The sequence below is a fragment of the Martinezella lusitana genome, from assembly GCF_016901135.1.
GTDB classification, from domain to species: Bacteria; Pseudomonadota; Alphaproteobacteria; order Rhizobiales; family Rhizobiaceae; genus Rhizobium; species Rhizobium lusitanum_D.
In genome coordinates, this window is the sequence record NZ_JAFEVL010000048.1 from 791,014 (window position 1) to 833,475 (window position 42,462).

General features: G+C 57.8%; 44 protein-coding genes (1 of these 44 only partly in view). 20 read left to right on the top strand and 24 right to left on the bottom strand.

Annotated elements, in window-relative coordinates; all coding sequences use genetic code 11:
* The 8 genes from JTP94_RS24620 to JTP94_RS24655 form a co-directional block, all read right to left on the bottom strand.
* Positions 1-477, bottom strand: the 5' portion of a protein-coding gene (locus JTP94_RS24620; RefSeq protein ID WP_204853022.1) for a response regulator transcription factor. Its footprint begins 186 nt before the window's first position; only the first 477 of its 663 coding nucleotides appear in the window; its start codon is at positions 475-477; its stop codon lies beyond the left edge, outside the window.
* Between the two features lie 3 nt (positions 478-480).
* Entirely contained in the window at positions 481-1,545 is a 1,065-nt protein-coding gene (locus JTP94_RS24625) for a sensor histidine kinase (RefSeq protein ID WP_204853023.1), read from the bottom strand.
* Positions 1,542-1,679, bottom strand: coding sequence for a hypothetical protein (locus tag JTP94_RS24630; RefSeq protein WP_204853024.1), 138 nt, complete (start codon positions 1,677-1,679; stop codon positions 1,542-1,544). Before JTP94_RS24630 ends, JTP94_RS24625 begins: the two co-directional genes overlap by 4 nt.
* Complete coding sequence (locus tag JTP94_RS24635) at positions 1,663-2,025, bottom strand: hypothetical protein (protein ID WP_204853025.1); 363 nt, start codon at positions 2,023-2,025, stop codon at positions 1,663-1,665. The genes JTP94_RS24630 and JTP94_RS24635 overlap by 17 nt, the downstream gene beginning before the upstream one ends.
* Before the next feature lie 170 nt (positions 2,026-2,195).
* On the bottom strand, positions 2,196-3,527 hold the full coding sequence (locus JTP94_RS24640; protein WP_204853026.1) for an AAA-associated domain-containing protein: 1,332 nt from the start codon (positions 3,525-3,527) through the stop codon (positions 2,196-2,198).
* A 21-nt stretch (positions 3,528-3,548) separates the two neighbouring features.
* Complete coding sequence (locus tag JTP94_RS24645; protein WP_204853027.1) at positions 3,549-5,309, bottom strand: ABC transporter permease subunit; 1,761 nt, start codon at positions 5,307-5,309, stop codon at positions 3,549-3,551.
* Positions 5,310-5,414: 105 nt separating this feature from the next.
* The gene (locus JTP94_RS24650; protein WP_204853028.1) at positions 5,415-5,645 is read right to left on the bottom strand and encodes a hypothetical protein; all 231 of its coding nucleotides are present in this window, start codon (positions 5,643-5,645) and stop codon (positions 5,415-5,417) included.
* Between the two features lie 385 nt (positions 5,646-6,030).
* Positions 6,031-6,744 (bottom strand): TfuA-like protein, encoded by a 714-nt coding sequence (locus JTP94_RS24655; RefSeq protein ID WP_204853029.1) that lies wholly within the window; start codon positions 6,742-6,744, stop codon positions 6,031-6,033.
* Between the two features lie 293 nt (positions 6,745-7,037).
* On the opposite strand from JTP94_RS24655, the gene JTP94_RS24660 reads away from it, so the two are divergent.
* Positions 7,038-8,963: a hypothetical protein gene (locus JTP94_RS24660; protein WP_204853030.1), complete on the top strand. Its 1,926-nt coding sequence runs from the start codon at positions 7,038-7,040 to the stop codon at positions 8,961-8,963.
* A 29-nt stretch (positions 8,964-8,992) separates the two neighbouring features.
* A complete protein-coding gene (locus JTP94_RS24665; protein WP_080739445.1) occupies positions 8,993-9,211 on the top strand; it encodes a hypothetical protein in 219 nt (72 codons plus the stop codon).
* 330 nt (positions 9,212-9,541) lie between these two features.
* Here JTP94_RS24665 and JTP94_RS24670 read toward each other — a convergent pair whose 3' ends face one another.
* The 8 genes from JTP94_RS24670 to JTP94_RS24705 form a co-directional block, all read right to left on the bottom strand.
* Complete coding sequence (locus JTP94_RS24670) at positions 9,542-10,015, bottom strand: ribonuclease H (RefSeq protein ID WP_204853031.1); 474 nt, start codon at positions 10,013-10,015, stop codon at positions 9,542-9,544.
* A 249-nt stretch (positions 10,016-10,264) separates the two neighbouring features.
* Positions 10,265-11,953, bottom strand: coding sequence for a dihydroxyacetone kinase family protein (locus tag JTP94_RS24675; protein ID WP_204853032.1), 1,689 nt, complete (start codon positions 11,951-11,953; stop codon positions 10,265-10,267).
* Positions 11,954-11,974: 21 nt separating this feature from the next.
* Positions 11,975-13,069: an ABC transporter ATP-binding protein gene (locus JTP94_RS24680; protein ID WP_204853033.1), complete on the bottom strand. Its 1,095-nt coding sequence runs from the start codon at positions 13,067-13,069 to the stop codon at positions 11,975-11,977.
* Between the two features lie 33 nt (positions 13,070-13,102).
* Positions 13,103-14,464 carry an FGGY-family carbohydrate kinase gene (locus tag JTP94_RS24685; RefSeq protein WP_246755232.1) on the bottom strand — a complete coding sequence of 454 codons (1,362 nt, stop codon included), beginning with the start codon at positions 14,462-14,464 and terminating at the stop codon, positions 13,103-13,105.
* 28 nt (positions 14,465-14,492) lie between these two features.
* Positions 14,493-15,524, bottom strand: coding sequence for an alcohol dehydrogenase catalytic domain-containing protein (locus JTP94_RS24690; RefSeq protein ID WP_204853035.1), 1,032 nt, complete (start codon positions 15,522-15,524; stop codon positions 14,493-14,495).
* Entirely contained in the window at positions 15,521-16,342 is an 822-nt protein-coding gene (locus JTP94_RS24695; protein ID WP_204853036.1) for a carbohydrate ABC transporter permease, read from the bottom strand. The genes JTP94_RS24690 and JTP94_RS24695 overlap by 4 nt, the downstream gene beginning before the upstream one ends.
* Positions 16,339-17,268 carry a carbohydrate ABC transporter permease gene (locus tag JTP94_RS24700; protein ID WP_246755237.1) on the bottom strand — a complete coding sequence of 310 codons (930 nt, stop codon included), beginning with the start codon at positions 17,266-17,268 and terminating at the stop codon, positions 16,339-16,341. Before JTP94_RS24700 ends, JTP94_RS24695 begins: the two co-directional genes overlap by 4 nt.
* Positions 17,269-17,339: 71 nt before the next feature.
* Positions 17,340-18,704: a sugar ABC transporter substrate-binding protein gene (locus JTP94_RS24705; RefSeq protein ID WP_204853038.1), complete on the bottom strand. Its 1,365-nt coding sequence runs from the start codon at positions 18,702-18,704 to the stop codon at positions 17,340-17,342.
* Between the two features lie 407 nt (positions 18,705-19,111).
* Between JTP94_RS24705 and JTP94_RS24710 the strand changes: the two genes are divergently transcribed.
* Positions 19,112-19,888, top strand: coding sequence for a GntR family transcriptional regulator (locus JTP94_RS24710; RefSeq protein ID WP_204853039.1), 777 nt, complete (start codon positions 19,112-19,114; stop codon positions 19,886-19,888).
* Between the two features lie 264 nt (positions 19,889-20,152).
* Positions 20,153-20,935, top strand: a complete 783-nt coding sequence (locus tag JTP94_RS24715; RefSeq protein ID WP_204853040.1) for a class I fructose-bisphosphate aldolase — start codon at positions 20,153-20,155, stop codon at positions 20,933-20,935.
* A 255-nt stretch (positions 20,936-21,190) separates the two neighbouring features.
* On the opposite strand, the gene JTP94_RS24720 is transcribed toward JTP94_RS24715, so the two are convergent.
* From JTP94_RS24720 to JTP94_RS24745, 6 genes are all read right to left on the bottom strand, one after another.
* Entirely contained in the window at positions 21,191-22,072 is an 882-nt protein-coding gene (locus JTP94_RS24720) for a PfkB family carbohydrate kinase (RefSeq protein WP_204853041.1), read from the bottom strand.
* Entirely contained in the window at positions 22,069-22,941 is an 873-nt protein-coding gene (locus JTP94_RS24725) for a MurR/RpiR family transcriptional regulator (protein ID WP_204853042.1), read from the bottom strand. Before JTP94_RS24725 ends, JTP94_RS24720 begins: the two co-directional genes overlap by 4 nt.
* The gene (locus tag JTP94_RS24730) at positions 22,938-23,912 is read right to left on the bottom strand and encodes an ABC transporter permease (RefSeq protein ID WP_204853043.1); all 975 of its coding nucleotides are present in this window, start codon (positions 23,910-23,912) and stop codon (positions 22,938-22,940) included. Before JTP94_RS24730 ends, JTP94_RS24725 begins: the two co-directional genes overlap by 4 nt.
* 10 nt (positions 23,913-23,922) lie before the next feature.
* Positions 23,923-25,443 (bottom strand): sugar ABC transporter ATP-binding protein, encoded by a 1,521-nt coding sequence (locus tag JTP94_RS24735; protein ID WP_204853044.1) that lies wholly within the window; start codon positions 25,441-25,443, stop codon positions 23,923-23,925.
* Positions 25,444-25,495: 52 nt separating this feature from the next.
* Positions 25,496-26,560, bottom strand: coding sequence for a substrate-binding domain-containing protein (locus tag JTP94_RS24740; RefSeq protein ID WP_204853045.1), 1,065 nt, complete (start codon positions 26,558-26,560; stop codon positions 25,496-25,498).
* Positions 26,561-26,623: 63 nt separating this feature from the next.
* Positions 26,624-27,610 carry a TIM barrel protein gene (locus JTP94_RS24745; protein ID WP_204853046.1) on the bottom strand — a complete coding sequence of 329 codons (987 nt, stop codon included), beginning with the start codon at positions 27,608-27,610 and terminating at the stop codon, positions 26,624-26,626.
* A gap of 1,189 nt (positions 27,611-28,799) precedes the next feature.
* On the opposite strand from JTP94_RS24745, the gene JTP94_RS24750 reads away from it, so the two are divergent.
* The 8 genes from JTP94_RS24750 to JTP94_RS24785 all read left to right on the top strand — a co-directional run bounded on the left by JTP94_RS24750 (position 28,800) and on the right by JTP94_RS24785 (position 34,640).
* Positions 28,800-29,849 carry a hypothetical protein gene (locus JTP94_RS24750; protein ID WP_204853047.1) on the top strand — a complete coding sequence of 350 codons (1,050 nt, stop codon included), beginning with the start codon at positions 28,800-28,802 and terminating at the stop codon, positions 29,847-29,849.
* Between the two features lie 169 nt (positions 29,850-30,018).
* Positions 30,019-30,225 carry a hypothetical protein gene (locus JTP94_RS24755; RefSeq protein ID WP_204853048.1) on the top strand — a complete coding sequence of 69 codons (207 nt, stop codon included), beginning with the start codon at positions 30,019-30,021 and terminating at the stop codon, positions 30,223-30,225.
* Positions 30,226-30,282: 57 nt separating this feature from the next.
* On the top strand, positions 30,283-30,786 hold the full coding sequence (locus tag JTP94_RS24760; protein ID WP_204853049.1) for a hypothetical protein: 504 nt from the start codon (positions 30,283-30,285) through the stop codon (positions 30,784-30,786).
* Between the two features lie 169 nt (positions 30,787-30,955).
* Positions 30,956-31,252 carry a hypothetical protein gene (locus JTP94_RS24765; protein WP_204853050.1) on the top strand — a complete coding sequence of 99 codons (297 nt, stop codon included), beginning with the start codon at positions 30,956-30,958 and terminating at the stop codon, positions 31,250-31,252.
* A gap of 23 nt (positions 31,253-31,275) precedes the next feature.
* On the top strand, positions 31,276-31,665 hold the full coding sequence (locus tag JTP94_RS24770; protein ID WP_204853051.1) for a hypothetical protein: 390 nt from the start codon (positions 31,276-31,278) through the stop codon (positions 31,663-31,665).
* Positions 31,666-31,990: 325 nt separating this feature from the next.
* Entirely contained in the window at positions 31,991-32,248 is a 258-nt protein-coding gene (locus JTP94_RS24775) for a hypothetical protein (RefSeq protein ID WP_204853052.1), read from the top strand.
* Positions 32,249-32,339: 91 nt separating this feature from the next.
* Positions 32,340-33,692, top strand: coding sequence for a hypothetical protein (locus JTP94_RS24780; protein WP_204853053.1), 1,353 nt, complete (start codon positions 32,340-32,342; stop codon positions 33,690-33,692).
* A gap of 285 nt (positions 33,693-33,977) precedes the next feature.
* Positions 33,978-34,640 carry a recombinase family protein gene (locus JTP94_RS24785; protein WP_246755238.1) on the top strand — a complete coding sequence of 221 codons (663 nt, stop codon included), beginning with the start codon at positions 33,978-33,980 and terminating at the stop codon, positions 34,638-34,640.
* 1,007 nt (positions 34,641-35,647) lie between these two features.
* On the opposite strand, the gene JTP94_RS24790 is transcribed toward JTP94_RS24785, so the two are convergent.
* A complete protein-coding gene (locus JTP94_RS24790; protein ID WP_246755240.1) occupies positions 35,648-35,914 on the bottom strand; it encodes a hypothetical protein in 267 nt (88 codons plus the stop codon).
* Positions 35,915-35,958: 44 nt separating this feature from the next.
* Here JTP94_RS24790 and JTP94_RS24795 point away from each other — a divergent pair, with 44 nt between their 5' ends.
* From JTP94_RS24795 to JTP94_RS24810, 4 genes are all read left to right on the top strand, one after another.
* Positions 35,959-36,456, top strand: a complete 498-nt coding sequence (locus JTP94_RS24795) for a hypothetical protein (RefSeq protein ID WP_204853055.1) — start codon at positions 35,959-35,961, stop codon at positions 36,454-36,456.
* Positions 36,440-36,847 (top strand): helix-turn-helix transcriptional regulator, encoded by a 408-nt coding sequence (locus JTP94_RS24800; protein ID WP_204853056.1) that lies wholly within the window; start codon positions 36,440-36,442, stop codon positions 36,845-36,847. The genes JTP94_RS24795 and JTP94_RS24800 overlap by 17 nt, the downstream gene beginning before the upstream one ends.
* 849 nt (positions 36,848-37,696) lie before the next feature.
* Positions 37,697-37,912 carry a hypothetical protein gene (locus JTP94_RS24805; RefSeq protein WP_204853057.1) on the top strand — a complete coding sequence of 72 codons (216 nt, stop codon included), beginning with the start codon at positions 37,697-37,699 and terminating at the stop codon, positions 37,910-37,912.
* On the top strand, positions 37,905-38,132 hold the full coding sequence (locus JTP94_RS24810) for a hypothetical protein (protein ID WP_204853058.1): 228 nt from the start codon (positions 37,905-37,907) through the stop codon (positions 38,130-38,132). Before JTP94_RS24805 ends, JTP94_RS24810 begins: the two co-directional genes overlap by 8 nt.
* A 680-nt stretch (positions 38,133-38,812) precedes the next feature.
* Here the strand turns inward: JTP94_RS24810 and JTP94_RS24815 are convergent.
* Positions 38,813-39,109 (bottom strand): helix-turn-helix transcriptional regulator, encoded by a 297-nt coding sequence (locus JTP94_RS24815; protein WP_312038186.1) that lies wholly within the window; start codon positions 39,107-39,109, stop codon positions 38,813-38,815.
* An 80-nt stretch (positions 39,110-39,189) separates the two neighbouring features.
* Between JTP94_RS24815 and JTP94_RS24820 the strand changes: the two genes are divergently transcribed.
* The 4 genes from JTP94_RS24820 (at position 39,190) to JTP94_RS24835 (ending at position 42,302) form a co-directional block, all read left to right on the top strand.
* Positions 39,190-39,579 (top strand): hypothetical protein, encoded by a 390-nt coding sequence (locus JTP94_RS24820; protein ID WP_204853059.1) that lies wholly within the window; start codon positions 39,190-39,192, stop codon positions 39,577-39,579.
* A 45-nt stretch (positions 39,580-39,624) separates the two neighbouring features.
* Positions 39,625-40,272, top strand: coding sequence for a hypothetical protein (locus JTP94_RS24825; protein WP_204853060.1), 648 nt, complete (start codon positions 39,625-39,627; stop codon positions 40,270-40,272).
* A 786-nt stretch (positions 40,273-41,058) separates the two neighbouring features.
* Positions 41,059-41,616 (top strand): hypothetical protein, encoded by a 558-nt coding sequence (locus JTP94_RS24830; protein WP_204853061.1) that lies wholly within the window; start codon positions 41,059-41,061, stop codon positions 41,614-41,616.
* Positions 41,613-42,302, top strand: coding sequence for a hypothetical protein (locus JTP94_RS24835; protein ID WP_204853062.1), 690 nt, complete (start codon positions 41,613-41,615; stop codon positions 42,300-42,302). Before JTP94_RS24830 ends, JTP94_RS24835 begins: the two co-directional genes overlap by 4 nt.
* Positions 42,303-42,462 lie beyond the last annotated feature (160 nt).

Consider the following 42,462-nt stretch of genomic DNA (forward strand, 5'->3'; position numbering starts at 1 on the left):
AAGGCCGCGCGCTACAAGCGCCATGACCTCGCGTTCACGTGATGTGAGCGTCGAAAGGCGTTCCTGAAGATCGACGGCTGCGGCTTCCTTCCGAAGTCGTGCCCGATCGATTTCGAGAGCCTGCCGGATGGCGTCGAGAAGATCCTGCTCGCGGAACGGCTTCAGGAGAAACTCCACCGCGCCAGCCTTCATCGCCCTGACGGACATCGGCACATCGCCGTGTCCGGTGAGGAAGATGATGGGCGTCAGATAGCCTGTCTTCGCGAGCTCGTCCTGAAAATCGAGGCCACTCGCATCCGGCATCCGGACATCGAGGACAATGCAGGCCGGGCCGACCGAACGAGGGTGCGAAAGGAAATCACGCGGCGAGGCAAAGCCACGCGTATCGTAGCCGACCGAGCGTAGGAGGCTGTCGAGCCCGTCTCGCACGGACGCATCGTCGTCGATCACATAAACGGCTGATCGCTGCTCTTCCATGCCCTACCCTCTCGCCTTCGCATCCAACGGCAAGGTGAAGCCGAAAACGGTTCCATGCGGGAAATTCGGCGCCGCATAGACGGTACCACCATGTGCCTCGATGATCGACCGACTGATCGCCAACCCCATTCCCATGCCGTTCGGCTTGGTCGTATAGAAAGCGTCGAATATCCTGTCGAGCGTCGCCGACGGCACGCCGATACCAGAATCACGCACACTGACTGTGATCTTGCTTTCATCGGCGGCGGCACTGACAAGCAGTTCACGCGCCTCTGCATCGACTTCAGTCAGAGCCTCGGTTGCATTCATAATAAGATTGAGGATGACCTGCTGGAACTGTACACGATCGCCGGCGACCAACGGCAGATCGCTCGCAAGCTCAGTGCGAAGAAGTATCTGGCTCTTCCGGATCTCGCTGCGAACGAGTTCCAATACGTCCACAATCGCCTCGCTCAGGTCGATCATATCGCGCGACGGAACCGACCGCGCCACAAGTCCGCGAACGCGGCCGATGACATCGCCTGCCCGCCCGGCATCCATGACGATCCGCTCGATCGCGCGCCTCGCCTCATCCTGATCTGCGGGCGTTGCCGAAAGCCATCGGAGCGCGGCGTTGCCGTTGGCCGCTATCGCCGTAATCGGTTGACTGACCTCGTGCGCGATGGCTGTGCCGAGTTCGCCCACGATCATGAGGCGCGACATTCGCGCAAGCTCGGATTGCGCTAGCCTCGCTCTTGCATCAAGCCTCTCGATCCTGATCGCCAGATAGGTCGTCGCCCCGATGGCGAGCAGGCTGAGCGTGCTATTGATCAGACCCGCCTGCGAGGCCCCGTGACGCGTCAGGAAGTAACTCACGACCGTAAGGACGGCACATGCAACACCCACGAACGCGATCGCTCCCGTTCGCTCGGAATAAACCGATAGCAGGATCACCGAGACGTACAGAACGGCAAACGCGATCTCCAAATCGGTGACCGTGTCGCCAATAAAGATAAGACCGGCAAGGATCGCGATGCCGAGCCAGAGGAATGGCATTTCGAGAAGATACTTCAGAAACTCGCGCCTCATGCCTTTCGCCCCCGCATCAGCGTTTCCGGCACATTGCGTGCAGGAGTGGCAAACTGCCTGACCCAAAGTCCGAAAACAACCGCGGTCTTCGCCGTGCCCAGATTGAGCGTCATTTGATCATGTACGACGGTCATGATTGTCGTTCCCGGCATAGTGGTTGCAAAAACGGCGGCGGTGCCGGCGCCTGAGGATGGCGAGGCTTGCTCTGTTCAGACGAGCTGTGGCGCGAAGCAGCATGCGTGCAAGATTTGCGGACAAAAACCCCTGAAAGAACAGATGGATAGTCCATCTCATGAGCCAATGCGCGCCCCAAAGAAGCGCCAGCATGCCTGCCAGTCCGGCATAGTCTTTCAAGCGCGCTCGCTTGCCGAAATACCCTCGCACTTTAGGAGATTGGTGCTTCCTGTTGCTGGGTTTGTTTTGGTTCTGCCTGCTGAGAGCCTCGAGCAGGCGACCAAGTTCTTCGTTGTCCCTGGGCATGACAATCCGTCCCGCAACCAAGCAAGTCGCGGGAGCACAGGGATCGACGATCCGATCGGAACCCTGTGCGTTATGCCGTGCCTCGGGTGCTTATCAAATTCGAAAATGTTTCTTGGTTGGCCGCTGCCTTATCGGCAGCGACCCTTCAGGATCCAACCCGATTGCGTGTATCAACTTGGGTTCTCCAGCGTGAAGAGATCAGCATTTTCGTCATAGGCGAAGTATTCGGCATAGCGCGCCCAGTTCGTCACGGCTTTGAGAGTGATATCGGCATAATCCTCCGACATGTAATCTTCGAGCTCGTCACGAAAGCGCCGCGCCGGCGCGCGATGTGTCGGCCGCTCATCCAGAACGCGGCGGATATGAGCGGCAAGCGGCACATAGGTTGCCAGATGCTGCTCGAAGAGCCGCTTGCGCTCGTCGATATCGCTGTCGGAAAAACGCAGACCCGGCGCCGTCAACTTGATGTCGCCTCCTTCAAGATCTGCGAAACGCAGAAGCTGCAGGGTTTCCGCCACCGGAAAGAGATCATCGATGCCGAGATGCAGGTGTGTCGCCAGCGGCGGCAAGTCGGCCTGCCCACGATAGGGCTCGGCCGCCACCGTCTCGATCAGGCCGGACATCAGGTTGGTCGACACGCGCGGCAGCGCCATGGCGATGCCCGTACCCGGGAACAAGCCGTCACGCGTCGGCGCACCGGTTTTTGCCGTCATCCGGGCATAGATGTCCTCGACCAGCATACGAAATGCGGGATCGAGACGATTGCGCGGCTGCGGCAACTCCACCCGGATTTCAGCGATGACACGGCCGGGGTTCGATCCGAAGATCAGAATGCGGTCGCACATCAACACCGCTTCCTCGATGTTGTGGGTCACCATCAGGACCGACTCGATCGGCATCCGGCCCTCGCACCACAGGTCGAGAAGGTCGGTGCGAAGCGTTTCCGCGGTCAACACGTCGAGTGCGGAGAACGGCTCATCCATCAGCAGCACCTTCGGACGAACGACAAGCGCCCGGGCAAGACCGACACGCTGACGCATGCCTCCAGACAGCTCCTTGGGATAGGCGCTTTCGAAGCCATCGAGACCGATCAGGTCGATGGCCGCCAGCGCACGCTTGCGGCGCTCCGATGATGCAACCCCTTGGGCTTCCAGGCCAAGCTCGACATTCTGCAACACGGTCAACCAGGGAAACAGGGCGAAGCTCTGGAAGACAACGGCAACACCGGAATTGGGACCGGTCACCGGCATGCCTTCGAAGGTGATCTCACCCTTGCTTGGGCGGATGAGGCCGGCGATGGCGCGCAGCAGCGTCGACTTGCCCGAGCCGGAACGGCCAAGCAGCCCGACAATTTCATTGGGATAGAGCTGAAGATCGACATTTTCAAGCACGACCAGCGAGCCCGAAGCCCCCTTGTCGTAGGTCTGGCAGACCTGTTTGGCCAGCACCAGCGGCGAGCTCTTTGCGATGTCGGCCTTCTTGGAGATGACAGCGTTTTCCATGTTCGGTTCTCCGATATGTGATTAGTCGAGACGCAGGCGGCGTTCAGCGAAGACGTAGAGCGGCCGCCAGAGTGTTCTGTTGAAGAGGGTGACGAAGACCGACATGACGACGATGCCGAGGATTACCCGCGGAAAGTCGCCCGCTTCCGTCGCCTTCGCGATGTATGAACCAAGCCCGAAAGCTTCGAGCTTCGTGTTCCCCCAGCTTGCCAGTTCAGCGACGATGCTCGCATTCCACGAGCCGCCCGAGGCCGTCAGCGCTCCGGTGACGTAGTAAGGAAATATTCCTGGCAGTATCGCGCGCCGCCACCAGGTCCATGAGCGCAGCCTGTAGACCGAGGAAGCCTCCCGGAGATCGGTGGGGAAGGCGCTTGCCCCGGCGATCACGTTGAAGAGGATGTACCATTGCGTGCCCAGCACCATGAGCGGCGACAGCCAGATGTCGGGGTTGGCACCCGTTGCAACGATTGCGATCACAGCAACAGGAAAGAGCACGTTCGCCGGAAATGCGGCCAGGAACTGAGCCACGGGTTGAACACGCTCTGCAACAGCCGGCCGAAGACCGATCCAGACGCCAAGCGGAACCCAGATCACACTAGCCACGGCTATCAAGACAACCACGCGGATCAGGGTGACGAAGCCGCCGGCAAAAGCGATCCCGACGTCGTTCCACGACAGCGTCTGACTGAGATAGGATACGGCGCTCCAGACACTCCAGGCACCGACGACAGCGATCAGGGCGAGCCAGCCATAATCGATGACCTGCGTAATCGGGCGCCGTCTGCCTTGCCTGCGGCCAACCATTGTCGACCTGGGCCGCAGTCGGATGAGCATCAGGCGGCCCCAGATGGCGGCAAAGGGTGCGGTTACGTGCTTCAGAAGACGCGTGCGGCGGACCAACGAATAGACCCAGGACCGTGGCTTCTCCTGCCCCGCCGTCTGCTCGAAGCGGAATTTGTCTGCCCAGGCGACGATCGGCCGGAAGAGCAGCTGATCGTAGAGCAGGATCACGATCCCCATGGCAAGAACGGCCCAGCCGACGGCGGCAAAATCCTGCTTGTCGATGGCAAGTGCGAGCCAGGAGCCAAGTCCGGGAAGCTGCACGGTGGTATTGCCGACGGTAATCGCCTCCGAAGCAACCACGAAGAACCAGCCGCCGGACATCGACATCATCGTGTTCCATATAAGACCGGGCGCCGCGAACGGTGCCTCCAGCCGCCAAAAGCGTTGCCAGGTGGAGAGACCGAATCCACGGCTAACTTCATCGAGGTCGCGCGGCACCGTCCGCAGCGACTGATAGAAGGAAAAGGCCATGTTCCATGCCTGGCTGGTGAAGATCGCAAAGATTGACGCGCACTCCGCACCGAGCTGGCTTCCGGGAAACAATCCCATGAAGAATGTGACGGTGAAGGTCAGGAAGCCGAGCACCGGAACCGACTGCAATATGTCGAGGGCCGGAATGATGATCGTTTCGGCGCGGCGGCTCTTCGCGGCAAGCGTGGCGACGACGAAGGTAAAAACGAGCGAGGCGACGATCGCGGCCAGCATGCGCAATGTCGTGCGTAACGCATATTCAGGCAGATAGGCGGGGTCGAGCGTGAGCGACGCGGTGGCAAGCCCCGACAGCGGCGCCCGCATTTCGGCGACGCCGTGAAGCGCAAGAAACGCGACTGCGACAATAAAAGCGAACGCAGCAAGGTCGTAGCCGTTCGGCAGTATGCGGGCGCCGGCGAGCGCGGCAACGGCGCTGCGCTCCCGCCGATCATTGGGAAGGAAGACCATGTGTAATCCCTTGAAAACAAGAGGTCGCGAATGACGCATGTCGGTGGCACCACATTCGCGGGGCCTGGGACATGCGCGTTAAAGCAAGAATTCGGGAAAGCGGGCCTATGCCGCTCGACGACTGCCGTCCTCGTCGGGGGCAGCTCCGCGCTCGGTCGTCCAGAAGCACTCCAATTTCCCGCTGCGAGGATTGGTGTGCCAGACGGCAATCATGCGTGGGCGCTGAGCGATCACCGCCCGATCAGACCTCGGCGCGCCGTTCATAGCGGGCAGGATCTGCAAGGCGGAAAATTTGGATGCGGACGTCCGTCCGCGGAAAAGAATGATGTTGTTCATGGCTCACCTCGTCGGTCCGCTTATCGACGGATCCGGATGGCGAGCCGGACAGGCTATGCCCGACCGATGCCCGCCCGGCGGATGCCGGTAGCGGTCCAGGTTGTTGCGATGACCGTCCGGATGCGGCTCGAAACCGCAGCCGGACAGCGACTAGGGTAGCTGTCCATTTGTCTCTTGATCAGTTGTTTCGTCAGCCTTCGCATTGTGTTGCGCAGGCAGGAACGTCTTGTCACAACCACCGGGAGGGATCAATCAGGCGATGGTGCAGCGCCATTACACCAAGGTATAACCCTCGGGATTTCGTAGCCCGTAAGCTCTGTTGCCAATGATAAAAAACTGTGCCCACGAAAGCAGTTAGGAAGCGTCCTGAAGTCGGGCTTCAACCTTATCGGGAAGAAGGAAATGCCGCATTCCAGAAACTTGTCGCCTCGAAGGTCCAGTCGAGCGTGGGAGCAAGGCGCTGATCCGATGCCTTGACGACGGCATCGACAAGCAGCTGGGCGTCCAGCAGCTTCTGATTGACGGAATTTGCCCGCAGGGCTGTCAGCACCGCGGAGGCACGCTTGCCATCCGAAATACAGGACTGAACCAGCAACTTATAGGTACGATCCTTGAAGAAGATCGCCTTCGCCGTCTCCAGAAGACGATCGTGCTCTGCCTCGGTTATGTACTCCAGCCACAAGCAATGCGCGATCGTTGCCCGGACATTGACGAGTGGCTCGCTCAAGGGAAGAAAGCCGAGTTCCGCGGGCGCATGGGACTGGGCCACTTCGGCATCGTCCTCCAGGGCGCCGCTGACGTAATCGTCATAAATCCTGCCGATGCCGACCATGCCGAAGGCTGCGCATTCGGCCGCTCTCAACGCGCCCATGCTCGCGGCGCCGAAGACCTGCACTCCCTGAGCAAGGCCGAACAGGATTTCCTTGTGCCAGATCGCCGGCACATGCTCATAGACCCCGTCAATCAATCCGATGACGTTGGCACCGTCGTCCACGGCCTGGAAAAAGTCGCCTTGCCTGGCTGGCGGGCGCAGCTCATAGCCTGCCAGCGGCAACAGAGTCGCCCCATGGAAGGTCGGTCCGGCAAAGATGACTTTCATCGTGAACCCAAAATCCTCTTCTCGGCGCGCATACCGATCTCCCGGAGCCACGTACGGTGGAAATTTCAAGTCTGGAAGCAAGCACCGCCCCATCCAGAACTGCCATTTTCGGGATTTGGAGCAACAACCTTCACTAAAACACAGAATTGTGAAGGCTCGAGTTGCAATTAATCACGCGTTGCAGCAGAAATATAGGACCAGTTTCGTTGTCGTACCGGCATCAATCTGCCTACAATTACTGGAACACGGCACCTCGGCGGCTATTACACGTTTAAAGCGATATAGAAAACGCGATGGGATTCTCACTCAGAACATTCGGAGAAATCGTTCTTCTCGATAGGGAGGGTCAGGCGGTCGCGTTTCCGGAAAAAGCATTGCTGATACTTGCCTATCTACTTGCGAGCGAAAACAGTTCCGCCAGCAGGCCAAGCATGGCGCGGCTCCTCTGGGGCGAGGATGATGTCGCCAATTCACTGACGAATCTGCGAAAGCTTATTTCCCGCATCAAGAGCCGGCAGTCGGACCTGAAGACTGCATTCCTGACCTTTGACGAGACGGAGGTCCATCTCGCCCGCGACTCTATAACCAGTGACATTATTTCCGCGCGTGCCAACACGCCCAGGAACCCATTGGATAACCTTGCTTTCCTTGCAAAAGGCCTGCGCGCAAGATTTCTTGGGAAGGCCAACTGTCAAAGCAGGGTTTTCATTGATTGGCGGGCAGGCGAAAGCAGGCGACATCTCGCCATGTTGAAGGAAACGCTTGATGTCGCCGCCACGGCTCCCGCGACGCCCGACGGCATCGCGCTCATCAAGGAAGCCGCACTCCTTCTATTCGAAGCCGAACCGCAGGACGAGAGCACGCACCGCATATTGATGAAGGCGTTCGACGCCGAAGGTGGGCTGGAGCAGCTCAAACGCATATTCGAACGACGCAAGGAGCTCATTTCATCGTGGCCGGCAAAATTGTCGATGCAGCCGCGAGGCCAGACCCCAGCGCCCGTCCTCCAGTCCGAATCGGGCGCATTGTCGGACCATGATGCGACGACACGGCCCATCTTGCACCTGCCGCGTCTGGCCCTGCTGCCGCCAATCAACCACAGTCCCGACCCCGGCGCTGCGATGGTGGCCACCTCGTTGGTCGAGGATATCACCCTTGGCTTCTGCGCCTTGAACAGCCTGCGGGTGATCGCCCCCTACTCCGCCATGCAAATCAGCAGGCAAAGCGAGAACCAATTCGAGCTCCTGCAGCGATACGACATCAACTATGTCCTCGATACCCGGCTGAGCGGCCTCGGCGATGACATTTCGTTGTTTACGCAGCTCATCTATCTGTCGAACAGCGAGGTCGTCTGGGCCGAACGCTTCAGCTTCGGCAAGCTGGATCTGGCCCGCAACAAACGCGACATCTCCCGGCACATCATTCTGGAAGTCGCTGGGCAGGTCGAACAGCATGAGATGACGCGCGCCTATTTCGAGCAGAGCCCCGCTGCCTATCACCAATATCTTGTCGCGCAGCAGTATCTTCATCGCTTGACCCTGCCGAACATGCGGCGTGCCCGGAAAGAGATGAAGACCGCCTTGCGCGAAAGCGCCGATTTCGCACCGGCGCTGAGCTCCATCGCCCGCACCTATTCCAAGGAATGGCTGCTGACGGCACGCGGCGATATCGAGCTGCTGAAATCGGCCGAGACCTATGCCACCCAAGCCATCACGATTCGCGAGGATCTTGCCGACGGCTATCGCGAGCTCGGCGTCGCCAAGCTATTGCAGGGGTCCATCGACGAGAGCGTCGAGGCGCTGGAATTGGCAGAGACGCTGAGCCCGCACTACGCCGATGTCATTGCCGATCACGCCGATACGCTCACTCATTGTTCGCGGCCGCAGCTTGCGCTTGAAAAAATCTCTCACGCCATGGAGCTCAATCCTTTGAGCCCGGATTCGTATCTTTGGACCGCCGCCGGAGCCAGCTACGCGCTTGGCCAGTTCGACAAAACAGTTGAGTACATCGAAAGGATGGTCGACAGCAGCTTGGCGGACAGACTGTCCGCAGCGAGCTGGGCGATGCTCGGCGATAGAGAGAAAGCGCGCTTCTTTGTGCGCAGAACTCGCGAAACCAATCCTGACTTCGATGTTGATAGGTGGCTATCCTTCCTGCCCGTGAAAGAGCAATGGCACAAGGATATGTATCGAGAAGGTTTAAAGAAGGCAGGATTTTAACCAGCAACCCTAGCAAAAGGAAAAGCTGCATGGCACGCGTTGTTATTTTAGGAATAGCAGGAGAAGAAGGTCTCTGGGTTGTCGACCTGGATGCCGGAACCGCAGCACCCCTTAAGTCTCCAATTGCTTCGACATTACACCCGGTTGTCACTCTCAGAGCTGCGGGCGCAGCGGTGATTAAAGGCGTCGATGTAGCTGTTTCGGTAAAATCGGCAAAAACCGCTTTTTCAGGACATTTCGATGGCTGATACATAGGGCGGCGTATTGCGGTGCCGATTGGCTCGGCACCGCAATACTATCTGACGGAAGGCGGCTTCAGCCAGGAGAGCGACCTTCGGAAGAAGTTCGAGACCGAGGACGGCTGGAAATTTAGCTTCGAGAAGCGCGGCCCGTCATGGGCGAGCCTTTCAGGAACCAAGGGCGACCGGACATCTACATGCGGCAGATTGCGCTCTGCGATGACGCCATGGGGAACTTTACGCTCGAGTACCCCGCCGGGCAGCAGAAGCGGATGGGGCCACTGGTGGACAGGGGGAAGACGCTTAAGGCATCGAAGCACTGCGACTGAGGGCCGCCGGCTAAGTCACCGCCGAGCGTGCGGCATTGCGCGCCAGGATGTCGGCAAGTTCGTTGCCACCAGCCCCGGAATGTCCTTTGCACCATTCCACGACCAAATGCGGATGCCGCTCCAGAAGGGCGTCGAGCTGCTGCCAGATTTCCATGTCAGGGATCGGCCGGCGTCGCGCGTGCGGATTCGGAGTGATTCGCTTCCAGCCGTTGGTGCGCCAGATGGCCCTCCATCGACGGCAGCCTTCTACGACGTGGGCGGCGTCCGTCCAGAGCTTGACCGACCATGCCGGGGCTTCGGCGGCAATCCACGAGATGGCCTTCAGGACGGCGAGGACTTCGAACATGTTGTTCGAGGTGCCGACCGCCTTACCGGAGGCGACGTGCACCTGGCGGTCGCCTTCATAGACGATGAACGCCCATCCTCCGGAGCGGGAGGCGGCATCGAAGGAGCCGTCTGCGTAGATATGGAGCCAGTGAGCCATGCCCCATAGGTATCAGCGATAGCTCTCGGAGTCATGCGAGTGAAGCGTTGCGACGGGGAAGTGACAGTCATCTCGCCTTCGGTTTCTAGCGGCCTGCGCTCGACGCTGCTTGCGATTGCCCATAGACATCCGAGATGGGGCTCGAGCGACCTCCGGGAACTCTTCACCATGGTACAATCTCCGAAGGACTGCCGTGTTTAGCCGCCGGGCGACGTAGGAGCGAACACAGAGTCTCCCTGCTCGCCTGCGCTATTCAACCTTGATCGCTTCGAGCCAGATCCCGACGGCGACAGCTCCGCCGTCGGGATGGCCGACGGCACGCTCGCCGAGATAGCTTGCACGGCCGAGCCGTGGTTTCATGGACTGCGTCGCCTCCGCGCCTGCGACACCTGCCGCAACTGCAGATCGCCATGCTTCCGCGGCCGAGGTGCCGGCATTGACCTTGTCCCGGAACGTCTGAGCAGCCGGATAAAGTGCATCGATCATCGTGCGGTCGCCCGGCTTCGCTCCGCCCAGATCGGAAACTGCCGTGACTGCAGCAACGAATGCCTCCGCCATCTGCTCCGCCGTCGGCTCGTCGATGCCAGCAAGGTGACGCGCTGCACGCATCAGACCAGTGGCATAGAAGGGACCCGAACTGCCGCCGATCGCCTTCCGCATGGCATTGCCCATGGCCATCAGTCCTTCGGACACGTCGTCGAAGCTTTCTTTCGGAAGCGCCAGAACTGCTTCGCCCCCACGGACCATGCTCGCGCCGAGGTCGCCGTCACCAGTGATGCTGTCGAGATCCGTGAGCTGCGGTTCGGCAGCGATCAACGCCTGTGCGACCACTTCTGCGGCCTGGCGCAAACGCACACCGGCCGCTGTCGTCTTGGTTTCGCCAGACGCGCCCTGCTCGACCTTCGTCGACGGAAGGACTCGGTTGCGATTCAGGGTCCCGCCGCGCGGCCATGCTCCAGCATCGGTGGGCGCATCGATCAGTGCCAATGCGTCCGCGTCGACATGGATGACAGACAAGGAGAAGCCGGGCATATCCAAAGCGGAAAGGAAGGTGCCGGCCCATGCTCTCTCGACCACAACACCCTTCGCCTCAAGGAGGGCGACCGCGGAACGAGCGACGATCGCAAGTTCCATGGGCGGCGTAGATCCAAGTCCATTGACCAGAAGTGCGACGCGGTCACCGCTCTTTAGCCTGCCGTCAGATTCGATTGTGTCGATCACGAGCTTGGTAAGCTCTTCCGCCGACGCGATCGGCATCCGCCGAACCCCCTGCTCGCCATGGATGCCGAGGCCGACCTCGATTTCCTTCTCCCCAAGGACGAATCCCGGCTTGCCTACCGCCGGGAGCGTGCAAGAGCCGAGCGAGACGCCCATCGAGGAGAGCTTGTCAGCGGCGGCGCGCGCGATCCGGGCGACCTCCTTCAAGGGAAGCCCCTGCTCCGCGGCAGCGCCCGCGAGCTTGTGAACCAAAACCGTGCCGGCGATACCTCGGCGACGGTCGGCGGGAACCGTATCCTTGAGAGCAACGTCGTCGGCGACGACCACGATCTCGACCGGGATTCCCTCGGCTCGGGCAAGTTCCGCGGCTAGCCCGAAGTTCAGACGATCCCCTGTGTAGTTCTTTACGATGACGAGTGCTCCGGCCGGACCCGCAGCCACCCGGATGCCAGCAAGAACAGCATCAGTGCTCGGAGACGTGAACACGTCACCTGCGACGGCAACGGTGAGCATGCCTTTGCCGACATATCCTGCATGGGCGGGTTCATGGCCACTCCCTCCTCCGGAAAGGACAGCTACCTTGCGCTTGTCAGCGTCAGGAAGGCCCGAGCGGATCACGACGTTCTCGTCGGCAAGCAGAACGGTGGCGGGACTCAGCGTAACGACGCCTTCAAGCATCTCTCGCACGACGGTAGACGGATCGTTGATCAGCTTCTTCATCTTCGTTTCCTCCGGTCTTGCTCAATTGGCGGGTGCGAGTACGGAACGCTCGCTGGCGCTATCGAACGCATGGATACTGTTCGGACGATGCACGAGCACGATATCCTTGCCAACCTCGACCTCCGGACCGCGTTCGAATTGAGCGGATACGAGCGCAGCGCCGACGGACACCTGGATCATAACCTGCGAGCCCAGTGGCTCGATCAGCTCGATCCGCCCCTGGATGATCCCGGAGCCACTCCCTGCTCCGCCAATATGAGGTGCCAGATGTTCGGGACGGACGCCAGCGATTACCCTTCCCTTGCGAGAGCGCAGTGCTTCGCCAACCGCTCCCTGGGGAAGAAGCCGAACTCCCGGACCGACCAGCGCGACATTCTCGATGGTGACATCGATGAAATTCATCGGTGGGCTGCCGATGAATCCGGCCACGAAACGGTTGATGGGGGTGTCATAGATGATCTGCGGCGTGTCGATCTGCTGCGCTACGCCACCCCGCATCACGACGATCCGATGGCCCATCGTGAGAGCCTCGAGCTGATCGTGAGTGACGTAGAAGGTTGTGATCTTCAAGCGACGGCAGAGCTTCACGATTTCGGCGCGCATCTCAATACGAAGTTTTGCGTCGAGGTTCGACAAGGGCTCGTCCATCAGGAACACGCGGGGCTCGCGGACGATGGCGCGGCCGAGCGCCACGCGCTGCCGCTGGCCGCCTGAGAGGGCCGAAGGCTTGCGTTCGAGCAGAGCTTCGATATCGAGCGCCCTCGCCGTCTTCCTGACCTGTGCGTCGATCTTGTCCTTCGACCACTTCCTCACCTTGAGGCAGAAGGCCATGTTCTCGTAGACGGTCAGATGAGGATAAAGTGCATAGTTCTGGAAGACCATGGCGACGTCCCGTTCGGACGGCGTGTGTTCGGTGACGTCTTCTCCGTCGATGCTGATCGAACCCGAGGTAGAGCCCTCCAGTCCCGCAATCATTCGCATGGTCGTGGTCTTGCCGCAGCCGGAGGGACCGACAAGAACCACGAACTCGCCATCTTCAGTCTTGAGATTCAGATTGTCGACGGCGTTGAATGCGCCGAAAGACTTGTTCAAATTCTCAATCGCGATTACGGCCATGAATTCCTCCCTGTGTTCGTGAAGCGGTCGGCCTCAATTCCTGTCCGGCTGACCGTGTGGAGCGTCGAAACACGCCCGATACTTCTGTTCGTAGAAATCGGCCCAACCGGGGTTCGGCTCGATCGTCCGGGTGGTGACACTTACGGTGAAATCAACCCTCTTACCCAGACCTTCGGCAGCCAGCAGAGCGGCGCCGACGACGGCGGGCTCCTGTTCGCTCAGCACCCGGATCGGACGGCCGTATACGCTTGCCCGAAGTTCGAGCAGACTGCTCGAACGGCTCCAACCTCCCGTCGCATATATTTCAGTGTCGCGGACGCCCGCCCACCGCATGTGGTCAAACATCCGCCTTGCCGTGATCGCGGCCATTTCCAGAACTTCTCGCGGGTCGGCGGCAATCGGTAGATCCGCGGCAGATGCGAAGAACTTGGGCTCGCCCGGAATTCTCGGAAGCGCCAGAAAGGCTCTGATATCGACGCCTTGTGTCTGCAATACCTGGACGCTCGAGGAGAACTCGAAGACACCAAGGCATGCAACGCCAAGCTTCGCTTGAACGGGCACCATGAACGCAAGGTAGTCGTCGAACCGATCGAGCGGAAAGCTGGCAGACTCGCCATAGACGACGTTGGCGGTGCCGATCGAATCCACGCGCGCAGCGGAGTCGAGGCGCTGGATCATTGCTGCGGCGACAGGATGATCATGCCCTCCAGCGACAACCAACGTGCTTTCCGTGGCGGCCCCCGACTGTGTCAGGCGCCCTCGACGAACGCAGCCAACGGCCTCTCCTGCCCTCAGTACCTCGGGCAATCGAGGGGCGCTACAGAACTCCAGAAGCGCGCCGATCCATTCGCGTCGTCCGACGTCGTAGCAGCCCGTTCGGGATGCCAGGGTCTCGCTGATAAAAGGCCGACCCGTCCAGTACGCCGACGGATAATCCGTCAACGTGATCCATGCACTACTCGCATCGAGCACTGAAGGACGGTTTCGGCGCAGCCAGAGCCACTTCGCGCCCGTCCGCGTATGTTCCATCTCGATCCCGGCACGCGTCGTTGCAACGCTGCTTTCGCGGATCTCGACAGCCTCGGCGACCGCGCATCTGTCGTACCACGGAATCGCGACATCAAGGGGCTTCAGCGCTTCATCGACACAGACACCGTCCTCGCCCACGCCGGTGGTCGCGATGGCGGAAAGCGGCACACCCCTGCCCGCGGAGGTCCAACCTTCAACGATGAGATCTTCAATTTCCCTCACCAGGACGGCGGCATCGACCCCCGCTCCCGCGAAAGTCGAAGACCGAGGCGTCGGAACGCCCCGTGTCCATCGAGAAACGCCCGACTCATCAACTATGGAGACCTTCAGATTGGTCGTTCCAATATCGACCCCGCACACTAGCATTTCACGGCCTCCTGATCAGGTCGCCAGCTCATGAAAACACGAGCTGGGTCTTGATCGATTTGCCAGCCTGCATGCTCTGAACCGCATCATCGAAACGCCACACCGGAAAGCTCACGCCGATGAGCAGCTTGGCTTTCTTGCGGATGTCCGGCATGAGCTCGACCGCGGCTCCGAACTTGTCGGCGCAGGAATTCGATCCGATAAACCGGAATTCCTGTTCATAGAGTTTGAAGGGCACAAAGGTCGCTTCCGCATGTTCGTCATGAACGCCAACCTGCACGTAGGCACCCGTCTTCTCGACGAGCTGAAGACCCTGCTTCAATGCAGCATGCACGCCAGCCGCCTCGAATACGACATCGAAGCGCTCTTCACCAAGCTCGGAGGGCTGCACCGCCGCATCCACCCCTACGTTTCGGGCGATGTCGAGTTTAGCGCTCGCCGGGTCAGCCAGTGTCACTTTCCCTGCTCCGGAATGCTTCGCCGCGATCGCGATCAGCAGACCCATCGTTCCTCCGCCGAGGATCAGCACCTGGCGATCCCTGATCCCCTGGGAGGAGTCGACCGCGTGAAGAGCGCAAGCAAGTGGTTCAATGAGAGCGGCGACGTCCGAGCCGATGGACTCGTTCACCTTAAATGCGTTGCGGTTGGGTACGGTGACATATTCCGCGGCGGCTCCTGCACGGCCGACGCCGATCGGAGTCAGGCGGATACAGAGATTGGGTCTGCGTGACTGGCACCAGCGGCACTCTCCGCAGACGACGTTGGGATCGACTGCGACGAAGTCGCCCGCTTTGAGATTTCTGACGTTCCTTCCAACAGCAACGATATGACCTGCGAACTCGTGACCGGGGATGACTGGATAGTTCGTGCCAACGAAACCGTGCTTGAGGATATGGAGGTCCGTGCCGCAGATGCCGCAGCAGGTCGGCTTGACCAGGACCTCGTCGTCCGCGACCATCGGAACGGTCGTCTCGATGACACTGATTTGATGATCCTGGGTTATCCTGACGGCTTTCATCTTACCGCTTGGCGCGCCGCCGAACAGATTGTCAAAATTCATTTCACTGCTCCGAATGTTAGGCCGCGTGTCAGGCTCTTCTGCGCCAGCCAGCCGGCGACGACCACAGGGACGTTGATCAATGTCGCGACTGCCGCCACCTGCGCGGTATAGAGCTGGCCGAAACTGAGGAATTTCTGCAGGAAGACGGGAAGCGTGCTCACCGTCGTGGTCAAGTTCACAGCAAGGAAAAATTCGTTCCAGGCGAAGATCGCGCATAGCAGCGCCGTAGACGCAAGGCCGGGCCTGATCAATGGAACGATGATCTGGACCATTTCGCGCACGCGCCCTGCTCCGTCGACCTCAACAGCGTCGAAGACCTCGCGTGGAATTTCGACCATGAACGACCGGATCATCCAGATCGCCAGCGGCAGGTTCATCGAGACATAGAGGATGATGAGAACTGTCGAGGTGTTCAGCAGATCGAATGTGCGGGCGACGAGATAGATCGGCACAATGCCGGCCGCGATCGGCATCATCTTCGTCGAGATGAAGAAGAACAGCACGTCTCGCCACTTCGGCACCGGGCGCACCGTCAGGGCGAAAGCCGCCGGAACCGCAAGCAGGATCACGATCGCGGTCGAGATAACTGTGACGAGAACCGAGGTCGTCGCGAAAGACACGAAATCGTTTTCGAAGATGCGGCGATAGTGATCGAGCGTCGGCGTGAAAAACAGCTTTGGCGGGTAGCTGACAGCATCCTGTTCTGTCTTGAAGCTTGTCAGGATCATCCATGCGATCGGTGCGAACATGACCAGCGTTCCGGCCCAGGTCAGAACTGTCAGACCTAGATCGAGAAAGCTCTGGCGGCGACGTCTCATGCTCGTCCTCCCTCCTTGAAGATGCCGGAGACAACGCGCAGCATCGGAATGGTGAGCGCCATGGCAAGCGCCAATGAAATCATGCCGAAGGCGGACGCCCTTCCGAGATCGAATGCACTGAATGCCTCGAGGTAGACGTAGTAGGAGAGGTTCGTTGTCGCATAGGCCGGCCCGCCGTTCGTCAGGATGGCGATCGCAGCGAAGTTTTCCAGCACATACATGGCAACCAAGAGGCCAGTCAGTTCGATGAAGGGTCGCAGATGCGGCAGCATCAGGCGACGGAAAACGTACAGGCGGCCAGCTCCATCCACTTCAGCGGCCTCGGCGACCTCGGTCGGAAAGGACTGCATTCCGGCAAGCAGAATCAAAAGGGCGAAGGCGGACCACTGCCATGTCGTCAGGATAATGATCGTCAGCTTTGGATACTGGCTGATCCAATTGATACGACCGATACCTATTTCGTCAGTGACCCATCCGAGAATGCCGAAGGTCGGATCATAGATGCCCGTCTTCCAGAATAGTGCGGCGGCAACAGGCATGATGAAGAACGGCGTGATTGCCAACGTGCGGGCGACCGTCCGGCCTCGAAACTCTCTGTTCAGGCCCGCAGCGAGTAGTCCGCCGATGACGACGGACGCCACGACAATCGAGAACGTGATGATTGCCGTGTTCAGCACAGCTTGAATGAAAACGGCGTCGCTTGCCGCGTTGACAAAATTACGGAACCAGACGAACCGAGGCGCCGTGGTCGAAACCAAATTCCAGCGCTGCAGGCTGTAGTAGAGGGTGATCAGGAAGGGAAGCTGCGTGACCAAAATCACGAAGATCAGCGCAGGAAGCAGCGGGAGCCGCTGCCACCAGCCTTTTGCGAAACCGCGGCGGGCGCGTGTCGTCCGGGAGCCGCTTGAGAGCGAAATCGAGGTCATGATTTTTATCCGCATGAAAGATGCAAAGTTTTGGCGGGCCGCTGGGAGGAGGACGGCCCGCCAGGGCTCAGTTACTTGATGTAGCCCGCATCCTCCATGATCTCCTTGATCTTCGCTTCGCTGGTCGCGATCGCGTCGTCGGCACTCATCTGGCCGCTGATCGCGCCGGCAAGCTGCTGAGACGTAAAGTCACCAATCTGCTCGAACTCGGGGATCGTGACGTACTGGACGCCGGTGTAGGGAACTGGATCGACGGTCGGCTTCAGCGGGTTCGCTGCGCTGATCGACTTGAGCGTCAGGTCAGCATAGTCCTTCGTTGCCTTTTCATATTCCGGCAGCTTGTAGGTGGACTGACGCGAGCCTGGAGGAACGGTGCCCCAACCTGCCTTTTCACCAGCCAGCTTGATGTATTCCTCGCTGGTCAGCCAGGAGATCAACTTCCAGGCAGCGTCCTGATGCTTGCTAGTCGTCGGGATCGAAAGGCCCCACGCCCACAGCCAGCCGGAGCCGGGCTTTTCCTTGATCGGCGCGAGCGCGAAGCCGACGTTGCCCTTAACTTCGGCGTTGGCCTGGTCGATGACCGGACCCGCGAAGACGGTGTCGTCGTACCACATGGCAGTCTTGCCTTGTGTGAAGAGCTGCAGGCATTCCTGCCAACCGTCCTTCGCAGCGTCGGGCTGGCCGTATTCCTTTAGAAGCTTGACGTAGAAGTTGATCGCTTCTTTGCTTTTTTCGGAGCTGAGCTGCGGCTCCCACTTCTCGTTGAACCAACGTCCGCCGAAGGTGTTGATCACGGTTGTCAGCGGAGCAAGGCTCTGACCCCAACCGGGAATGCCGCGAAGGCAAATGCCCGAAACGTTCTTAGACTTGTCATCGAGCTTTGCCGCATATTCGGCGACCTGATCCCAAGTCGGCTGTTCGGGCATTTTCAAGCCAGCCTTGTCGAATAGGTCCTTACGGTAGAACATGAAGGACGAGGATCCATAGAAGGGCGTTGCGAACATGTCGCCCTTGAAGGAGACAAGATCGCGGATCGGCGTCAGAAGGTCGTCGGCTTTCCATTCCGTATCCTTGGCAACGTATTCCTTGCTGAGGTTCGTGATCCAGCCCTTTTCGGCCCAAAGCGGGACCTCATAGGCGCCGATCATGACGACGTCGAACTGGCCAGACTTCGTGGCGACGTCCTTCAGGACAGTCGGCCGCAACTGGTTCTCCGGAAGCGTCTGGAACTTGACCTTGATATCCGGGTATTTGGCATAGAAGTTATCGATGAGCTTTGCTGCCGTTTCCATCTGCGGGTTAGCGGCCAAGGCGACCGTCAGCGTCACTTCTTCAGCATGGCCTGGCTGGGCAACAAACACACCAAGTGCGATCGAAAGCGCAAGTGTGCTCACACGCGCACCGGACAACGCCGGGCGCCACATAGTCATAGACATAGAGACTTCCTCTCCCAAAAAATCCGACATGATTGTCGGAAGCTTACGTGGTGGGGACCTTGCGCCCTACCGACAGCGAGGCACTCCCTCCACCGGAGCAATTCTGCTGTATGTTCTGTACGTACAAAAATTCCAACAGTACGTCAACTGCATTGTCAAAGACATATGTTGGGAAAGAGCCGACCCAGGGGGCCTATTCACTGCATCAAATGCTCAATCCGAACGTATCTACGATTTCTTTCAGCAATTTACCCTGATGTTTCAGCGCGTATTTTTGGTGCAGATCCGCATCCATCGCGTCGGTTCAACTTTCCGTGGGCTTAGGATTTGCAGTCCAAGCCATTGCCCGGATAGACGACGGCCCCAATTTTGGTGTACGTTTCGTTCGGACATTTAAGAGAGTTGCCATGCAAAACATAGATCGCGCGTCTGCGGAGCCATATTACCTCCAGCTCGCCCGGATACTCGAGGACCAGATCAAGACCGGGAAATATAAGGTTGGAGACCGCGTCCCAGGCGAGACGGAGCTATGTCGATCTTTCGATCTTGCACGGTCAACCGTTCGGGAAACTCTTCGGGCACTTGAGCAGCAGCGATTGATCCGGCTCGTTCCCCGCCGGGGAGCATTCGTCTCGGATCCGGCCGAAAATCAGTGGAAGTTGCAGGTAACCCAGGGATTCCTCGAGACGGGCGCTCACTCTCCGGATCGCGTAATCGAGACCTCTGTACTGCGCGCCGGGTTTGAACCCTTGCCTGATTTTGCTTCGGAAGCCCTTGGCGTCAACAGGGGCGAGAACGGGTTCATAATCGAGCGCATCCGCCATATTGACGGAAAGGCAGCGATGCATTCCACGAATTTTCTCCCCGCGGATGTGGGAGCGTCGCTCGTTGGAAAGCCCGTGCTCGAAGGGACTGCGTCGTTGAACCAGACTCTGGCAAAGGCAGGCTTTTCCATATTCGCAGCAAGGCGCGAGGTTGCGGCGATTGGCGCGCCAGCGGACAGCGCGAAGCATCTTGGGCTGGCAAGAGGCGCCCCGGTGCTCTTCGTCCAGTCCACATCACGATCCGAAGCCGGACGAGTTTTCGACTTCTATCGCTCCTTCGTGCGGAGTGACGTTGTGACCATCTCAGTTGATGCCGAAGCACAGACCGAGACCACGCAGAGCAGTAACGACCCAGAATAGCGCACTGCCCTTACGGCCAGATACCGACTCGGACGTCGAACCGACTCCCCTGATTAGATTTGGAGCGGCTGTCACCTCATGCGCGGATTTGAACGCGCTCAGCGTGCGATCAGCCGTCCGACCATTAGCGCCAGCTTTCGTCTTGACACCCCAAAGCAACGGAGAGTAGATACGTATCGTCCGTCTTGTCCGTACAGAACAGACAAGACGAAGAGGAGCTCTAATCAAGACGGCCAAGCCGTCGAGTAGATAGGAAACAATCCCATGTCGATGGAATATCGTCTTCGCCGAACGCTGCCGAGTGACCGGGCGGCAATCATTATGCCTGTGGATCATGGTCTCATCTTTGACCGGATCGAAGGCCTCGAAACGCCATCGGCGCCATTTGCAGCATGGGCCAACAACGACGTGACCGGGTTCATGATGACACCAGGACAAGTCAAGCAGACCGAAAAGTTCTTCGCCGCGCACCCGCATCTCACGCGCGTCCTCACCATCGACACATATAACGAATTTCGTGATCTGGACGGCGGCGGCTCGCACGATCTGATCACTACCGTCGAGGAAGCCGTCCGCATGGGCGTCGACGCCGTCAAGATGCTCTTTCCCTGGAATATGTCACGCTACGAGCGAGTGCAGATATGCGCCCGCGTCGGAAAGGTTGTGGCGTCCTGCGACCGCTGGGACATTCCTCTCGTTCTCGAGCCCGTCATCATGGGTGCGCCCCGTACGGAAGAAGTCGTCGTCCAGGAGGAGAAGGTCGCTCGCATCGCTTACGATCTGGGCGCTCACATCATCAAGATCGCCTTCCCCGGCGAGGAGCGCACGAAGCGCCTGTCTGAAGAGTTGAAGGTCCCGCTCGTCATTGCTGGCGGCCCTCTGTCAGGCCCGCCGTCTGAGACTATCGATGCCGTAGCGCAGACCATCCGCGGCGGCGCTCGCGGAGTCATCGTCGGCCGCAACATCTGGCAGCGCGACCGCAAGACGGGGGAAGAAACCATCGCCGAGATCGCCAAGCTGACGCGGAGCGTTAAGTTCCAGGATTGATCTTCGACAACCATGATGGCTGCGCACCTAGTCTTTCGCAGCCATTATCCACTTCCGGCATATGCGCGTGGTCGGATCGACGTCGCCGGGCAGTCCACAGGTCCATATCGCGACTTCTCACAATGGACGTAAGTAGGTTCGCTTGCGAGCGGCTGTCCGACTGATCGCGAACGACAGTAAGGCCCCCGCGAGAGTTCCTGAAGCGGCCGCTCCTTAGCTGTCCGATCAGTAGGAACCGCGCGTCTGGCGCTCGCTTCAGTTCCGCGGAGTGCTTACCAGGATTGCCGCTGCTTCGTTTGCTGCGGCGACGGCAGTCTCGAGCGTCGCCCCGCTGGCGATCTGTGCCGCCAGCACTCCGATGAATTCATCGCCCGCGCCATGGGTGCTGACGAGCTTCACCTTCACTGCAGCGACAGCCTTCTCGCTCCCTCCCCGCTCAACGAAGGCGACTCCTTCGCCGCCGGCTGTCACAACAGCCACAGGATATTGTCTGGCCAGGATTCGCGCGGCCTCCAATGCCGTGTCCAGGGAATCCACGCTTGGAATCGAAGCCAATGCCTCCGCCTCGACGGCGTTCACCACGACAATATCGACAAGTGCAGTTAGCGCGGCCGATGGCGAGCGCGCGGGCGCGGCATTCAGGAGAACCGTGCCACCAGCCTGCTTGACCGCGCAAGCGGCCGCCACATTAGCCTCGTCGGCAACCTCGTTCTGCAGCACAAGCACGGAGCGTGGTCCAAATATCCCGGAAGCCTCGCTCACGTCGGAGTCGCCCAGTTCAAGGTTGGTACCAGACACGAATACGGCACCGTAGTCACCCTCGCTGTCGAAGATTGCGACGCTCATTCCGGAGGCGGCACCCTTCAGTGTCCGAACGAAGCGGTGATCGACGTTGTGATCAGCGAGATTCCTGACGAGTGCGTGCCCGAACTCGTCATCCGCTACGGCTCCGATCATCGCCGTCTTCACGCCGTGCTTGGCTGCCGACACCGCCTGGTTGCCACCCTTCCCACCACACTTCGGATACCACGCCGACCCCGCGACGGTCTCGCCCTTGCGGGGGCGGTGCGAGCCCTTCACGATGATGTCGTAATGCAGGCTGCCGAACACGACGACGGCAGTATTGTTCGATGTCATAGGAACTTGTCTTTCCGTTTGGACGCGACTGCGGCCATGGTCTTCGAAAGGTTCTTCTCGGCTGCGCGGTAGTCGCGCTGCGCGACAGCTACGAACACGGCATCGAGGATGTTGAGCTGGGCGATCCGTGCTGCGGCGTTCTCCCCCATCAGCGGCGACCCCTGGGCAGTGGAGCAGAGTACAACGTCCGAATGCTGGGCCAGTGGCGAGCTGCCATAATTGGTGATTGCTATCGCGCGGGCGCCGTTCTTGCGGGCGAGCTGTATCGCCTCGATGATTGCAACTGTGTTCCCGGAGTGAGAGAAGCCGATCGCGATATCGCCCTCGCCCAGTAGCGAAGCCGACATCAGCATCATGTGCGAGTCGTCGTGAACCTGCGAACGTACGCCTATCCTCAGGAACTTATGGGACACGTCCCTGGCGATCTGGGCCGATCCCCCGACCCCATAGAAGTCGCGGTTCCGCGCTCCATGGATGAGATCCGCTGCTCTGTCGAACGCTTCCACGTCCATGATCGAAAGCGTCTCTTCCAGCGCATGAATCGAAGTCCGGAAGACCTTCTGGATGATCTCCTGAGATGTGTCCTCGACGGACAGTTCCTGATGCATCTCGGCAGTTGGAAGACGATTGTACTGGGCCACCGCGTTGCGGAACTCGCGATAGCCCGCGAATCCCAGCTTCTTGGCGATCTTGACCACCATGGCCTCTGACACACCTGCCTCAGTCGCGATCTCCTTGAGCGACGTGTCGTCATCGAAGCTTCGCAGAGCGAATACTGTCTCGACGACGCGCGCTTCCAACGGTGTCAGAAGCGGCATCATCATTCTTATCCGCGGCCCGACTGCCTTGGGATCGGTCTCCAGATTCATCCACGTCCCCTTGTCAAGCGATCGATCATCATCGCGACAAGAATGATAAGGCCGGTTGCGAGCAATTGATAGAAAGCCTGGACGTTCATCAACGTCAAACCGTTGCGCATGGCACCGAGAATGATCGCGCCCAGCAGTGTGCCAACGACACTTCCCTTGCCTCCCATCAGCGATGCGCCGCCGATGGCCGCCGCAGCGATTGCATCGAGTTCCCAAAGATTGCCGAGGATCGGCTCTGCAGCACCGAGCCGGCCAATCAGGATCATCGAGGCTAAGGCTGCAAGTGCGCCCGAGATGACGTATGCGGTGATCTTGGTAAGCGCGATCGGTACGCCAGAGACGTAGGATGCTTCCTCGTTGCCACCAACGGCCAGCAGGTACTCGCCGATCGGCGTTTTCTTCAAGAGGATCCAGGCCAGAAACGCGACCACCGCCACGATGATGACAGAGTTCGGAATGCCAGCTATCGATCCGTTGAAAATGGTCCGGAAACCCTGCGGTATCCCGAGCACAGGATTGCCGCCGGTGTAGATCAATGCGATCGCACGGTAGGTGCTAAGCGTACCCAGCGTCACGATGAAGGGCTGGAGACCGACGAAGGCGACAAGGAAACCATTCACCAAGCCGCAGACGACGCCGATCCCAATGGCTGCGGCGATGGCGAGCGGCACGGGAACGCCAGCAACCATGAGCGAGGCGCTGATCACCGCAGCGATTGCCGCCGTCGGACCGACGGAGAGATCGATGCCGCCTGAGATAATGACCAGCGTCATTCCCAGTGCCAGGCAGGCATTGATGCTCGATTGCTGCAGAATATTGATGAGATTGCGCTCCGACATGAAGCCTGGAACCAAGGCGGCGAAGACCGCCATGATGAGGATCAAACCGATGAGCGTACCCGCGTCCCTGACTGAAAAGGATGAAAACAGCTTGGACGAACGATGCGGTGCGGCCGTTGCAATATTAGACATGTGAGTGCTCCTACGCGGGGTCTCGCGCTGTGAGACCAGCTTCGCCGACTGCATGGGCGACGATGGCCTGTTCGGAAAGTTCATCGCGCCCGAGCTGGGCGGCGATCCGGCCGTTTCGCATCACGACGACACGATCCGACACGCGCATGACCTCTGGCAATTCCGAAGAGACGACGATGATCGCCCTTCCCTCGGAGGCCAGTTGTTCAATGAGATGATAGATCTCCGATTTCGCCCCGACATCGATCCCGCGGGTCGGTTCGTCAAAGAGCAGAACTTCGGATCCGGCAGCCAGCCAGCGGGCAATGATCGCCTTTTGTTGATTGCCGCCCGAAAACAGCTTGATCGGGCGATTGATCTGGAAAGGCCGCAGATTGACCCGCTTGAGCAGGTCGTTGGCGGTTCGCTTCACCTCTCCATGCCGGATGAGTCCGCCGCGGGAGAATTTTCCCAGCGAAGGCAATGCCATGTTGGTCGAGACTGGACGGATCGGGATGATCCCCTCCCGCTTGCGCTCTTCGGGAAGCAGGCCGATTCCGGCGGCGATCGCCGAGCGCGGACTGGTCAGTTTAAGGTCAGTTCCGTCGAGCTTCACGGTCCCGGCGGCGATCGGATCGACACCTGCCAGAAGCCGCAGCAGTTCGGTGCGTCCCGAGCCGACGAGGCCAGCGATACCAAGAACCTCACCGCGCCGCACATCGAAGGATACGTCCTTCACGTGCGTGGCGGCGGAAGAAAGGTCACGGACCTCAAGCCGCACCTGAGCGGCCACATATGACCGATGCTCCTCATGCATGAGCTCGCGGCCGACCATCATTGCGATCACGTCCTTTTCGGGCGTCGTCTTGATATCCACCGCACCGACAACAGCGCCATCGCGCATGACGGTACCGCGGTGGCAGATGCGGAAAACTTCGTCCATCTTGTGCGAGACATAGATGATCGCGACACCCGAAGCGGCAAGCTTCTCGATGATGACTGCGAGGCTATCGAACTCGGCGGGCGTCAGACTCGACGTCGGCTCGTCCATTGCAATGATCTTCGCGTTGAACAGAAGTGCGCGGGCGATCTCGACGATCTGCCGTTGGGCGACCTTGAGATTCCTGATCGGCAGCGATGGATCTATCGACGGATCGATCATCGCAAGCGCCTCTCGGGCGCGCCGCTCCTGTTCGCGTCGGTTGACCAGAACGCCTCCGGCAGTCTTAAGAGGCTGGCCGAGAAACATGTTCTGGGCGACCGTCAGATTGGGCACCTGCTGCAGTTCCTGGTGGATCATGGCGATCCCGGCAGCCCTTGCCGCAACAGGTCGCTTGAACTGCGCCGCTTGACCGTCGACGTAGACTTCGCCGCTAGTCGGACGGAAGACGCCCGACAGAATGCGCAGGAGCGTCGACTTTCCGGCACCGTTCTCGCCGAGCAGGGCGTGTATTTCGCCCGGCATGATCTCGAAGGAAACATCCGAAAGCGCCTTGACGCTCGGAAACTCCTTGCTGATGCCCTCGAACTTCAATCGTGATGTCGATGCCATTTCGGTTCACTCGCTGGTGAGCGAGCCGGCCGGTAGCCGGCTCGTGTTGCGATTACTGCGCTGCAGCCGCGTCCTTCAACAGGACTTCGCGAACCTTGGCTTCGTCGCCCTGATAGTTGGCGAAGTTTTCCTTGGTGATCAGAGCCTGCGGCGTCGCGATAACGCGGGGCAGCTTCTGGCCGCCGACAAGACGGAGTGCCGCTTCCATCGCGACCTCGCCAGTCAGCACAGGGAAGCTGTCAACGGTACCGGTGAGTTCGCCCGCCTTGATGGAGGCATATGCGTCGGAGATGCCGTCGGTTCCGAAGACCGCGACCTTGCCGAGGAGGTTGGCCGACTTGACGGCCTCGACGACGCCGAGCGCCATGCCATCGTTGTTGCAGTAGAAGCCGATCAGATCCGGATGCTGCTGCAGGATGTTCGTGGCGGCGTCGTAGGACTGCTGGCGATCCCAATTGCCCGGAACGCTAGCGACAACCTCAAACTTGCCACTTTGGGAAATCGCCGACTTGAAACCAGCGGTGCGCTGCACCGCGGCATAAACGCCAGCCTGACCCTCAATGATGGCAACCTTGCCGCCCTCCGGGCGGTTCTGGATGAACCACTTGGCAACGCGCACGCCGTTATCCCGCTGGACGTTGCCGACGTAGTGCTCAGCCTGCGGGATGACCGCATCGTTGACGTTGACGACCGGGATGTTCGCGTCCTTGGCCTGCTCCATCACTGGCTGCAGGTTCGCGTCGGTCTGCGGCGACACGAGCAGAACGTTGTAACCCTGCGTGACCATGCCTTCGGCAATCGTCAACTGGCCGAGCTGGTCACCTTCGCTCTGGGCTGCCTGGTAGGCAACCACAATATTGTTCTTGTCGGCGAACTTCTTATAGCCTTCACCGAGCGAACGCCAGTATTCGTTGGTGAGCGTCTTGGATACGCCCCCAGCCTTGGTGCCATCGGGAAGCTTGGGCAGAGCACCGAACTTGGTCTCGAGCTGCGACCAGTCGACACGGTCCTTCTCCGTGTCGGAGTTCAACGGCGCAAGGTCCTGAGCGAAGCTGGCAGTTGCCCAGAGCGTGGCGGCAAGGCCTGCTGCAATTGCTGAAGTAAAGAATCGGTTCATCGGTTCCTCCCGAATGTTTCAAGGTGAGTGGTGGTGATCGGCCATCCGGCCCGGCATTACGACTCAGCCAAGCATCGCTTCCTGGATGATTGCCTGGGCGGAGACTGCATCCTGTCGGTCAATCGCACCGGATAGGCGATTGTCCTGCTCGAGGCGATCCACAACGTTCAGCATGCGCTTGACCGTGTTGATGTTGACCTCGCATTCGTGGACCGGATCGAGGCCGGTCATGTCTGGGAACGTGTCGAAGTAGATCGCGCCGTCGTATCCGTCACGGCGGATCTGGCGCAGAAGCTCGATCGTTTGGATTGAATGGACGGCGCCGACCATCAGACCGTCGTCCCGCTTCGCATAGCCGTCGTTGAGATGGACGCCGAGAAGACGGCTGTGACGCGCGATCATCGAGGCGGCGTATGCGGGCTGCTCGTCTGCATAGAGAACGTGGGCGAAATCGAGCGTCACGCCAAGATTTGGGGCGCCCGCTTCCTTGATGGCGAGAAGCGTGGTCGCACAGTCGGGCATCAGGCTATAGGAACGCGGCTCGTTCGGCTTGTACTCGATGCTGATCAGGCAGTCAGGGTCATGGGCGCAAACTTCACGGATTCCGTCTATTTCGTGTTGCCACATGCGATCGTAGTCGCCCTGGAAGGCATAGTCGAACCCGTCCTGCCCAAGCCAAATCGTCATCAGGTTCGACCCTGCTTCGCGCGCCGCGTCAATGCCAGCCTTGGTCAGATCGATCGCCTCGCGCCGGACCTGCTCGTCCGGATGCGTGAAGGCGCCGAGCTTGAAGGCCGGGTTTGCGTAGTAACGCATAGCGAAGCCGTTGATTGCCAAGCCCATGTCCTGAAGCTTGGCAGCGAGTTCAGAAGGCTTTTCGCCGACATGATCGGGATAGTTCAGGTCGAGATCGGTCAGCCCATCGACCTTTGCAGCGCGCTGAGCCATCTGGAGCATCGAGGGCTTACCCTTTAGCTCCGGCCATTCCGCCTGAGGGTTCGATGCGAACGAGTTGAGACGAGTGGCGAAGCGTAAGCTGGACAATATCATGGCCCCATCTGAAATTCAGTTGGGTCTTTAATTCACAAATTTATTCATTTTTGTAAAGTAAAAAAGTTATTGCGTCGCACAAAGCGCAGCATACCGCTACCTGCTGCCCTTTCCTCGTCGTGCGCTTCACTGAGATTTTTTTTGCCTGTGAAGATTCACCGAGCGTCCGTGTTGCCAGAAATGATGCCACGCCGAATTTCCAGCGCCGTCGAGTCCCAATTGCAGCCCGAAAATCCGGCTTTTCCGGCGCGACTCGAACCCCGGCATCACCGGTTAACAGTCGTTGGAAATCGCGAAATCACCGCCCGACGTCCTTCGCTCGACGAGCCAAGAGACTGATAATAAAAGACATTCGTCGACTCCGGGCGGATTTGCGCAAGAAGGGGCGCGACGTCGGCCGTGCGGAGGCAAAAATGGTGGGCCCGGAGGGACGCTCCAAAATTCAAGAAAAAACCAGTAAAATCAATACATAAGACCCCTGCCTGTGGACGTTTTGTGTAGCAGTCTAGTGCGGCATTTGGCAAGGTCTTTTCGACCTCCCTCGTGATCCTCTCCTGGCATCTCCTGCCCCTGCCAGCCAGCGCCGCCGACATATGCCGGCCAACCGCCCCTGCCATGTATGACGCCTGCACCAAGACTCAGACATGAGCACATGTCTAAGTGTATGTAACGAAAGGATTTTTTCGATCGTGGCGTTGACAGCCCACGCGGCGATCACCATCTTGGGCGAGCCAGAAGGCGCGGCTCGCTACCGTGCTGCCGGGCCGATCACCTGAGGTTCGTGGGTTCCCTTCCCCGTTTCCGCCCTCCGGCTGCTCGGCCCGGCCTGGATCGGAAACAGTGAAGGCAATCTGACATGACTTCGAAGCGCCGCCGCGCCCCAGACTCCGTCGTTATATCGCTCGCCGACGCGCGGAAGAGCAGACGCAGAAAACCTGCCCCTCAGGTCGAAAACGCGTCTTCGCCGAATGAAGCGACAGACGGTAAAAATTCAAGTAATTCCAACGACTTACATAGCGCACCGTCGGGGACATCGGAATTGTCCCCTAAGGCTTCATCGGGGACAACTCGCAAGAGAAAAAACGATAGTAATTTCAACGTCGTAAGCCTGTCCACGTCCCCGATCCACCATTCCGTATCACTGCGTCACACTCACGTCCCCGACGTCACTTCCAAGAAGCTCCCGGAAGTGACCGATCCTCGCATCAGCCGGGAACACCTTCCGGCCTTCATCGAAGGCAAGACGGATGCAGCTCTCCGCAAAATCTTCCCGAAGACCGCTAAGGCTCACAAAACGATCAAAGACCGCACGAAACGGAAAACTTCAAAAACGTTCCTGGCCCCGGCGTTGCAGGACTTCCGGGCCTTTCTTCTAGAGCTAGGTCCTGCCCCCAGCCCTGGACATTCGGTTCACCGTATCGACAACAACAATCCGAACTACGAGCCGGGCAACATCGTGTGGGCGACGCCCAAAAAACAGGCCAATGCACGGTCGTCAAACGCCGTCCTCACATGGCGCGGGGAGACGCGCACGCTCGCAGAATGGGCGGACGCTACCCGCTTGGATTACGAGGCCCTGAAGAAGCGCTGGCAACGTGGCCGCAAGGCCGGTCATTACCTTGACGGCGAGGGCGATGATGAACTTTTTGCCGGCTCCAGCGTCCGCAAATACAAAATCGTGCCCAAGCTCCGGCCTCGACCCGAAGCCCCGGCCGCTGCCGATCCCGATCACCTCGTAACTCCGGCACCGCCTGCACACGGTCCCTACTGCGCAGGCATCCCGATCTTGCCCGAACCACCCATCGGCGCGGACGGCTGGCCGGTAGGCGTCACTTCCTCCATGTGGGAGTCCAGCTACCAGAGATTTGTCGCGCAACGTCAGAAGGTCGACCCTGACGCCCATCATTTCTCCAAAGCTCATTTTTTCGTTTGGATCGCCGGCAGGCGCTTGGACGAGCTTAGCCGATCCATATGGGCGAGGCGGGGTTACATCTTCCACCGCGATGGCATCGACCTCGACCGCCTTGCCGATCTCTGGCGCCAAGCGGCCGACGACCTGGAAGTGCAGGCTTACTTCAAGTTCGGCCCACCTCTTGCCGCCGCGATGCGCGTCTACGCCCAGGAAAACCCGGCAGACGCCCGCAGCAATTTCGCATCTCTGCGCGCACTGCGAAAGTCCAAGCCCTGCAACGACCCCCACCGCGCAGTCGATTATCTGCCATCATACGCCGACGATTAGATGAACCGTTGCGACAAGTTGCAGCAATATCACGTATATTACTGACAAACAAGATAACACCAAATAATATCAAAGTGTATGTCAAGTACATCAGTGAGTTCCATCATATTTATACTTGACTTAACGCTAGAAACACTGATTATTTGACAAAACTATTGGAGATTTTCACGTGAGCAACGTTCAAACCATTGGCGTTTCGTTGACGTTCGATCAGGTTGACGAGATTGACCAGCGCATCGCGCGCATGCGGCTCGACGGTGACAAGACGTGTCCAAGCCGATCGGCCTTTATTCGGCGTGCGGTTGACGCCGCCTTGGCAGCGCCAGCGGCATCCGTGCCGACCGTTCGGCAGCGCCAGCGCCCCACCAAGAACTGAATTTTGCAACGCGTTGCACCAGACGCAAGTTTGCATTAAAAGCAGAAAGGAAAGCCAATGGCCGCACCACTCATCCCGCATACCGCCGCCGCCAAGACGGCCGATGAAACCATCACCCGCGACCAGCGCGACCATGCGCAGCGCGTCGCCCGCGCCAAGGCCGTCGACGCCGAGATGGCACGCATCAATGCCGGAGCCGGCCGCGTTCAAGTCGCGCCGACCGTATCCGGCGGCATAGCGCAGCACCGCACGGTCCCCGCCGCCCCGCCGAAGGTCGAAGCCGTCAAGAAAGCAGAGCCGAAGAATACCCATCCACGTGTAAAGACCCTCAAGACCGCATTGTCGCCCGACGCCACCGACCTGCTCTCGCTCGTGCTTAGGGCCGATGAAGCTTACAAGGGCGCGCGCCTGTTCGATCTGAGTGCGTTCGCCATCGCCCAGGCACTCAACATCCGCGAAAAGGACGCCCTTGAGGCGCGTGCGGAACTGGAGCGTGCCGGCTTGATCGTCTTCAGAGACGATGGCTCCGGAAATAGAGGCTTTATTCCCCGACTGCCCTGACCATTTCCCAATCCCGCCGCTGATGACCGGCGGGTAACGCGGCGACGGCACCGGCCTCCTGAAACCAGCCGTCGCCGCCCCATGACACGGCATTCGGCGGCGCGCGTCTAGCTCGTAACTCCCGGCCCGCCACCGGCAGCCGTCCTTTTCCTCTTCAAGGGTATCGACCATGCAAAATCGCTTGTCTCGCGAAGCTGCCATCAACGCCTTCCTCGCGTCGCTAACGCCCTCCCTTGGCGCGAGCGTCCGCGACATTTTCCGTGATCCGGATTTCGATCTCGCCGCGCTGTGTGACGAGCTGTCGCTGCCTGCAAGGAACGCGATTTGTGCCAAAGCTGACGCTCTGAACGACGCTCTGGACGAGCCCAACGCCTGGCTGCTGATAGACCTAGCCATCGTCGGCGCGAATGCGCTGGCCAAGCAGTACGCTGCCAACATCTCCCGCGCCAGGCCCGCCCGCAATTGAGGATTATCGCCGTGACGAGCCACATGACGCAGGCAGACGCCGACAACGCCCTCGCCGAAATCCTTCGCGAAGCTGTGGCGCCCGACAATGATCGGCTGGCGAACTTAACACTTGGCGATGCTCTCCGCATCCCGGCCGTCGCCAATCTCATCGTGGGACTGGTCAACCCCGACCGCTCCATTTCCGCCGACCCCGACGAGCTTCACGTCGCCGCCGACGTCGCCGCCGATCGCGCCCTCGCTATCGCAACACGGCTCGCTCACGAGGTGTCCATGCGCCGCGCCTCCAACATCGTTCGCCTGGGGGATGCGCAAACCTTGGACGCCGACGCCGCGCAACTCCTCGCCGATCTTGCTGGCATCGGTGCCCTCGTTGTTGCTGAGTTCATTATTGAGCGCCGCCAACGACGATAGCGCCGGCCAAGCGAGACCGCCCCGGCACAGGCCAAAAGCCTAGTCTATTTTCGATATACCCAAATCCAAGACGCGACCGGCGCGTCTCGTACGACCATCGCCAAAATCGCGAAGATTACAAGGCCGGCGGCTTAACAGCCATCCGTTGCAGCGTCCCGCCTGGGCGACAGCAACCTCCCACTCGACGCCCATATCTACAATCTACGATAGTATAATGAGCGAGAATAAACCTATGTTTGGTGAAAGTTGCGCAAAGTTGCAGGGGTACGGCAATATTTCCCGCCCGCATCGAAATCGCGTCACTCCGTTTGGAGAATTAGAGGCCGTGTCAGCACGTGGCACCTTGATGGGGAACAGGGGAGACTTGCACAGCGCCGACGGCAGCATCGGCCGGACTTGGAAGCTGAAACGCTGGATCAGTCGCACCCTGCACTCACCCATCGGCTATCGCGTAGCCTTCGACACACCGGGACGCTATACGCCACTCTTCTTTGCGGATGAGGTCACCGCTCTGGCCGCCGGCCATAACCGAAAGGCCGAAGCGCGCATAACGAACCCACAGCACGGCCAGAGAGCCACCTGATCCATCTCGCTCGAACCAAAACGAAGTACTCTGTAGTCCTATTGCTATCGAAGACTTTTCGTGGTGATGGCACATGAAGGAGGGCTTCGATATGGCTAAACTTCGTGATTTGATTAAGTCGTTGATCGATGAATTAGAGAAAATGCAAACGCCTAACGCTTCCCCCGAGAAAATAGGTGGGAAAAAAGTTATGTCGGGCTTCATTTCGGCGGGTGACGGTATCTACCTAGTGCTGTCGCAGAAGATGGAAGGACTCATTGCAGAGATCGCGCGTGTACTGAAGCAAAATGACCCGCCTTTGGCTCTGTCGCATACCGACGACGAGTGGAGGCAAATGGTGCGCACGTCATTCGGTCCAGCTCTCACGGGGATCGACTTAGCGGATGATCCCGACAAGAGCGCTGACATCGTTTTATCAGAAGTTCGAAATAGCCTTAGCGACTATCAAACTGACGGAATTCAAGAATACGCATTTGGCTGCACATTTTTTCGCAAGGACGTTGCCCCGTTTGCCGTAGGGCCTGTGCGTATCGAACCCCGCTTCGAATGGCTTGAACGGAAAGTGGAGGACGGCAGTGTGTCGCTGGTCACGGGGCGGCGGGTAAGAAAAAAATGGCTGGGGCACCAGCTTCGCAGACGAAAATCCGTCATTGGTGGAATGCGCGAGACCGACATTCTAGACGCCATCGGCGGCTGCAAATTTGTGTGTTCAGTTACGACCAATGGCCTAGCCTCCCAGGCAGGCAAACTCAAAGCGCAAACTGCCGCGCGATTAGCCTTAACGTTCATCGCTCTTTGGTGGCAAATGCCATCTACTGCTCTGGACGGGTTCAACTTGCTTATCGATCGCAGTGTCAGAACACAGCGATCGCTATTATTTGTTCCTGGCAAAATCAGATTGGCGGGCGGCACCATGATAGGTAGACCGCATGGCCCGCCAATTACAGACGAAGAGTGGAAGGTAATTCTGACAGAACATCACCGAGAGTTCGAAGTGATGGGTGAGCTCATCGAGTTCTATATCAGTCCAACCGGCAAAGTCGGTCGCCCTAAACTTATGAATGCACTTGCTCAAGCATTGCTTTGGTTCCACGAAGGCTGCCGGGAGCAGGTTGATCTCATGGCTATCGTCAATTTTGCCGCCACCCTCGACGCGCTTGCCTCTGGAAGAGAGTCAGGAGGTATCCTGAAATTGATAAAGGCCCGCTTAGGGGTTAACCCAGATGACAAGTTCAGGTCGAACGGTCAGACGATGAAGCAAGCTGTGGAAGAGGTTTATGGGAAGGGGCGCAGCCGCACCGTTCACGGCACAAATGAGCAATTTGGACATGACTGGACATCCACGCGCCAACTCGCCGAGGTTTTGGCGCGGTACTGTTTGCTTAGTTGCCTGACGTGGGCCGGTTCGAACGCGAATGACGATCCGAAGCTGCTCATGCAGTGAAATTGCTGAATAGTTTGAGGCGATGCTGAGAATGGCGAGAGGTGGGCGCTCGGCTTATCGCCACTTTATCGCGCACAGTACCGCAATTGCACGGTTAGTCATTGACCTGTGCTCGATCTCTATATGCCAATGATCATAGGCCAGATAGGAGCGCATCTCAGTGCAACGCGTTGCAATAAGCTATTGATTTTATTGACAAACACTTGCGCATGTCGCACATTAATGTTCTGAATTCTTGAGAATTTAGAACAACAGGGGCAAGGCATGGGGAAAATTTCAGACAAAATGAAGGCCGTTGCGTACCTTCGAACGTCGTCGGCTACGAACGTCGGCGCAGACAAGGATAGTGACAGACGGCAACGCGAGGCTATCAACTCATTCGCCAAGCGGGCAGGCATTGCCATCGTTGACGAATATTACGATGCTGCCGTTTCCGGCGGGGACGCTATCGAAAGCCGTCCCGGCTTTGCCGCCCTTCTGGATCGCATCGAAAGCAATGGCGTGCGCACCGTGATCGTGGAAGACGCCACGCGCTTCGCCCGTGAGCTTCTGACCCAAGAACTTGGCATCCTCGCCTTGATTGGTCGCGGCGTCACCGTTCTAACCGCAACCGGCGAAGACCTCACCAATACTGATGATCCCATGAAAGTTGCCATGCGTCAGATCGCAGGCGCGTTCGCGCGGTTGGAAAAGGCCCGCCTTGTCACGAAGCTGAAGAAGGCTCGCGACAACAAGCGCAAGAGCGGCTTGAAAGTTGAAGGCCGCAAATCACACGCAGAACTGAAGCCCGATGTCATCGAAGTAGCGCGCCGTCTGCATCGAAAGGACCGAAAAGGCGAACGTCGATCTTATCGCGAAATAGCAGCAGAGTTAGCGCAGCGCGGTCATCTCAGCGCCAAAGGCACTCCATTCTCGCCATCTGTCATCAAGACGATGATCGGCCGATGACCATGCTCCACGCCATAAGCCCAAGTCCGTCCACCATGCAATCTAAACGGGCACAACAACTGAGACATCACCAAGAACTGGTGAATTTTGCGGATATTGCCGGGATACGGTAATATTTCCCGCCCTCGACGAAATCGCGTCAATCCGGTTGGAGAATTAGAGGCAGAATAAGCGTGGAACCGTCATGGAAAAAATGCTGTGCATTTGAAGTTGACGACCCTGTGATCTGGTGCGAGAAAACTAATGCAAAAAAGAAAAGGCCGCGCTGGCACGCGGCCCTTTTCCCGACGAGTCAATCGTCTATTTGTAGTTTATCAGACTTAATGGGGGCCATCTTTCCAGAAATGGGCTAAGATGGCCCACCTGATAAAATGAGCTACTAGACTACCAACCAAGTCTGCCAGTAGTTCATCGAATTCCATGCATTAATCTCCTTGAGTTACGATTTGTCACTTACGGATCCCTTTCCGACCCGCCATATTAACGTGCGGCACGAGTCGCTTCGAAGCAACTAGGTGACCCGAACAATAATTCGTACGTTTGATGGTAGATTGCATCAACATTCTTGCGCTTGGCATCGAGTTAACAAACCGCAACCCTAAAGTTGTATTGGCTCACAAACCACTTTTCCTGTCGGATCATCCTTGAGGTGGTTCGTTGCAAGGTTAGTTTCTCCCCGTTCCGCCTATTGACCTTCTCGGCCTTCGCTCTGATACTTTAGCCATTAGCAATATAAGGCCGCCGGCCGTAGGCGAAGATCACCCCGACCGAGATCTGGAATGCCAAGCGGCATTGAGCCATGCCTTTGCCGAGTTGGCCGATCGAGCCGCCGCAGCTGGATTGTCTGATGGAGAAGTAGCGGCCTGCCTCGCCGCCCTTGCTGACAACCGTATGCTCTGCCTCCTGCAAATCGAAAGCCTTGAGGTTCTTCTGGCCGACGTGAAGCAGCTGGGATGGACACTAAGATGCTCTCGCTCTTCAATTGAGCTTGGCGTCTGGACGCTCTGTTAGTTCGGGAGCTCTTTGTGCCGGTCTAGCGCTTCCAGGATGGGAATAAGAGTTTCCACCCAGTGCCACTCCATATTTTGCAGCGCCATGCCAGACCGCTCAACGACCTCGTACGACTTGGCGTCGAGGATCGCGAAGGTGCCGTCTTCATCTTGGTGGAGGACGTATTTTTCCCGCATAGCCCGATGATAGCGAACGCTCGCGTGGATTGAAAATGGCGGCAGGATTTCTCTGTAAACCCTTAGGCGAATTCTCTCCATCGACATTCGCGCAAAACTTTCTATTGTGAACGCGGTAACGGCTTGTTAACTTGCGTATGTTGACTTATATGGCAACAATAGAGGCATTAGAGGAGACGCGGGCTCTAATTCGTGTAAATCCTCATTTGAACGGAGCACCGAAATTTCGTCAGCTTTTCGTTTTCCCAGAGGTAAAAGCGTGGCTCGATGAAGTACTTCCGACGCTCAAAGCTTTGGATCCAGACGATGAAGGGCCGAGGAGTCAGGTTTGGTCACTATTTCGATCCTTTCTTTTGGGGCACGAGCTGGATGATGAGTACGATTTTCGTTTAATGCATCCACAAAACCACGATATCTACGAGCTTAAGTGCCCGGACGTGCGGTTCTATGGGTGGTTTGTCGACAAAGGGATATTCATCGCCGCTAGAGTAGACAGTATGGAACGAGTGCATACATTTGACCTGGATGGAGGATATCGAGGCGAAGCAGAAAGAGCGCGCGATTTAATTGACCTTGATCCACCAAAGTACGTGGCAGGAGCGAGTAAAGAATATGTCTTTTCAATTTGATCTCGATCCCCGTGAGGAAGCTAGCATAAGCCTTATTGCCGATGTGGCGGCAAATTTGCGGAATGCTGTTAACACCTACCGCGAGAGAACTGGTGTTAACCAATCGGATATCGCGGCCAAACTTGATGTCGACCGCGCACTCCTTACCAAATGTCTGAGCGGATTTCGAAATATAACGCTTCGTACGCTCTCCGATATCGCTTGGGCGATCGGCAGCAAGGTTGAGATTAATATAGTAATGCCTGCTGTCGTCCAGACGGCACAGGTTTTCAATATCGATGATTTTACCGGAACCGCGAACTCGTTCTTCGTTGCGGAACAGTCGTCGAGTCATCACCTCGAACAGACTTCAGCCATCCAAGAACAGAATGTGCTTGAACATGCGAGCTAGCGTAGTTTTCTGCGATGACATCCGCACCGAAAAAAACGGGAAGCAAATTTTTATAGGTGTCTATCCTAACGGATTAGCATATCCGGGCAGCTTCCCCGCTATAATTCATTTAATGGTTTGGGTACAGATTGTGGGACTTGAACGTGGAAAACACGACTTTACGTTCACGCTACGTCCAAAGTACGGGACGGAATTGAAAACTAGTGGCGACGTAACCATAGGCGCCGAGTGGCTGCCCTTGGCACTGAGTCTTGGACCATTTCAAATTGCTGTAGAAAAGCCCGGCGACATGGAAGCATTTATATCAATAGGAAATGGTGCTCCTATTTTTGCTGGGGCAATAAATGTTGCCCCCCCAATTCAGCCTTAAAGGGCGTCGCGGAATGGCTCTAATCTCTGCGTCGCTCCGAAGAGGCAGAGCCTTCCGTCTGTCCGATATAAGCGCGGTCCACCCTTTGAACTTCAAAACTACCAACATTTCCGAGTCGGGCTGCAGGAAACTTGACCTACGGGCAGGTTAAACGCCTTCGCCATCCACATACAGTCCTGAACCAGGTTTGCGGGCTTTAAGGTGTATGTAAGCAGCCGATCATACAACTAGGTTGTGCGAACACGCGCGTCCCCCAAATCCGAGGTTTGCACAGGGAGGTCCTGTTAACGGGCCCCTTGAAGCTCTGCCTCACTCCCCCGAGGCAGAGCTTTTCTTATGAGATTTCTGCTCGGTCAACGTGCTTGACTCTTTCTTAAAATGAGAACATTTATAGAACAAACGAGACCGACCACGGTCTAGGTTTACCGACAATTTGACAAAGAGGACCGCCGTCGATCGGCGGAACGGAGACGTGCGCCATGCAAACGGCCGAGTACACAATCACGCCCCACGATGCAGAGGTCTTCCGGGATCTCGTTATCTTCCTTGGCGAGGATGTCTTTGACCAGCGGCAGACAAACGGTGCTATCGCCAAATCGGATGCTTTTCAGCGGCGCATCAGCAATGCCAGAAGCGTGCTCAAGGGGATCGGCGCCTACGAGGGAGTGAACCTGAAGGAGAACCACAATGGATGACTTGATCTATTTGGAAGACGATGCTGACCCGTACGGCGACGAGCCGAAGCCGAAGGCAGACGTTATGACCATCACCGACACCGATGCCGTGGCCCTCCATGAATTCGTGTGCCATGTGAACATTCGCTGTTACGACGAACGGTCGCCGGCTTGTTCAGATCAGGATTATTCGCAAGCCGATATGGAAAGACATAAAACTCTAGGAGCCTCCGATGCCTAAGCGTCGCTGGGAGCAAACCCGAAAGTGGGCAAATCTCCATCTACCGCATCAGGTTATCGTCCGAACAGAGGACTTCACGTTCCGCCAGGCGGGGCCGCTGAATGCATTAGCAGACGAAATAGCAGCACATCTTCGCACCTACCATGGACGCTGTTGGGACGAGAGCTTTCAGGTGTTTTGCTTCTCCGAGAAAGTACAGGCGGAGGTTTTTCAGGCACGCACCAGGGGAGTAATGGTGCAGCCGGAGGAGTTTACAAGGCGCGGCGAATGGACACCAGCGGAGAGGAAGATGTAAGGCGACCTTCACGGCTCGTCTCGGCGATCTGCCAGATCGAACGTTCGTGACGCTGCCGGGCGCGCCCAGAGCTGCGCTGTTGTGGCAGGACGGCAGGCTTTGCCCTTGGTCGCATGCCGGCTATGGTGAGGCCGCTGAGTGTGCTGACGACAACCTCGTGACCGTCCTGACCCCTGCACCGATAGTGGACATCATGCGAGCACTTGCCACCGATCGCGCCGACTCCTTTCGTACACCAGCAGACCCCAAGACTCCGATACGTCCATCCATATAAGTGTTTGACAACAAAAGATTTTTTGCAACTGGTTGCACCAAAAGAGCGGCCGACTGCATATCCGAAACCTGCAGCCTCATCAATTCGCCGAAGCTCGCCACGCAAAGCCCCTTAAGACTGTTTCCGGCCGCTCCTCAAAATCGGGGGCGGCGTCGCCCCTTCAGCAGGGATTTCGAAGAGATCGGCGACATTTATCGCGAGCGCATCAGCTAGCTTGTCCAATACGTCGACACCAGCACCAACTGCTTGGCGCTCCATCTTGGCAAGATAGGCTCGATCAACGCCAGCATCAGCGGCGAGCTTCTCTTGCGAAAGCCCCTTCTCGACTCTAATCCGCCGGAGGTTCCAGGCAACGATGGCACGTGCGTTCATGCGCGCAATCAAAAGGTCTGGAGGCAATAAACCCACTGGCGATCGCCACAGGATTGCGATATTTCCCTTACGTGGGGGCACGCATATGAATTCCGAGGCCCCAGGGGGCCTAGATCATGAAATCACAGATTGCCGTGGTTATCAGCCTGGCTGCGCTAGCCGGCTGCACCACCTCTTCCGCGTCGCAGAACACGGGAAAATCAGCTCAGAGCCTGCCGGCCAACTATCGTGCGCAGATCATTGAGCGCCTGCGCACCAAATTGAATGACCCATTTTCGATCAAGGAAGCCGAGATCATAGCGCCGACCCCTATTTCAGCAGGTTTTGAGAAGCTCCCCGGCGCATGCGTACGCTTCTTCGCCAAGAACCAATACGGCGCGTATATGGGCCAAGACATCTACCGGACGGCGTTCAAAAACGGTGTGATGGTTCCATCCGGCACTGTGGTCCAGGGCATGTGTGAGGGCACTTGGCAGCCCTTCTCCGAGCTGAACGGTAAGGAATGACTGCATTCAACACGACAAGCATACGAGCTCTTACAGAGGTGAAATATGGCATTCGCGTTAGCCACGGTCGGGATGATTTACTGCATTGGGATGGTGGTTCTGTTGCCATTTAAGCGCACCAGAAAATTCGCCTTCCGAACCGGCTTGCTTGCCGCAATCGTTACAATTCCCGCAATGATCATTGGAGGTGTTCAGCTAAACGAGGATGCGCAGAAAGCTGGCTTTAGGAACTTAGAAGACAAAGCCAACGCCGAAAAAGCCGGCATCGCGGACGCAAAAATATGGAACGAACGACGGGTTGATTTTTTGTCTAAGTGGTCGGCAGAAGAGCGGCAGAAAGAAGCCGACGCAAAGCGAACGCAGGCCGATCAACAGCGTAACTCAGATGCCGCCTGCAAGGCTGACTTTAACTGCTGGACCAACAAATTCCAGCATGCCGCGACGAATGCTTGCTCCCCGCGAATTGAACGTCTTGCAAAGAATAATTTCGAGTGGACCGACAGCTTCACCTCTCCCAAATTTCCGAGGGCGGTCATCGCTCCTAACGGTGAGATGATTACTTACGCTGGCGACAAGATGAAAATGCAAAACGCCTTCACAGCCTGGACGATCGTAACCTATGAGTGCGATTTTGACACCCAGTCGGGAATTGCCGTAGCGGTGCGTGCAAATCCTGGACAACTATCGAATTGATGTCGCCGTCAGATCAAATGTTGGTAGGCGTCACGGCTTTCTTGGTCACCCACACATGTCACCTACTTTGGGCGCATTTTCTCAACTCGATTTATATTTCCTGGCGCCCAAGAGGATTTTCGAGAGAGATACTTGAGACGTCACAGCTTGTAGCCGCCACAACCGGTACTTGACGAAAAGCTCGCAAATGTGCTGCCGTGACATTGGGCGCCTGCCCGTTCGGGATTGGGGATCACTAATGCGGAAAATATTAAGTGCGGTGATCGTCGCAACTTCTCTTGCGTCGTGCGTTTCTTCGTCTGGCGAAGATGTTCCAACCCCGAGCGGACAAATGATGCACCAAGCAAAGTGCAACGGATCACCGAACGGCTGCTTGAAAACCGCTGCACAGGCTTGTCATGGTCCTTACCAAGTTCTTGATAGTTCCAGCAACGCTGGGGGTCTGGTTGCCGATATCATCCCCGGCCCGGTCACGTGGTACCGAATGAGCTACCAATGCGGAAAATCCGATGGGCGTATGCCATCCTTCCCATTCAGAGGACAAGAATACACACGTCCACGCCCGCCGTGCCGGCAATGAGAACAACGAATTGCAACAGATTTGGCAATAATGTCACTTGCACGACCTTTTAGACTTTGCGATCGCATTCGCTCCCTAGCATCGCAGCAGACAATCGGATAGCGCGCTAGGGGGCGCTGAAGACCTCGTCTCGGGTGCAGTAGGCCGCCACTTTTCGCGCACGAACTAACAGCTGTCACTCGTAGGACATGGATTTGGAGGGGGATTTGGTAATCTACGAAAGTAAGTTCATTGGCGATTTCAAGCTTGGCGACAACATAGTCTTCAATTTGCGCGTTCTAAAAACTCTCTACGCCTTTCGAGCGCAAGGAAACCCCGCTCAAAAGCGTTACCTCCAGAAACCAATAACGCTCCTGAACATTTCGATTATTGAGGCCACACTTTACGATTTCCATCTGCGGATTAAGTCGTTCACACGTGAAGGCGTCGGGCTTCCACAAAAAATGCTCGACGCGATCCGGGGAAAGCAGATTGACGAATTTGAAAAATACATCGCCAGCGCAAAGAAGAATGACTTTTTCGAACTGAAGGACACGGATTTCTATGACAAGCTGGACGAACTTCGCAAACTGCGAAACCGCGTCCACATTCAAAACACGAAAAATCATTTCGAAAGAGATGACAGCCAAGCGTTCAGCGAAGCGCGGATGGTCCTTTCGGAACAAGCTCTTGAACAAGTGATTAAGACGTTGGCGGAAAAGCACCCTCGCGATCATAAATACGTTCAGAAATTTGAGCTGCCATGGGACAGCCATTTGGCATGACGTTCGATTTCGAGAAAGCTACTGCGGAGCTGGACGTTCTTCGCGGGTTCATTGATTTCGTCAACAATCAGGTGGGCGTCTATATGGATTGCCTGTCGGGGTTTGAGGGTAATCAAGTCCGCATTCATAGGCAGGTTGCACGGGTGCAACGCCGAACAGGTCAGCGGATCGAAAACGGCCAACCTGTGATGATGTACGCCAGCATCGAAGACCCCACGATGCCTGATGTCATTCACCATAGAATTATCCGGGCCAACGACTTTATCTCGGTCAATGCCGAACGGGGTTTCAACGAGCAGCAAATCTGTTGGTCAATTATCGCATTCATGTTCGCGTTCTGGGATGAACAGGTTCGGCCCCAAATTGCCCGAATTAGAGGTGTCGAGCCGGGAAAGGTGGCGGTTGATGCATTGGGTGATCTGCGACTTATCCGGAATAGCATCATCCATAACAAGGGTATTATCTCCGCCCCTGACCACGAAAAACTAAAGAAAATGAAGGAATTGGTGATTGCCGGGGAACGAGTGTCATTGTCTCATGATCAGATGCACAAGCTGTTTGTTCTAATAAAGCAGGCCATCGGGGCGATAATTCTGGAATACACGGGCCATCTTCCGGGCGCACCCAATCCATCGGAAATCGTCGGGGTGGCAATCCAAAGCGGTGGACCTTCTCGAAAGGCATAGTGCGTGCAATTAATGCACAAGGTCAGGTGTAGCGTGAGCGTCCGGTGAGCCGGTTTTGGTTAGGTGCGGAATTAGCTCAAGTTACGACACAGATGATTCATTTGTGACGTAACAGGGTATGAATGGCCAAGGTTGAGATCCTGACGGGTGCCGAGCGACA

Bases quoted from the DNA above. Each gene is read 5' to 3' on its own strand.
- JTP94_RS24835 (WP_204853062.1), top strand. From the start codon at position 41,613: ATGACGTTCGATTTCGAGAAAGCTACTGCGGAGCTGGACGTTCTTCGC.
- JTP94_RS24735 (WP_204853044.1), bottom strand. From the start codon at position 25,443: ATGGCATCGACATCACGATTGAAGTTCGAGGGCATCAGCAAGGAGTTT.
- JTP94_RS24820 (WP_204853059.1), top strand. From the start codon at position 39,190: ATGAAATCACAGATTGCCGTGGTTATCAGCCTGGCTGCGCTAGCCGGC.
- JTP94_RS24680 (WP_204853033.1), bottom strand. From the start codon at position 13,069: ATGGCCGTAATCGCGATTGAGAATTTGAACAAGTCTTTCGGCGCATTC.
- JTP94_RS24740 (WP_204853045.1), bottom strand. From the start codon at position 26,560: ATGAACCGATTCTTTACTTCAGCAATTGCAGCAGGCCTTGCCGCCACG.
- JTP94_RS24655 (WP_204853029.1), bottom strand. From the start codon at position 6,744: ATGAAAGTCATCTTTGCCGGACCGACCTTCCATGGGGCGACTCTGTTG.
- JTP94_RS24640 (WP_204853026.1), bottom strand. From the start codon at position 3,527: ATGGAAAACGCTGTCATCTCCAAGAAGGCCGACATCGCAAAGAGCTCG.
- JTP94_RS24635 (WP_204853025.1), bottom strand. From the start codon at position 2,025: ATGCCCAGGGACAACGAAGAACTTGGTCGCCTGCTCGAGGCTCTCAGC.
- JTP94_RS24725 (WP_204853042.1), bottom strand. From the start codon at position 22,941: ATGAATCTGGAGACCGATCCCAAGGCAGTCGGGCCGCGGATAAGAATG.
- JTP94_RS24660 (WP_204853030.1), top strand. From the start codon at position 7,038: ATGGGATTCTCACTCAGAACATTCGGAGAAATCGTTCTTCTCGATAGG.
- JTP94_RS24745 (WP_204853046.1), bottom strand. From the start codon at position 27,610: ATGATATTGTCCAGCTTACGCTTCGCCACTCGTCTCAACTCGTTCGCA.
- JTP94_RS24715 (WP_204853040.1), top strand. From the start codon at position 20,153: ATGTCGATGGAATATCGTCTTCGCCGAACGCTGCCGAGTGACCGGGCG.
- JTP94_RS24665 (WP_080739445.1), top strand. From the start codon at position 8,993: ATGGCACGCGTTGTTATTTTAGGAATAGCAGGAGAAGAAGGTCTCTGG.
- JTP94_RS24730 (WP_204853043.1), bottom strand. From the start codon at position 23,912: ATGTCTAATATTGCAACGGCCGCACCGCATCGTTCGTCCAAGCTGTTT.
- JTP94_RS24705 (WP_204853038.1), bottom strand. From the start codon at position 18,704: ATGTCTATGACTATGTGGCGCCCGGCGTTGTCCGGTGCGCGTGTGAGC.
- JTP94_RS24805 (WP_204853057.1), top strand. From the start codon at position 37,697: ATGCAAACGGCCGAGTACACAATCACGCCCCACGATGCAGAGGTCTTC.
- JTP94_RS24625 (WP_204853023.1), bottom strand. From the start codon at position 1,545: ATGAGGCGCGAGTTTCTGAAGTATCTTCTCGAAATGCCATTCCTCTGG.
- JTP94_RS24700 (WP_246755237.1), bottom strand. From the start codon at position 17,268: ATGACCTCGATTTCGCTCTCAAGCGGCTCCCGGACGACACGCGCCCGC.
- JTP94_RS24785 (WP_246755238.1), top strand. From the start codon at position 33,978: ATGAAGGCCGTTGCGTACCTTCGAACGTCGTCGGCTACGAACGTCGGC.
- JTP94_RS24690 (WP_204853035.1), bottom strand. From the start codon at position 15,524: ATGAATTTTGACAATCTGTTCGGCGGCGCGCCAAGCGGTAAGATGAAA.
- JTP94_RS24765 (WP_204853050.1), top strand. From the start codon at position 30,956: ATGCAAAATCGCTTGTCTCGCGAAGCTGCCATCAACGCCTTCCTCGCG.
- JTP94_RS24650 (WP_204853028.1), bottom strand. From the start codon at position 5,645: ATGAACAACATCATTCTTTTCCGCGGACGGACGTCCGCATCCAAATTT.
- JTP94_RS24645 (WP_204853027.1), bottom strand. From the start codon at position 5,309: ATGGTCTTCCTTCCCAATGATCGGCGGGAGCGCAGCGCCGTTGCCGCG.
- JTP94_RS24685 (WP_246755232.1), bottom strand. From the start codon at position 14,464: ATGCTAGTGTGCGGGGTCGATATTGGAACGACCAATCTGAAGGTCTCC.
- JTP94_RS24720 (WP_204853041.1), bottom strand. From the start codon at position 22,072: ATGACATCGAACAATACTGCCGTCGTCGTGTTCGGCAGCCTGCATTAC.
- JTP94_RS24825 (WP_204853060.1), top strand. From the start codon at position 39,625: ATGGCATTCGCGTTAGCCACGGTCGGGATGATTTACTGCATTGGGATG.
- JTP94_RS24770 (WP_204853051.1), top strand. From the start codon at position 31,276: ATGACGCAGGCAGACGCCGACAACGCCCTCGCCGAAATCCTTCGCGAA.
- JTP94_RS24760 (WP_204853049.1), top strand. From the start codon at position 30,283: ATGGCCGCACCACTCATCCCGCATACCGCCGCCGCCAAGACGGCCGAT.
- JTP94_RS24695 (WP_204853036.1), bottom strand. From the start codon at position 16,342: ATGAGACGTCGCCGCCAGAGCTTTCTCGATCTAGGTCTGACAGTTCTG.
- JTP94_RS24790 (WP_246755240.1), bottom strand. From the start codon at position 35,914: ATGTCGATGGAGAGAATTCGCCTAAGGGTTTACAGAGAAATCCTGCCG.
- JTP94_RS24810 (WP_204853058.1), top strand. From the start codon at position 37,905: ATGGATGACTTGATCTATTTGGAAGACGATGCTGACCCGTACGGCGAC.
- JTP94_RS24675 (WP_204853032.1), bottom strand. From the start codon at position 11,953: ATGAAGAAGCTGATCAACGATCCGTCTACCGTCGTGCGAGAGATGCTT.
- JTP94_RS24630 (WP_204853024.1), bottom strand. From the start codon at position 1,679: ATGACCGTCGTACATGATCAAATGACGCTCAATCTGGGCACGGCGAAG.
- JTP94_RS24710 (WP_204853039.1), top strand. From the start codon at position 19,112: ATGCAAAACATAGATCGCGCGTCTGCGGAGCCATATTACCTCCAGCTC.
- JTP94_RS24670 (WP_204853031.1), bottom strand. From the start codon at position 10,015: ATGGCTCACTGGCTCCATATCTACGCAGACGGCTCCTTCGATGCCGCC.
- JTP94_RS24800 (WP_204853056.1), top strand. From the start codon at position 36,440: ATGTCTTTTCAATTTGATCTCGATCCCCGTGAGGAAGCTAGCATAAGC.
- JTP94_RS24780 (WP_204853053.1), top strand. From the start codon at position 32,340: ATGGCTAAACTTCGTGATTTGATTAAGTCGTTGATCGATGAATTAGAG.